Source organism: Geodermatophilus sp. SYSU D00663, assembly GCF_054050655.1.
Genome location: NZ_JBJGZT010000017.1, coordinates 1 through 56,426, shown reverse-complemented (window position 1 = coordinate 56,426; position 56,426 = coordinate 1). Strand labels below are relative to the sequence as shown.

At 76.0% G+C, this 56,426-nt stretch carries 54 protein-coding genes; 37 read left to right on the top strand and 17 right to left on the bottom strand.

The genetic code is table 11. The annotated features are described in order from the left end of the window. The first annotated feature begins 268 nt into the window (after nt 1-268). On the top strand, nt 269-1,294 hold the full coding sequence (locus ACI79Z_RS14550; RefSeq protein ID WP_456903020.1) for an NAD(P)-dependent alcohol dehydrogenase: 1,026 nt from the start codon (nt 269-271) through the stop codon (nt 1,292-1,294). Between the two features lie 40 nt (nt 1,295-1,334). Here the strand turns inward: ACI79Z_RS14550 and ACI79Z_RS14545 are convergent, their stop codons facing one another. Then, nucleotides 1,335-1,703, bottom strand: coding sequence for a nuclear transport factor 2 family protein (locus tag ACI79Z_RS14545; RefSeq protein WP_456903019.1), 369 nt, complete (start codon nt 1,701-1,703; stop codon nt 1,335-1,337). An 89-nt stretch (nt 1,704-1,792) separates the two neighbouring features. Between ACI79Z_RS14545 and ACI79Z_RS14540 the strand changes: the two genes are divergently transcribed. From ACI79Z_RS14540 to ACI79Z_RS14520, 5 genes are all read left to right on the top strand, one after another. Further along, the gene (locus ACI79Z_RS14540) at nt 1,793-4,117 is read left to right on the top strand and encodes a transketolase-like TK C-terminal-containing protein (RefSeq protein WP_456903018.1); all 2,325 of its coding nucleotides are present in this window, start codon (nt 1,793-1,795) and stop codon (nt 4,115-4,117) included. A gap of 114 nt (nt 4,118-4,231) precedes the next feature. Then, nucleotides 4,232-5,554 carry an ATP-dependent 6-phosphofructokinase gene (locus ACI79Z_RS14535; RefSeq protein WP_387989648.1) on the top strand — a complete coding sequence of 441 codons (1,323 nt, stop codon included), beginning with the start codon at nt 4,232-4,234 and terminating at the stop codon, nt 5,552-5,554. Between the two features lie 104 nt (nt 5,555-5,658). Continuing rightward, nucleotides 5,659-6,177: a hypothetical protein gene (locus ACI79Z_RS14530; RefSeq protein WP_456903017.1), complete on the top strand. Its 519-nt coding sequence runs from the start codon at nt 5,659-5,661 to the stop codon at nt 6,175-6,177. Nucleotides 6,178-6,251: 74 nt separating this feature from the next. Next, nucleotides 6,252-6,461 (top strand): dodecin, encoded by a 210-nt coding sequence (locus ACI79Z_RS14525; RefSeq protein ID WP_387989654.1) that lies wholly within the window; start codon nt 6,252-6,254, stop codon nt 6,459-6,461. 103 nt (nt 6,462-6,564) lie between these two features. Next, nucleotides 6,565-7,287 carry an HAD family hydrolase gene (locus tag ACI79Z_RS14520; RefSeq protein WP_387989656.1) on the top strand — a complete coding sequence of 241 codons (723 nt, stop codon included), beginning with the start codon at nt 6,565-6,567 and terminating at the stop codon, nt 7,285-7,287. Between the two features lie 4 nt (nt 7,288-7,291). Here the strand turns inward: ACI79Z_RS14520 and ACI79Z_RS14515 are convergent, their stop codons facing one another. Both ACI79Z_RS14515 and ACI79Z_RS14510 read right to left on the bottom strand, forming a co-directional pair. Further along, a complete protein-coding gene (locus ACI79Z_RS14515) occupies nt 7,292-8,470 on the bottom strand; it encodes an amidohydrolase family protein (protein WP_456903016.1) in 1,179 nt (392 codons plus the stop codon). A 257-nt stretch (nt 8,471-8,727) separates the two neighbouring features. Further along, nucleotides 8,728-9,675 (bottom strand): RecB family exonuclease, encoded by a 948-nt coding sequence (locus ACI79Z_RS14510; protein WP_456903015.1) that lies wholly within the window; start codon nt 9,673-9,675, stop codon nt 8,728-8,730. A gap of 86 nt (nt 9,676-9,761) precedes the next feature. Here ACI79Z_RS14510 and ACI79Z_RS14505 point away from each other — a divergent pair, with 86 nt between their 5' ends. Further along, nucleotides 9,762-10,697, top strand: coding sequence for a tRNA (adenine-N1)-methyltransferase (locus tag ACI79Z_RS14505; RefSeq protein ID WP_456903014.1), 936 nt, complete (start codon nt 9,762-9,764; stop codon nt 10,695-10,697). Between the two features lie 100 nt (nt 10,698-10,797). Beyond that, complete coding sequence (arc, locus tag ACI79Z_RS14500) at nt 10,798-12,579, top strand: proteasome ATPase (protein ID WP_387989665.1); 1,782 nt, start codon at nt 10,798-10,800, stop codon at nt 12,577-12,579. Nucleotides 12,580-12,637: 58 nt separating this feature from the next. On the opposite strand, the gene ACI79Z_RS14495 is transcribed toward arc, so the two are convergent. After that, the gene (locus tag ACI79Z_RS14495) at nt 12,638-13,495 is read right to left on the bottom strand and encodes a hypothetical protein (RefSeq protein WP_456903013.1); all 858 of its coding nucleotides are present in this window, start codon (nt 13,493-13,495) and stop codon (nt 12,638-12,640) included. Between the two features lie 43 nt (nt 13,496-13,538). Here ACI79Z_RS14495 and dop point away from each other — a divergent pair, with 43 nt between their 5' ends. The 7 genes from dop to pafA all read left to right on the top strand — a co-directional run bounded on the left by dop (nt 13,539) and on the right by pafA (nt 20,306). After that, nucleotides 13,539-15,044, top strand: a complete 1,506-nt coding sequence (dop, locus tag ACI79Z_RS14490; protein ID WP_387989670.1) for a depupylase/deamidase Dop — start codon at nt 13,539-13,541, stop codon at nt 15,042-15,044. Then, the gene (locus ACI79Z_RS14485) at nt 15,044-16,027 is read left to right on the top strand and encodes an acyl-CoA dehydrogenase family protein (protein WP_456903012.1); all 984 of its coding nucleotides are present in this window, start codon (nt 15,044-15,046) and stop codon (nt 16,025-16,027) included. The genes dop and ACI79Z_RS14485 overlap by 1 nt, the downstream gene beginning before the upstream one ends. 72 nt (nt 16,028-16,099) lie before the next feature. Continuing rightward, nucleotides 16,100-16,309: a ubiquitin-like protein Pup gene (locus tag ACI79Z_RS14480; protein ID WP_387989676.1), complete on the top strand. Its 210-nt coding sequence runs from the start codon at nt 16,100-16,102 to the stop codon at nt 16,307-16,309. 33 nt (nt 16,310-16,342) lie between these two features. After that, nucleotides 16,343-16,975, top strand: coding sequence for an endonuclease domain-containing protein (locus ACI79Z_RS14475; RefSeq protein WP_387989679.1), 633 nt, complete (start codon nt 16,343-16,345; stop codon nt 16,973-16,975). Between the two features lie 157 nt (nt 16,976-17,132). After that, nucleotides 17,133-17,975 (top strand): proteasome subunit beta, encoded by an 843-nt coding sequence (gene prcB / locus ACI79Z_RS14470; protein WP_387989681.1) that lies wholly within the window; start codon nt 17,133-17,135, stop codon nt 17,973-17,975. A gap of 5 nt (nt 17,976-17,980) precedes the next feature. After that, nucleotides 17,981-18,883: a proteasome subunit alpha gene (prcA, locus tag ACI79Z_RS14465; protein ID WP_456903011.1), complete on the top strand. Its 903-nt coding sequence runs from the start codon at nt 17,981-17,983 to the stop codon at nt 18,881-18,883. A 64-nt stretch (nt 18,884-18,947) separates the two neighbouring features. Continuing rightward, nucleotides 18,948-20,306 carry a Pup--protein ligase gene (gene pafA / locus ACI79Z_RS14460; RefSeq protein ID WP_387989687.1) on the top strand — a complete coding sequence of 453 codons (1,359 nt, stop codon included), beginning with the start codon at nt 18,948-18,950 and terminating at the stop codon, nt 20,304-20,306. 159 nt (nt 20,307-20,465) lie between these two features. Here pafA and ACI79Z_RS14455 read toward each other — a convergent pair whose 3' ends face one another. Then, entirely contained in the window at nt 20,466-21,524 is a 1,059-nt protein-coding gene (locus ACI79Z_RS14455; RefSeq protein ID WP_387989690.1) for a DUF3866 family protein, read from the bottom strand. A 161-nt stretch (nt 21,525-21,685) separates the two neighbouring features. On the opposite strand from ACI79Z_RS14455, the gene ACI79Z_RS14450 reads away from it, so the two are divergent. The 8 genes from ACI79Z_RS14450 to ACI79Z_RS14415 all read left to right on the top strand — a co-directional run bounded on the left by ACI79Z_RS14450 (nt 21,686) and on the right by ACI79Z_RS14415 (nt 30,005). Beyond that, on the top strand, nt 21,686-22,663 hold the full coding sequence (locus ACI79Z_RS14450; RefSeq protein ID WP_387989693.1) for a helix-turn-helix transcriptional regulator: 978 nt from the start codon (nt 21,686-21,688) through the stop codon (nt 22,661-22,663). Next, the gene (locus ACI79Z_RS14445) at nt 22,660-23,625 is read left to right on the top strand and encodes a helix-turn-helix transcriptional regulator (protein ID WP_456903010.1); all 966 of its coding nucleotides are present in this window, start codon (nt 22,660-22,662) and stop codon (nt 23,623-23,625) included. Before ACI79Z_RS14450 ends, ACI79Z_RS14445 begins: the two co-directional genes overlap by 4 nt. Before the next feature lie 23 nt (nt 23,626-23,648). Further along, nucleotides 23,649-23,861 (top strand): hypothetical protein, encoded by a 213-nt coding sequence (locus ACI79Z_RS14440; RefSeq protein ID WP_387989699.1) that lies wholly within the window; start codon nt 23,649-23,651, stop codon nt 23,859-23,861. Nucleotides 23,862-23,947: 86 nt separating this feature from the next. Beyond that, a complete protein-coding gene (tatA, locus tag ACI79Z_RS14435) occupies nt 23,948-24,253 on the top strand; it encodes a Sec-independent protein translocase subunit TatA (protein WP_456903009.1) in 306 nt (101 codons plus the stop codon). Nucleotides 24,254-24,273: 20 nt separating this feature from the next. Beyond that, a complete protein-coding gene (tatC, locus tag ACI79Z_RS14430) occupies nt 24,274-25,209 on the top strand; it encodes a twin-arginine translocase subunit TatC (protein WP_456903008.1) in 936 nt (311 codons plus the stop codon). Nucleotides 25,210-25,318: 109 nt separating this feature from the next. Next, nucleotides 25,319-26,206 carry a diacylglycerol/lipid kinase family protein gene (locus ACI79Z_RS14425; RefSeq protein ID WP_456903007.1) on the top strand — a complete coding sequence of 296 codons (888 nt, stop codon included), beginning with the start codon at nt 25,319-25,321 and terminating at the stop codon, nt 26,204-26,206. Nucleotides 26,207-26,356: 150 nt separating this feature from the next. Further along, nucleotides 26,357-29,203, top strand: coding sequence for a DEAD/DEAH box helicase (locus tag ACI79Z_RS14420; protein ID WP_456903006.1), 2,847 nt, complete (start codon nt 26,357-26,359; stop codon nt 29,201-29,203). Between the two features lie 151 nt (nt 29,204-29,354). Then, nucleotides 29,355-30,005 carry a DUF4333 domain-containing protein gene (locus ACI79Z_RS14415; protein WP_456903005.1) on the top strand — a complete coding sequence of 217 codons (651 nt, stop codon included), beginning with the start codon at nt 29,355-29,357 and terminating at the stop codon, nt 30,003-30,005. Nucleotides 30,006-30,039: 34 nt separating this feature from the next. On the opposite strand, the gene ACI79Z_RS14410 is transcribed toward ACI79Z_RS14415, so the two are convergent. After that, the gene (locus ACI79Z_RS14410) at nt 30,040-30,957 is read right to left on the bottom strand and encodes a 5'-3' exonuclease (RefSeq protein WP_387988223.1); all 918 of its coding nucleotides are present in this window, start codon (nt 30,955-30,957) and stop codon (nt 30,040-30,042) included. 89 nt (nt 30,958-31,046) lie between these two features. Between ACI79Z_RS14410 and ACI79Z_RS14405 the strand changes: the two genes are divergently transcribed. The 5 genes from ACI79Z_RS14405 (at nt 31,047) to ACI79Z_RS14385 (ending at nt 35,302) form a co-directional block, all read left to right on the top strand. After that, nucleotides 31,047-32,186: a M24 family metallopeptidase gene (locus tag ACI79Z_RS14405; protein ID WP_387988214.1), complete on the top strand. Its 1,140-nt coding sequence runs from the start codon at nt 31,047-31,049 to the stop codon at nt 32,184-32,186. Further along, the gene (locus ACI79Z_RS14400; RefSeq protein WP_387988213.1) at nt 32,161-32,628 is read left to right on the top strand and encodes an Lrp/AsnC family transcriptional regulator; all 468 of its coding nucleotides are present in this window, start codon (nt 32,161-32,163) and stop codon (nt 32,626-32,628) included. Before ACI79Z_RS14405 ends, ACI79Z_RS14400 begins: the two co-directional genes overlap by 26 nt. Nucleotides 32,629-32,643: 15 nt before the next feature. Then, nucleotides 32,644-33,528, top strand: a complete 885-nt coding sequence (locus ACI79Z_RS14395; RefSeq protein ID WP_456903004.1) for a DMT family transporter — start codon at nt 32,644-32,646, stop codon at nt 33,526-33,528. Between the two features lie 128 nt (nt 33,529-33,656). Then, a complete protein-coding gene (locus ACI79Z_RS14390) occupies nt 33,657-34,781 on the top strand; it encodes an Rv2578c family radical SAM protein (protein WP_456903003.1) in 1,125 nt (374 codons plus the stop codon). Nucleotides 34,782-35,005: 224 nt separating this feature from the next. After that, the gene (locus tag ACI79Z_RS14385; protein WP_387988210.1) at nt 35,006-35,302 is read left to right on the top strand and encodes a DUF1540 domain-containing protein; all 297 of its coding nucleotides are present in this window, start codon (nt 35,006-35,008) and stop codon (nt 35,300-35,302) included. Between the two features lie 77 nt (nt 35,303-35,379). Here ACI79Z_RS14385 and ACI79Z_RS14380 read toward each other — a convergent pair whose 3' ends face one another. Both ACI79Z_RS14380 and ACI79Z_RS14375 read right to left on the bottom strand, forming a co-directional pair. Beyond that, nucleotides 35,380-36,231 (bottom strand): hypothetical protein, encoded by an 852-nt coding sequence (locus ACI79Z_RS14380; protein WP_456903002.1) that lies wholly within the window; start codon nt 36,229-36,231, stop codon nt 35,380-35,382. Nucleotides 36,232-36,387: 156 nt separating this feature from the next. Next, nucleotides 36,388-37,947, bottom strand: a complete 1,560-nt coding sequence (locus ACI79Z_RS14375) for an acyl-CoA synthetase (RefSeq protein ID WP_456903001.1) — start codon at nt 37,945-37,947, stop codon at nt 36,388-36,390. Between the two features lie 123 nt (nt 37,948-38,070). Between ACI79Z_RS14375 and ACI79Z_RS14370 the strand changes: the two genes are divergently transcribed. Next, a complete protein-coding gene (locus ACI79Z_RS14370) occupies nt 38,071-39,207 on the top strand; it encodes a carboxylate-amine ligase (RefSeq protein WP_456903000.1) in 1,137 nt (378 codons plus the stop codon). 30 nt (nt 39,208-39,237) lie between these two features. Next, nucleotides 39,238-40,098, top strand: coding sequence for a lysophospholipid acyltransferase family protein (locus ACI79Z_RS14365; RefSeq protein WP_387988206.1), 861 nt, complete (start codon nt 39,238-39,240; stop codon nt 40,096-40,098). A gap of 7 nt (nt 40,099-40,105) precedes the next feature. Here the strand turns inward: ACI79Z_RS14365 and ACI79Z_RS14360 are convergent, their stop codons facing one another. Next, the gene (locus ACI79Z_RS14360; protein ID WP_387988205.1) at nt 40,106-40,639 is read right to left on the bottom strand and encodes a GNAT family N-acetyltransferase; all 534 of its coding nucleotides are present in this window, start codon (nt 40,637-40,639) and stop codon (nt 40,106-40,108) included. 82 nt (nt 40,640-40,721) lie between these two features. Between ACI79Z_RS14360 and ACI79Z_RS14355 the strand changes: the two genes are divergently transcribed. From ACI79Z_RS14355 to ACI79Z_RS14340, 4 genes are all read left to right on the top strand, one after another. Beyond that, nucleotides 40,722-42,245, top strand: coding sequence for an amidohydrolase (locus tag ACI79Z_RS14355; RefSeq protein WP_456902999.1), 1,524 nt, complete (start codon nt 40,722-40,724; stop codon nt 42,243-42,245). 181 nt (nt 42,246-42,426) lie between these two features. After that, nucleotides 42,427-44,070, top strand: coding sequence for an apolipoprotein N-acyltransferase (lnt, locus tag ACI79Z_RS14350; protein ID WP_456902998.1), 1,644 nt, complete (start codon nt 42,427-42,429; stop codon nt 44,068-44,070). Next, on the top strand, nt 44,067-44,858 hold the full coding sequence (locus tag ACI79Z_RS14345; protein ID WP_387988202.1) for a polyprenol monophosphomannose synthase: 792 nt from the start codon (nt 44,067-44,069) through the stop codon (nt 44,856-44,858). Before lnt ends, ACI79Z_RS14345 begins: the two co-directional genes overlap by 4 nt. A gap of 39 nt (nt 44,859-44,897) precedes the next feature. Next, complete coding sequence (locus tag ACI79Z_RS14340) at nt 44,898-45,419, top strand: FxsA family protein (RefSeq protein WP_456902997.1); 522 nt, start codon at nt 44,898-44,900, stop codon at nt 45,417-45,419. Nucleotides 45,420-45,423: 4 nt separating this feature from the next. Here ACI79Z_RS14340 and ACI79Z_RS14335 read toward each other — a convergent pair whose 3' ends face one another. The 6 genes from ACI79Z_RS14335 to ACI79Z_RS14310 form a co-directional block, all read right to left on the bottom strand. After that, entirely contained in the window at nt 45,424-45,978 is a 555-nt protein-coding gene (locus ACI79Z_RS14335; protein ID WP_387988200.1) for a dihydrofolate reductase family protein, read from the bottom strand. Nucleotides 45,979-46,155: 177 nt separating this feature from the next. Beyond that, a complete protein-coding gene (locus tag ACI79Z_RS14330; protein ID WP_387988199.1) occupies nt 46,156-46,500 on the bottom strand; it encodes an RNA polymerase-binding protein RbpA in 345 nt (114 codons plus the stop codon). A gap of 193 nt (nt 46,501-46,693) precedes the next feature. Then, nucleotides 46,694-47,437 carry a thymidine kinase gene (locus ACI79Z_RS14325; protein ID WP_387988198.1) on the bottom strand — a complete coding sequence of 248 codons (744 nt, stop codon included), beginning with the start codon at nt 47,435-47,437 and terminating at the stop codon, nt 46,694-46,696. Continuing rightward, on the bottom strand, nt 47,434-48,780 hold the full coding sequence (locus tag ACI79Z_RS14320; RefSeq protein WP_456902996.1) for an MFS transporter: 1,347 nt from the start codon (nt 48,778-48,780) through the stop codon (nt 47,434-47,436). Before ACI79Z_RS14320 ends, ACI79Z_RS14325 begins: the two co-directional genes overlap by 4 nt. Nucleotides 48,781-48,826: 46 nt before the next feature. Then, nucleotides 48,827-49,726 (bottom strand): lysophospholipid acyltransferase family protein, encoded by a 900-nt coding sequence (locus ACI79Z_RS14315; protein WP_456902995.1) that lies wholly within the window; start codon nt 49,724-49,726, stop codon nt 48,827-48,829. Beyond that, nucleotides 49,723-50,499, bottom strand: a complete 777-nt coding sequence (locus ACI79Z_RS14310; RefSeq protein WP_456902994.1) for a glycerophosphodiester phosphodiesterase — start codon at nt 50,497-50,499, stop codon at nt 49,723-49,725. Before ACI79Z_RS14310 ends, ACI79Z_RS14315 begins: the two co-directional genes overlap by 4 nt. Before the next feature lie 105 nt (nt 50,500-50,604). Here ACI79Z_RS14310 and ACI79Z_RS14305 point away from each other — a divergent pair, with 105 nt between their 5' ends. Next, complete coding sequence (locus ACI79Z_RS14305) at nt 50,605-51,030, top strand: hypothetical protein (protein WP_387988194.1); 426 nt, start codon at nt 50,605-50,607, stop codon at nt 51,028-51,030. A 33-nt stretch (nt 51,031-51,063) separates the two neighbouring features. Here ACI79Z_RS14305 and ACI79Z_RS14300 read toward each other — a convergent pair whose 3' ends face one another. Next, nucleotides 51,064-51,303 (bottom strand): hypothetical protein, encoded by a 240-nt coding sequence (locus ACI79Z_RS14300; protein WP_387988193.1) that lies wholly within the window; start codon nt 51,301-51,303, stop codon nt 51,064-51,066. A gap of 523 nt (nt 51,304-51,826) precedes the next feature. Further along, entirely contained in the window at nt 51,827-52,780 is a 954-nt protein-coding gene (locus tag ACI79Z_RS14295; RefSeq protein WP_456902993.1) for an ABC transporter permease, read from the bottom strand. A gap of 70 nt (nt 52,781-52,850) precedes the next feature. Between ACI79Z_RS14295 and ACI79Z_RS14290 the strand changes: the two genes are divergently transcribed. Together ACI79Z_RS14290 and ACI79Z_RS14285 are read left to right on the top strand one after the other, a co-directional pair. Next, nucleotides 52,851-53,708: an ABC transporter permease gene (locus ACI79Z_RS14290; RefSeq protein ID WP_456902992.1), complete on the top strand. Its 858-nt coding sequence runs from the start codon at nt 52,851-52,853 to the stop codon at nt 53,706-53,708. Between the two features lie 657 nt (nt 53,709-54,365). Continuing rightward, complete coding sequence (locus ACI79Z_RS14285) at nt 54,366-56,321, top strand: MFS transporter (RefSeq protein ID WP_456902991.1); 1,956 nt, start codon at nt 54,366-54,368, stop codon at nt 56,319-56,321. Nucleotides 56,322-56,426 lie beyond the last annotated feature (105 nt).

Genomic DNA, 56,426 nt, shown 5'->3' with positions numbered 1-56,426 from the left:
GGCTCCGGTGGGCCGGACCAGCTCGTCCACGGGCACCTCCGGACGGCAGGACGCCGGTGTCCCGTGCCACGGGGAGGCACCCGCCGCGGCGGCGGGCGCGGCGTCTCCAGGTGAGACGCCGGGCCCGCTCGCGGCGGTCGCGTCCCGCGCTAGCGTCGGCGGCGTGCACGTGACCCAGCTCACGCCCGGAGCCGACGGAGGCCGACGGATGTACACCAGGGACGGCGAGCAGTACGACCGTCCCCCGCTCCCGCTGGAGGTGCGCTAGATGAAGGCCGTCCGCGTGCACGAGTACCACGCCGACCCCTCGATCGACGAGATCCCCGAACCGCAGCTCCGGGGCCCCCTCGACGTGATCGTGAAGATCGGCGGCGCCGGGGTGTGCCGCACCGACCTGCACATCCTCGAGGGCCAGTGGGCCGACCTGCAGAACCCGGACCTGCCCTACGTGATCGGGCACGAGAACGCCGGCTGGGTGCACGCCGTGGGGGAGGGGGTCACCAACGTCGCCGTCGGCGACACGGTGATCCTGCACCCGCAGCCCAGCTGCGGCCTGTGCGCGGCCTGCCGCGCCGGCCGGGACATGCAGTGCGAGAACGCGTTCTTCCCCGGGCTGAGCAACGACGACGGGGGGATGGCCGAGTACCTGCGCACCACCGCCCGCGCGTGCGTCAAGCTCGACCCGTCGACCGACCCGGCCGGCGTCGCCGCGCTCGCCGACGCCGGCATCACCGCCTACCACGCGGTGCGCAAGGCCCTGCCGCTGCTGTACCCGGGCACGACGGCGGTCGTCCTGGGCGCCGGCGGCCTCGGCCACATCGGCGTGCAGTGCCTGGCCGCGCTCTCGGCCACCCGGGTCGTCGTCGTCGACCGCAACCCCGACGCCCTGGCGCTCGCCCGGCAGATCGGCGCGGACGAGACCGTCGTCGCCGACGGCGGCCAGGTGCAGGCCGTCCAGGAGCTGACCGGCGGGGGCGCCGACGTCGTCTTCGACTTCGTCGCCGAGCAGGGCGCGGAGATGGACGGCTGGCGCATGACCCGCCCGGCCGGCTCGTACTACGTCATCGGGTACGGCGGCGAGCTGCGCATCCCGACGCTGGACTTCGTCGCCGGGGAGAAGAACGTCGTCGGCAACATCGTCGGCACCTACACCGACCTGGCCGAGCTGATGGTGCTCGCCCAGGCCGGGAAGGTCACCCTGCACACCCAGCGGTACCCGCTGGACCGGGCCGTGGACGCGCTCCGCGACCTCGAGGCCGGGCAGGTGCGGGGACGCGCGATCCTCGTGCCGTGAGCGTGCGCGGCCCCCGGCCCGCCCCGGCCGGGGGCCGCGTCTACCCCTCCCCGCCCACCCGCTCGAGGTCCATCCGCGACACCAGGTCGCCGCTGAACCGGTAGACGTGGCGCACCGTCTCCCGCGAGAGCACGGTGCCGCCGGGGTCGCGCACGGTCAGCGCCACGGTGACCGCGACCGAGCCGTCCGGGCGCTCCTCGACGCCGGTCGGCCGCACCAGCGGGCGGACCTGCGCCCACTGCCGCTCCCAGTAGTCCCGCACGCCGTCGTGCCCGTGCACCCGGCCGCCCTCCCAGCCGTTGGGCCAGTCCACGTCCGGCGCCATGGCGGCCACCACCGCGTCCAGGTCGCGGGCGGTGAACGCCCGGTAGAGCGAGCGCAGCAGGGCGGGGCGGTCCGGGGTGGTCACGGGGAGCGACGGTGGCACACCGGACCTCCCTCCGGGAGGAGCGCGCGTCCGCGCGATGCTGGTCGTCCGCCCACCCGACAGGAGTGACCATGACGCTCGCCGCCCCGCGGCCCCCCGCCACCGGCTCGGACGACGCCGCGCTGCGCGAGATCGAGCAGCGCGTGCTGTGGCTGGCGACGGCGATCGTCGACCACGCCAACCGGGTGCGCCCCAACCCGAGCGGTCTCAAGGTGGGCGGGCACCAGGCGTCCAGCGCCTCGATGGTCACGATCATGACCGCGCTGTGGCTGGAGCAGCTGGCCGCCGACGACCGGGTGAGCGTCAAGCCGCACGCGAGCCCGGTGCTGCACGCGCTGGAGTTCCTGCTCGGGCAGCTGGACGCCTCGTGGCTGACCACGCTGCGCGAGTTCGGCGGCCTGCAGTCCTACCCGTCGCGGCTGAAGGACCCCCTCCCGGCGGACTACTCGACCGGCTCGGTCGGCATCGGGGCCACCGCGCCGATCTGGGGCGCGCTGGCCCGCCGCTACGTCAACACCCAGTTCGGCGCCGGCGGCACCGGCCGGCAGTGGTCGCTGGTGGGCGACGCCGAGCTGGACGAGGGCGCGGTCTGGGAGGCCGTGCTCGACCCGATGGTCGCCGAGCTCGGCGAGGTGAACTGGATCGTCGACCTCAACCGGCAGTCGCTGGACCGCGTCGTCCCGACCATGGGCGCCACCCGGCTGCAGGGCATGTTCACCGCGGCCGGCTGGCAGGTGCTCACCGTCAAGTACGGCGCGCTGCTGGAGGAGCTGTTCACCCGGCCCGGCGGGGCCGCGCTGCGCGACCGCATCGACGGGATGAGCAACGCCGAGTACCAGCGGCTGCTGCGCCGCACGCCCGCGGAGGTCCGCCGGGAGCTGCCCGGGGACGGGCCCGGCGCGGCCGCGGTCGCCGGGCTCGTCGCCGACGTGGCCGACGCCGACCTGGTCGCCGCCGTGCGCAACCTCGGCGGGCACGACCTCACCGCGCTGCGGCAGGCGTTCGCGCGGATCGACGACACCCGCCCCACCGTGGTCATCGCCTACACCCTCAAGGGCTACGGGCTGGCCACCGAGGGCCACCCGCAGAACCACTCCGCGCTGCTCACCGAGGCCCAGCTGCACGAGCTCGCCGCCCGCGTCGGCGTCGACCCGGCGCAGCCGTGGGCCGGGTTCCCGGCCGGCAGCCGCCCCGCCGACCTGCTCGCCGCCGCGGCGCGGCGGCTGACCCGGCCCCCGGTCGACGACGCCGTCGCCCCTCCGGTGCCGGCCGACCTGGGCCGCACCCCGTCGGGCACCGCGACGACGCAGGCGGCGCTGGGCCGCACGCTGCTCGACCTCAACCGCGCCGCCCCGGAGGTGGGCCGGCGGGTGGTCACCGTCAGCCCCGACGTGTCCAGCTCGACCAACCTCGGCGGCTGGGTGAACAAGGTCGGCGTCTGGTCGCACGAGGACCGCCGCGACTGGTTCGCCGACGACGCCGAGACGATCCTGCACTGGCGGGAGAAGCCCTCGGGCCAGCACGTGGAGCTCGGCATCGCCGAGACCAACCTGGTCGGCGCCATCGGCGAGCTCGGCGCCACCTGGTCGCGGTGGGGCCAGCCGCTGCTGCCGGTCGGCGTCCTCTACGACCCGTTCGTCGAGCGGGCGCTGGAGCCGTGGTCGTTCACCATCTACGCCGGCGGGCAGTCGCTGCTGGTCGGCACGCCATCGGGGGTGACGCTGGCGCCCGAGGGCGGCGCGCACCAGTCGGTGACCACCCCGTCGATCGGGCTGGAGCAGCCCGGCTGCCTGTCCTACGAGCCGGCGTTCGCCCTCGACACCGAGTGGTGCCTGCTGGCCGCGCTCGGCCAGATGGGCCGCCCCGGCGGGCAGTCGGCGTACGTGCGGCTGTCCACCCGCCCGGTGGACCAGGCGCTGGCCGCGGTGCCCGCCGACCCGGCCGCCCGGGAGCGGCGCCGCCGGCAGGTGGTGGCCGGCGCCTACCCGCTGCGCCGGGTGCCGCGCCCGGCGGTGACGCTGGCCGCGATGGGCGCCGTCGTCCCCGAGGCCCTGGCCGCCGCCGAGCGGCTGGACGGGCTCGGCTTCCCCGCCGACGTCGTCGTGGTGACCAGCCCCGGCCTGCTGTTCCGCGCCGTGCAGGCCCGCCGCGGGCTGGACGACGCCGCGCCGTGGGTGCTCGACGGCGCGTTCCCCGCCGACCGGGCCGCGCCGCTGGTCACCGTGCTCGACGGGCACCCGCACACGCTCGCGTTCCTCGCCGGGGTCCGCGGGGTGCCGGCGGCGCACCTGGGCGTCACCCGGTTCGGCCAGAGCGGCGACCTCGACAGCGTCTACCGCCACCACGGCCTCGACGTCGACTCGCTGGTCGGCGCGGCGCTCGACCTCGTCGACTGAGCGGAGCGCGCCGCGGCCCGTTCCGCGGGCCCAGGAGATCCAGTCGACATGACGTCCTGACGACCGGGGTGCCGCGCGCAGCGGCGGTGCCCCGGTGTGGGAGCGTTGACCCTCGTGATCGGACACCAGGACCTCGCCGTGCGGACGTTGGGTCCGTGCCGCATCGACTCGCCGCTGGCGGAGCGGCTGGCCGCGCGGGAGACCACGCAGCACTCGGTGGAGGAGGACGACCGGATCCTCTTCGACGACACCCTGTCGATGGCCGGCACCCGGGGCGTGCCGGTCGACCAGCTGCCCAGCCTGGAGCCCGGCGGGCCGCGCAAGCGCATCTACTTCGACCCGGCCAAGACCCGGGTCGGCATCGTCACCTGCGGCGGGCTGTGCCCCGGCCTCAACGACGTCATCCGCGGGCTGGTCCTCGAGCTGTGCCGCCACTACGGCGTGCGCCGGATCGTCGGGTTCCGCAACGGCTACCGCGGCTTCATCCCGCACTACGGCGAGGACGTCGTCGACCTCTCGCCCGAGGTGGTCCAGCACATCGACGACGAGGGCGGCACCATCCTCGGCACCTCGCGCGGCGTGCAGGACCCCGAGGAGATCGTCGACGCCCTGGAGCGGCTGGCGATCAACATCCTGTTCGTCATCGGCGGCGACGGCACCATCCGCGGGGCGATGGAGGTCGTGCGGGTCATCCAGGAGCGCGGCCTGAAGATCGCCGTCGTCGGCGTGCCCAAGACGATCGACAACGACATCCCCTACATCGACCAGAGCTTCGGCTTCCAGACCGCGATGGCCGAGGCCACCAAGTCGATCCACGCCGCCAGCGTGGAGGCCCGCTCGGCCCCCGGCGGCGTGGGCCTGGTCAAGCTCATGGGCCGCCACTCGGGCTTCATCGCCTGCTACTCGGTGCTGGCCAAGGACGACGCCGACTACGTGCTCATCCCCGAGGTGCCCTTCGCGCTGCACGGCGAGCGCGGCTTCCTCGAGCACCTGCGCCGCCGGGTCGAGGACCGCGGCCACGCCGTCGTCGTGGTGGCCGAGGGCGCCGGGCAGGAGCACATCGAGGAGCACGAGCCCGGCCGCGACGCCTCGGGCAACGTCCGCCTCGGCGACGTCGGCCGGCTGCTGCGCCGGCTGATCACCGAGCACCTCGACGACGCGAAGGTCGAGAACAACGTCCGCTACTTCGACCCCAGCTACGCCATCCGCAGCGTGCCGGCCAACCCCTACGACAGCGCCTACTGCCTGCGGCTGGCGCACGCCGCGGTGCACGCGGCGATGGCCGGGCGCACCGAGGTGATCGTGGCCCGGCGCCGCCGGCGGTTCGTGCACATCCCGATGCCGCTGGCGGTCAGCCGCCGCAACCACGTCGACCCGCTCGGCGACCTGTGGATGTCGGTGCTCGAGGCCACCGGGCAGCCGGTGCGCTTCGAGTAGGGCTCACCCGCCCGGGTGGGATCCCGGGATCCGGCTCCCCGCCGCCCCCGCGTCTGCCGATGGGCCCGTGTCAGGTGCAGCTCACCAGCGACACGAGGGACGGCATGGACACGACGGGACGCTCGACGACGCGACGGGGCCGCCTGGCGCGGGGCCTCGCGGCCACCGCGGTCGGCGCGGCCGTCGCCCTCACCCCCGGCGTCGCCGGGGCGGCGCCGAACCGCGCCGACCCGCCCGACGTGGTGCCGCTGGTCGACTGCGTCGTCCGGCACGCCGACGGCAGCTGGACGGCGGTGTTCGGCTACGACAACCGCACCGGGGAGACGGTGGACATCCCGGTCGGCCCGGCCAACCAGGTGACGCCGGCCCCGCTCGGCGAGCCGCAGCCGACCACCTTCGCCCCCGGGGTGCGGCACGGCGTGTTCTCCGTGACCGTCGAGAACGGCGGCGGCCCGATGTGGCACCTGGGCAGCACCGACCTCGCCGCCCGCAAGGCCGACGCGGCGTGCCCGCCCTCGACGCAGATGCCGGCCGAGGGCAACGGCACCGGGCTCGCGATCGGCGTCGCCGTGGCCGGCGGGGTCGGCGCGGTGGTGCTGCGGCGGGCCCGCCGCCGGGCCTGAGCCCTCCCGCGCCCGGCCCCGGCCGGGCCAGGATCACCCCGGGACGGCGCCGCCGTCCCGGGGAGGAGACCGCCATGGCCAACCACGTGTACCGGCTGACCGAGGTCGTCGGCAGCAGCCCGACCGGCATCGACGACGCGATCCGCACCGCGATCGGCAAGGCGTCGCAGACCATCCGGCACGTCGAGTGGTTCGAGGTCCAGGAGGTGCGGGGCCAGGTCGTCGACGGCGACGTCGCGCACGTCCAGGTGACGCTCAAGATCGGGTTCCGCGTCGAGGACTGACCGCCTCGCGTGCGGGCGCCGGTCCGGTCCGGCGCGGTGGGACACTGGGGACGTCGGCCGGCGCGGGCCGTCGCACCCCTGCCGTCTGCCCGAGAGACCTGCCGTGATCCTCCCTGAACCCGACACCCGATCCGCCCTGCGCGCGGTGCTCTTCGACATGGACGGCACGCTGGTGGAGTCCGAGCAGCACTGGGGACACGCCCTGTTCGCCCTCGCCCGGCGCCTGGGCGGTGAGCTGAGCGCCGCCGCCCGCGAGGCCACCGTCGGCACCAGCATGGCGACGTCGATGCGGATCCTGCAGGCCGACCTCGGGATCGAGCGCACCGCCGAGCAGACCCGCGCGGACGTCGCCTGGGTGGAGGAGACCGTCGCCGGCCTGCTCGCCACCGACCTGCACTGGCGGCCCGGCGCACGCGAGCTGCTGGCCGAGGTGCGCGCCGCCGCGCTGCCCACGGCCCTGGTGACGACGACGCCGCGCCGCCTGGCCGACGTGGTCATCGCGCACGTCGAGGGCGCGTTCCCGGACGTACCGCCGTTCGACCTCACCGTCTGCGGCGACGAGGTGCCCGCCCGCAAGCCCGACCCGGCGCCCTACCTGCAGGCCGCCGCCGCGCTCGGCGTGGACCCGGCGGACTGCGTCGTCGTCGAGGACTCCGCGGCCGGGGTGGCCGCCGGGCTGGCCGCGGGCGCGACCGTCCTCGGCGTGCCCGCGCTGCAGCCGCTGGAGCCCGCGCCGGGCCTGGTGCTGCGCGACACGCTGGCCGGCGTCGGGCTCGCCGACCTGGAGGGGCTGCTGCTCGGGCGGGACACCGCGCCGCGCCGCTGACCCCTCAGCCGGCCGGCACGACCTCCCGGCCGCGGGAGACCACCACCCGCACCCGCGCCAGCGCGGCCACGTCCACGGTGGGGTCGCCGTCGACCAGCAGCAGGTCGGCGTCCAGGCCGGGCGCCAGCCGCCCGGTGCGCCCGCCGAGGCCGCAGGCGGCGGCCGCCACGGAGGTCGCCGTCGCCAGCGCCTCGGGAGCGGGCACCCCGCCGTCGGCGAGCGAGGCGACGGCCCGCGGCAGGAGCCCGTGCGGCTTGCCCGGGGCGATGCCGCAGTCGACGCCGCTGACGACCCGGACGCCGGCGCGGTGCAGGCGGGCCGCGTCGGCGGCGCGCGCCTGCTCGGTCATGTCCAGCCGGTCGATGAGCTCCTGCACCCGGGGCGGCGGCACCGCGCCCTCGGCCAGGCCCAGCGTCGGGCAGACGGCGGTGCCCGCGCGGGCCAGCTGCTCCGCCAGCGCCGGCGGGACGCCCCAGCCGGTGGCGGTCAGGCACGAGCAGTGCTCGATGCCGTCGACGCCGGCGCCCAGCACCTGCCGGACGGCGGTCAGCGCGTGCGCGTGCGCGGTGACCGGCAGCCCCAGCCGGTGCGCCTCCTCGACGACGGCGCGCACCTCGGCGGCGCTGAACTGGCAGGCGGCCATGTCGGTGCCCGCGGTCATCGCCCCGCCGCTGGCCATCAGCTTGACGACGTCCGCGCCCCGTTCGGCCCGCTCGCGGACCGCGGCCCGCAACGCCTCGGCGCCCCGGACCTCGCCGCCCATGCCCGCGCAGTGGCCGGCGGGGCAGGTGAGCGGCGGGCCCGACGCGACCACGGTGGGGCCGTCGGCCGGTGCCCGCTCGACCACCGCCCAGCCGACGTCGCCGAGGTCGCGCACCGCCGTGACCTCGGCGGCCAGGTGCTGCCGGAGGGCGGCGGCCACGATCGCGTCCACCTGCGCCGGCTCCAGCTCGGGGAGCTGGTCGAGGGCGCGGGGGCCGCTGTCGCCGCAGAGGTGCACGTGCGTGTCGACCAGGCCCGGCAGCAGCGTCGTCCCGGGCAGCGCGGTCACGGGGACGCCGTCGGGCGGGGCGGCCCCGGCGGGCTCGACGGCGACGATCCGGCCGTCGTCGACCAGCACCAGGGCCCCGTCGCGCAGCACCCGCTCGCCGTCGAAGGCGTGGTCGGCCCGGTAGCCGCGCATGCCGGCCTCCTGGATGGCGGGGACGCCGACGCTAGGACCGGGCGCGCCGGCCGGTCGACGGGGACCGGCGCGTCTCGCTCCGCCGCGCCGCGCCCGTCCGTCCGTCCGTCGACCGTTATCCCCAACTTCCGGACCGACCCGCCGGCCGGCGCCACGGCGGCGGAGCGGCGACCGGCGGGACCCTGCCCGGGCCGTTGTCCCGCGATCGTCCCCACGAGCCGGGCCGGCAGGACCGGCCCGGTGCCGGGGCGGGAGCGTCAGTCGCGCTCGACGATCGGCAGCGTCGCCCAGCCGGCCCGGGCGGCGGCCTCGGCGGGGAAGGGCGGGGGAGTGCCGCCGAAGGAGGGGCACAGCGCCTGGTGGTCGCACCAGTCGCACAGCCGCGTGCGGTTGGGCCGGAAGTCGCCGGTGGCCACCGCCCGCTCGATCGCCGCCCAGATCGCCAGCAGCGTCCGCTCGAAGCGGACGAGCTCGGCCTCCTCGGGGGCGTAGGTCAGCGCGTCGCCGTCGCCGAGGTAGATGAGCTTGAGCTGGGAGGCCACCACGCCGCGGGTGCGCCACAGCACCAGCGCGTAGAACTTCATCTGGAACAGGGCCTTGGACTCGAACGCCTCGCGCGGCATCGAGCCGGTCTTGTAGTCGACGACCCGCAGCGCGCCGTTGCGGGCGACGTCGAGCCGGTCGACGTACCCGCGCAGCAGCAGCCCGTCGGGCAGCGTCACCTCGACCAGCTGCTCGCGGCCCTCCGGCTGGATGCGGGTGGGGTCCTCGAGGGTGAAGTAGGTCTCCACCAGCTTCCCGGCCGAGTCCAGCCAGGCCTCCAGCGACGGCGGCTCCGCCCCGTCCTCGCCGGCGGTGAACAGCGCCTCGACCTCGGGGTCGGCGCGCAGCTCGTCCCACGCCGGCGCCACCAGCCCGCGGGCCGCCTCGACGGTCCGCTCGGCCGGCGGCAGGTCGTAGAGCCGCTCCAGGACCGCGTGCACCAGCGTGCCGCGCACCGCCGCGGCGCTCTTCCTCTCCGGCAGCCGGTCGATGGTGCGGAAGCGGTAGAGCAGCGGGCAGGTCTTGAAGTCCGCCGCGCGGCTGGGCGACAGCGAGGGCCGGCGCGGCGCCTTCCCCCCGTCGGGGGCCTGCTCGCCGCCGTCGGACGCCGTGCCGGGGAAGACCGTGCCGCTGCGTGCCGGGTCCTGCGCCACTGCCGTCATGCGTCCGACGCTACGACGCTCCTCCGACAGTTCCGAGCGCCCGCGCCGGACGGACCCGTCCCGCCGCTGGCCTAGGCTGGCCGCCCGTGGAACCGCAGCCCGAGCCCAGCCAGAACGCGACGAGCGCCGCCCCCGCCGCCGGGCCGCTGCCCGCGGACACCAACGCGGACGGGGAGCAGCCGGCCGCCGTCACCGCCCGCGTGCCGGGCGCCTTCGCCGCCGGCGACCGGGTGCAGCTCACCGACCCCAAGGGCCGGCTGCACACCGTCGTCCTCGAGCCCGGCAAGCAGTTCCACACCCACCGCGGCGCCATCGCCCACGACGACCTCATCGGCGCGCCGGAGGGCTCGGTCGTGCACTCCACGGCCAACACCGGCTACCTGGCGTTCCGGCCCCTGCTGGCCGACTTCGTGCTGTCCATGCCGCGCGGCGCCCAGGTCATCTACCCCAAGGACGCCGCGCAGATCGTCGGCAGCGGGGACATCGGGCCCGGGATGCGGGTCCTCGAGGCCGGCGCCGGGTCGGGCGCGCTCACCTGCTCGCTGCTGCGCGCCGTCGGCGCGTCGGGCCGGGTCACCAGCTACGAGCGGCGCGAGGACTTCGCCGACGTCGCCCGCGGCAACGTCGGCGCCTTCTTCGGCGGCGTGCCGGACACCTGGGACCTGCGCCTGGGCGACCTCGCCGACCACCCCGCCGACGAGGTCGTCGACCGGGTGGTCCTGGACATGCTCGAGCCGTGGGCGGTGCTGCCCACCGTGGCCGCGGCGCTGCGGCCCGGCGGCGTCCTCGTCGGCTACGTGGCGACGGTCACCCAGCTGTCCACCTACGTCGAGGCGCTGCGCGCGCAGGGCGTGTGGACCGAGCCCTACGCGTGGGAGTCGCTGGTCCGCCCGTGGCACGCCGTCGGCCTCGCGGTGCGCCCCGAGCACCGCATGGTCGCGCACACCGCGTTCCTCGTGACCGCCCGCCGGCTGGCCGAGGGCGTGGTCGCTCCGGTCCGCCAGCGGCGCCCCCAGAAGTAGCCCCGCCGGGGGGAGTCGCGCCCCGGCGAGTGCCCGGCACGGTGTCGGCAGGCGTGTATAGATTTGCCTCCTGGCTCCCCCCGATGTGCGGAGGTGCGCGATGGGCCCCGGTCCTGTCAGCGGTCCCGACGAGTTCCGAGCGCGGCGCGAACGTGACGTCTCCGCCCTGCTCTCCCAGATCTCCTACCTCGAGGAGGAGATCGGTCTCCTGCGCCGCAAGGTGGCCGACAGCCCCCGGCAGGTGCGGGCGCTCGAGGAGCGGATCGCCGAGGCGGAGGGCCGCGCGGCCTTCCTCTCCGAGCGCAACGACAAGCTCGCCGGCACCCTGCGCGAGGCCCGCGAGCAGCTGCTCACGCTCAAGGAGGAGATCGACCGGCTCGGTCAGCCGCCGTCGGGCTACGGGGTCTACCTCGGGCGGCACGACGACGGCACGGTCGACGTCTTCACCGGCGGCCGCAAGCTGCGCGTCTCGGTGTCCCCGGCCGTCGAGGCCGAGGAGCTGCGGCCCGGCCAGGAGGTCATGCTCAACGAGGCGATGAACGTCGTCGAGGCGCTCGGCTACGAGAAGCAGGGCGACGTCGTCATGCTCAAGGAGCTGCTGGAGCCGATCGACGGCGTGACGCCGCGGGCCCTGGTCATCGGCCACACCGACGAGGAGCGGGTGGTCTACCTGGCCGACTCGCTCACCGGCCAGCCGCTGCGGGTCGGCGACTCGCTGCTGCTGGAGTCGCGGTCGGGCTACGTGTACGAGCGGATCCCCAAGAGCGAGGTCGAGGAGCTCGTCCTCGAGGAGGTCCCCGACATCGACTACTCCGACATCGGCGGCCTGGCCCGGCAGATCGAGCAGATCCGCGACGCCGTCGAGCTGCCGTTCCTGCACGCGGACCTGTTCCGCGAGTACGAGCTGCGCCCGCCGAAGGGCATCCTGCTCTACGGCCCGCCCGGCTGCGGCAAGACGCTCATCGCCAAGGCGGTGGCCAACTCGCTGGCCAAGAAGGTCTCCGCGGTGAAGGGGGAGGGGCAGGCCAAGTCCTACTTCCTCAACATCAAGGGCCCGGAGCTGCTCAACAAGTACGTCGGCGAGACCGAGCGGCACATCCGGCTGGTGTTCCAGCGGGCCCGGGAGAAGGCCAGCGAGGGCACCCCGGTCATCGTGTTCTTCGACGAGATGGACTCGATCTTCCGCACCCGCGGGTCGGGCGTGTCCTCCGACGTCGAGTCGACGATCGTCCCGCAGCTGCTCAGCGAGATCGACGGCGTCGAGGGCCTGGAGAACGTCATCGTCATCGGCGCCTCCAACCGCGAGGACATGATCGACCCGGCGATCCTGCGGCCCGGCCGGCTGGACGTGAAGATCAAGATCGAGCGGCCCGACGCCGAGGCCGCGCGCGACATCTTCAGCAAGTACCTGACGCCGACGCTGCCCATCCACGCCGACGACCTCGCCGAGAACGGCGGCAGCGCCGAGGCCACCATCCAGGCGATGATCCAGCGCACCGTCGAGCGGATGTACACCGAGAGCGAGGAGAACCGCTTCCTCGAGGTCACCTACGCCAACGGGGACAAGGAGGTCCTGTACTTCAAGGACTTCAACTCCGGCGCCATGCTGCAGAACATCGTCGACCGGGCCAAGAAGATGGCCATCAAGGAGAACCTGGAGACGGGGACGGCGGGCCTGCGGGTCGGCCACCTGATGCAGGCCTGCGTCGACGAGTTCAAGGAGAACGAGGACCTGCCCAACACCACCAACCCCGACGACTGGGCGCGGATCTCGGGCAAGAAGGGCGAGCGGATCGTCTACATCCGCACGCTGATCAGCGGCAAGGGCAGCGACTCCGGCCGCGCCATCGACACCGCGACCAACACCGGCCAGTACCTGTAGTCCGGCCCGGCCGCCGGTGGCCCGGCTCCCCGTCGCGGGAGCCGGGCCACCGGCGCGGTCAGCCCAGCAGGGCGGCCAGCGCGCGCAGGTGCGCCCCGCCGGCGGCCTCGTAGGCGGCACCCGGCACCGTGCGCACCGGATACGGCCGGTGGAGCGGCGCCCGGGGCCCGACGTCGACGTGGACGACGTCGAACCCGAGGCCGTGCAGGTGGTCGGCCATCGCGTAGTCGGTGGCGGAGTCCCCGACGGTGCGCCAGAGCCGGGGGAGGGGCCCGTCGGCCCGCAGCAGCTCCAGCGCGCGTCGGGCCCCGCGGGCCTTGCCCGCGAGCACCGACTCCACGTCGGTCGCGATCACCGACGGGTCGATCCGCCACGGCGTCCGGCCCGCCGCGTCGGGGTGGTCGCGGTCGCCCAGCCGCACGCCGAGTCCCGCGGTCACCAGGGCGGCGAACAGGTCGGCGTCGAAGGCCCGCTGCCGCTCGGCGTAGACGGCGGCGGGGACGTCGGTGCGCGCCTCCACCGTGGCCATCGTCCGCTTGGTGTCGTCGAGGAACACCGCGTCGCCGTAGCCGTCGCCCACCAGGTCGGCGAGCAGGGCGCGGCACACGTCGGGGACGGCGAGGGCGGGGTCGACGTGGACCTCGCCCGCCCCGTCCGGGCCTGCCGACGTCCAGACGCCGCCCTTCTCGCAGACCGCGTGCAGCCGGGCCCCGCCCGGCAGGCCGGCCGCGGCCAGCGGCGCCAGGACGCGCTCGCCGACGAACTCCGCCGACCGGCCGGTGTTGAGCACCACGGGGACGCCCGCGGCCAGCAGCGCCCGCAGGTCCTCCAGCAGCGCCGGGGCGACCGTCCGGGTCACCGGGCTGGCGACCGGGCCGTCGACGTCGAGCAGCAGGCCCAGGGGTGGCGGTGTCACCCGGTCATCCTCGCGTCCGGCGACCGCGGCCTAGGCTCGGGGCATGAGCGTCCGGCGGGTCATGGGCACCGAGGTGGAGTACGGCATCTCGGTGCCCGGTCAGCCCACCGCCAACCCGACCACCCTGTCCAGCCAGGTGGTCAACGCCTGGGCCGTCGCCGACGCCCCGACCCGCCGCCGCCCGCGCTGGGACTTCGAGGAGGAGTCGCCGCTGCGCGACGCCCGCGGCTTCGACCTGTCCCCGGCGCAGGCGCTGGACCACACCGACCTCGACGAGGACTCGGGGATGGCCAACGTCATCCTCACCAACGGCGCCCGGCTCTACGTCGACCACGCGCACCCGGAGTACTCGACGCCAGAGGTCACCAACCCGCGCGACGTCGTCCTCTGGGACAAGGCGGGGGAGCGGGTGATGGCCGAGGCGGCCCGCCGGGCCGCGCGCATCCCCGGCACCCAGCCGATCCAGCTGTACAAGAACAACACCGACGGCAAGGGCGCCAGCTACGGCGCGCACGAGAACTACCTGATGGACCGGCGGACGCCGTTCATCGACATCATCCGCGGCCTGATCCCGTTCTTCGTGACCCGGCAGGTGTTCGCCGGCGCCGGCCGCGTGGGCATCGGCACCGAGGGCCGCACCCAGGGCTTCCAGATCTCCTCCCGGGCGGACTTCTTCGAGGTCGAGGTGGGCCTGGAGACGACGCTCAAGCGGCCGATCATCAACACCCGCGACGAGCCGCACGCCAACCCCGACGAGTACCGTCGCCTGCACGTGATCATCGGCGACGCCAACCTCGCCGAGCTGTCGACCTACCTCAAGGTCGGGACGACGTCGCTGGTGCTGGCGATGATCGAGGCGCGGGCGCTGCGCGAGGACCTCTCGCTCGAGGAGCCGGTCGCCACGCTTCAGGCGGTCAGCCACGACCCGTCGCTGGCCACGCAGGTGCGGCTGCGCGACGGGCGGCGGATGACCGCGCTCGACCTGCAGCGCGTCTACCTCGACCACGCCGAGCGCTTCGTCGACCGGAACGGGGAGGCCGACGGGCAGACCACCGACGTGCTGCGCCGCTGGGCCGAGGTCCTCGACGACCTCGGCACCGACCCGATGCGCCTGGCCGACCGGCTGGACTGGCCGGCCAAGCTGCGGCTGCTGGAGGGCTACCGCTCCCGCGACGGGCTGTCCTGGGGCGACTCGCGGCTGCAGCTGGTGGACCTGCAGTACTCCGACGTCCGCCCCGAGAAGGGGCTCTACCACCGGCTGGTGGCCCGCGGCTCGATGCAGCGGCTGCTCACCGACGACGAGGTGACCCGGGCGATGGTCACCCCGCCGGCCGACACCCGCGCCTTCTTCCGCGGCGAGTGCCTGCGGCGCTTCCCGGCGCAGGTGGCCGCGGCGTCGTGGGACTCGGTGGTGTTCGACCTCGGCCGGGAGAACCTGGTGCGCATCCCGACGATGGAGCCGCTGCGCGGCACCCGCGACCACGTGGGCCTGCTGTTCGAGTCCACGGCGAGCGCGCAGGAGCTGGTCGACACCATCACCGGCTCCTAGTGGCCGCCCCGGTCCAGGTCGCCCGGGCGCTGGCCGAGGACCTGCTCGCGCCCGCGGCCGCCGACGTCGACGCCACCGGCGTGCTCCCGCGCGGCCACCTCGACGCGCTCGCCGCCGCCGGGCTCTACGGCCTGGTGGGGCCCGCGGAGGCCGGCGGCCTGGACGGCGACGGCGCGACGCTGGCGGCCGTGGTCGAGGAGCTGGCCGCCGGCGACCTCGCCACCGCGTTCGTGTGGCTCCAGCACCACGGCGTCGTCGGGCGGCTGGCCGCCTCCGGGGCGCACCCGGAGCTGCTGGCCGGCCTGTGCGCCGGGCGGCGGCGGGCCGGGATCGCGCTGCAGGCCGCGACCCGCCCGGACGCCCCGCCCGTGACGCTGCGCCGGGACGGCGGCGACCTCGTGCTCGACGGCGCGGTGCCGTGGGTGACCGGCTGGGGTCTGGTCGACGTGCTGCTGGTGGCCGCCCGCGACGGCGACGACGTCGCGTTCGTGCTGGCCGACGCGGTGGAGGGGCCGACGCTCGCGGCGGTGCCGCAGCCGCTGGTGGCGGTGCAGGCCAGCGCGACGGTCGAGCTGCACCTGCGCGGCCACCGGGTGCCCGCCGGCCGGCTGCTGGGTGCGACCCCGCTGGCCGAGGTCCGCGCGGGCGACGCGGCCGGGCTGCGGCTCAACGGCTCGCTGGCGCTGGGGCTGGTCAGGCGGTGCGCCCGGCTGGTCGGCCCCTCCCCCCTGGACGACGACCTGGCCGCCGCGCGCGCCCGGCTCGACGCGGCCGGCCCGTGCGAGCTCCCGGAGGCGCGGGCCGCCGCGGCGGCCCTGGCGCACCGGGCGGCCGGGGCGCTGGTGGTGGCGACGGGCAGCGGCGCCGCGCGCGCCGGCTCCGTGGCCGAGCGGACGGCGCGCGAGGCGGTGTTCCTGCTCGTGTTCGGCTCGCGCCCTGCGATCCGCGCGTCGCTGCTGGCGCGGCTGGGCGCGGCCCGCTGAGGCCGCCGGGTGTCGGTACCTGCGGGTAGTTTCGGCAGCAGCACGCACTCGGCGCGCACCAGGGGAGGGCACATGGCCACCAGGGACACCGGCGGGCAGCAGCGGGCCACGCGCACGCGCGAGGAGAGCGACGAGGTCGAGGCCTCGGTCGACACCGAGGTCGCCGAGCGGCACAAGGAGATGTCCGAGGACGTCGACGCCATCCTCGACGAGATCGACGACGTCCTCGAGGAGAACGCAGAGGAGTTCGTGAGGAGCTACGTGCAGAAGGGCGGAGAGTAGCCGTCTGGCTACCTGAGGTCATAGCTGCCCGGGGTGAAGACCTGTCCCGAGTGTGGCGCGACGAAGGCGGACGAGGAGTTCGGCCGGAACCGGACGCAGCCGGACGGGCTCTCCTTCTACTGCCTGAGCTGCAACCGCGCGCGGAGCAGGGAGTGGTACCGGAACGCCCGTCGTCGCGAGGGTCGCGAGGTCCGGGACCACTCATGGGTGCCCGACGGCTTCCGGTGGTGTCCGTCCTGCCGGAAGGCGGTTGCACACGAGGACTACGTGCGGAGTGCGACGACGGCGTCGGGGTTCGGCAGCAGGTGCAAGCCCTGCAAGCGCGAGGCGGACATGGACCGCTACTACGCCCAGCGCTACGGCCTGGACCGAGCGGGGATCGACGATCTGCGTGCCAAGCAGTCCGACAGGTGCGCCCTCTGTGGTGATCCTCGACCCGGCCACATCGACCACGACCACGCGACGAACCTGACGCGGGCGCTGCTGTGCGAGCGGTGCAACCTCGCACTGGGCCTCTTCCGGGACGACCCCTCCTTGATGAGAGCCGCAGCCGACTACGTCGAGCTGCACCGGGTCCGGGCACTGAAGGCGACCGGCTCCCACGAGGAGGCCGGTCGGATGCTGCGCAGGCTCCTGGGTGGTGGGAGCCCGGCCGGCGGCGCCTGACGGGCGTCCTCCAAGCGAGGTCGTCGACCCGGAGCCGAGCCGACGTGCGTCCCGGGTGGCCTGCCAGCCGCGCCGGTAGGGTCGGCGACGAGCCGCCGCGGCACGTCCGCGGCACGTCGAGGAGCACCCCGCGAGGGGTGCGGAGAGGGTGGACGGGTTGACCCAGTCGCACACCGGCCGGAGCGGCTTCCCGCCCGCCTACCTGGACCGGGTGGGTTCCTCGTTCACCGACTTCCTCGCCCAGGCCGCCCCCGACCTGCTGCCCGGGCGGCGCCCGCTGCCGTCGGTGCACGCCGGCGACCTCACCCCGCACGGCACCACGATCGTCTCCGTCACCTACGACGGCGGCGTCCTCATGGGCGGCGACCGCCGGGCCACCATGGGCAACCTGATCTCCAGCCGCGACATCGAGAAGGTGTACCCGGCCGACACCTGGTCGGTGATCGGCATCGCCGGCGCCGCGGGCATCGCGATCGAGATGGTCCGGCTCTACCAGGTCGAGCTCGAGCACTACGAGAAGATCGAGGGGCTGACCCTCAGCCTCGACGGCAAGGCCAACCGGCTGGCCCAGATGATCCGCGGCAACCTCGGCGCCGCGCTGCAGGGCCTGGCCGTCGTCCCGCTGTTCGCCGGCTTCGACCTCGACGCCGCTCCCGGAGCCAGCCCGGGCCGGATCTTCAGCTACGACGTCACCGGCGGGAACTACGAGGAGCGCGGCTACGCCGCCGTCGGCTCCGGCTCGCTGTTCGCCCGGAACTCGCTGAAGAAGACCTGGCGGCCGGGGCTGAGCGGCGAGGACGCCACCCGCAGCCTGGTCGAGGCCCTCTACGACGCCGCCGACGACGACTCGGCCACCGGCGGCCCCGACCCGGTGCGCCGGCTGTACCCGATCGTCTACCGCGTCGACGCCGAGGGCGCCGTCCGCCTGACCGACGACGAGGTCGCCGCCGTCGCGAAGACCATCGTCGACGAGCGGGCCGCCGCCGAGGGGCAGGGCTGAGCGCCATGACCATGCCGTACTACGCCTCGCCCGAGCAGCTCATGCGCGACCGCTCGGAGTACGCCCGCAAGGGCATCTCCCGCGGCCGCAGCGTCGCCGTCCTCACCTACGCCGACGGCGTGCTGTTCATCGCCGAGAACCCCAGCTCCACGCTGCACAAGGTCGGCGAGATCTACGACCGGATCGGCTTCGCCGCGGTCGGCCGGTACAGCGAGTTCGAGAGCCTGCGGGTGGCCGGCGTGCGCCTGGCCGACGTCCGCGGCTACTCCTACAACCGCCGCGACGTCACCGGCCGGGTCATCGCCAACGCCTACGCGCAGACCCTCGGGGCGATCTTCACCGAGCAGATGAAGCCCTACGAGGTGGAGCTCTGCGTCGCCGAGGTCGGCGAGACCGCCGAGCAGGACCAGCTGTACCGGCTGACCTTCGACGGGTCGGTGGTCGACGAGCCGGACTTCGTGGTCATGGGCGGGCAGGCCGAGGCCGTCACCGGCCGCCTGCGGGAGGCCTTCCGCTCCGGCATGGCGCTGCGCGACGCGCTGATGACCGGCGTCCGCGCGCTGTCGGCGTCCAGCCCCGCGATGTCGGGCAACGGCGACGGCGGCCTGCTGCCGGCCGGCCAGCTCGAGGTCGCCGTCCTGGACCGCCGCCGGCCCAAGCGGGCCTTCCGCCGGGTCGTCGGCGCGGCGCTGGGCATCCTGCTCGGCGACCGCAGCGCCGGCGAGGCCGCCCCCGAGGGCACCACTCACGCGCACGTCCCCAGCGCGCCGCAGCCGGGCACCCCGGCCGGCCTCGGCGACCCCGCCGCGCCGGACACCGCCGGCGGCACCGGCGGGTCGGGTGAGGGCAGCGGCCCCCAGCCGGGCCCGGCCGACGGCGTCGGCGGCGGCACCGACGGGGGCAGCTGACCGGCGCCGTCGAAGGGACGCCCGGGAACCGGCCGGAGTCGCATCCGGCGCCTAGGCTCGGTCCGTGGACCGACGGATCTTCGGGATCGAGACCGAGTACGGCGTCACGTGCACCTTCCGCGGGCAGCGGCGGCTGTCCCCGGACGAGGTGGCCCGCTACCTGTTCCGGCGGGTCGTGTCGTGGGGGCGCAGCTCCAACGTGTTCCTGCGCAACGGCTCGCGGCTGTACCTCGACGTCGGCAGCCACCCCGAGTACGCCACCGCCGAGTGCGACGACCTCACCGAGCTCGTCGTCCACGACAAGGCCGGTGAGCGGATCCTCGAGGGCCTGCTGGTCGACGCCGAGCAGCGGCTGGCCGAGGAGGGCGTCACCGGCGACATCTACCTGTTCAAGAACAACACCGACTCGGCGGGCAACAGCTACGGCTGCCACGAGAACTACTGCGTCGGCCGGCACGGGGAGTTCTCCCGGCTGGCCGACGTGCTCATCCCGTTCCTGGTCAGCCGGCAGCTGATCGTCGGCGCGGGCAAGGTGCTGCAGACCCCGCGCGGGGCGATCTACTGCGTCAGCCAGCGCGCCGAGCACATCTGGGAGGGCGTGTCCTCGGCGACCACCCGCTCGCGGCCGATCATCAACACCCGCGACGAGCCGCACGCCGACGCCGAGCGCTACCGGCGGCTGCACGTGATCGTCGGCGACTCGAACATGAACGAGACGACGACGCTGCTCAAGGTCACCATCACCGACCTGGTGCTGCGGATGATCGAGGCCGGCGTGCCGATCCGGGACATGGCGCTGGAGAACCCGATCCGCGCCATCCGGGAGATCAGCCACGACGTCACCGGCCGCCGGAAGGTGCGCCTGGCCAACGGCCGGGAGATGAGCGCGCTGGAGATCCAGGGGGAGTACCACTCGCGCGCCGCGGAGTTCGTCGACCGGGAGGGCTTCGGCCCGGTGCACCGGCAGATGCTGGAGCTGTGGGGGCGGGTGCTCAAGGCCGTCGACACCGAGGACCTCTCGCTCATCGACCGGGAGATCGACTGGGCCACCAAGCTGTCGCTGATCGAGCGGTACCGGGGCAAGCGGGGCCTGTCGCTGTCCTCGCCGCGGGTGGCCCAGATGGACCTGGCCTACCACGACATCTCCCGCCGGCGCGGGCTGTACTACCTGCTCGAGCGCAACGGCCAGGTGGAGCGGGTGGCGCACGAGCCGCGGGTGTTCGAGGCCAAGAACGTGCCGCCGCAGACCACCCGGGCCAAGCTGCGCGGGGAGTTCATCCGCAAGGCCCAGGAGAAGCGGCGCGACTTCACCGTCGACTGGGTGCACCTCAAGCTCAACGACCAGGCCCAGCGCACCGTGCTGTGCAAGGACCCGTTCAAGAGCGTCGACGAGCGCGTGGAGAAGCTCATCGCGTCGATGTGACCGGACACGTCCGCGGGCCCGCCCGGGCCGGGGCGCCGCCGGGGCCGGGCCCGCCGCGTCCGGCCCGGGGCCCCCGCCCCCGCGGGAGCCGCCCGCTCGCCGCTCTTGTCCCGCGCCGGGCGGCGGCCCGCGCGCGGGGGGGCCCGCGCACGTGCCCGGTCAGGCCTCGTCGGGCAGGGGCACCCGGACGGCGGCGTAGCGGCCGGCGGCCGCGGCGGCGAGGAAGTAGGCGCGCTCCTCGGGCCAGCCGCGGCCCATCGTCGACAGCGTCACCGGCGACAGCTGCAGCGCCTCGTCCAGCCCCTCGACGTCGACCCACACCACCCGGTTGCGCTCGGGCTGGCCGGCCAGGTCCTCCTCGACCTGCCGGCCGAGCTCCGAGCCCAGCCCGCGCGGGGCCACCAGCGTCACCCCGGCCAGGGCCACCCGGCCGAACGCGGTCAGCGAGTGGTGGGAGACGCCGCGGTGGCGGGGGCGCGGGTCGGCGTCGGAGATCCGCAGCGCGCCGATCGGCTCCCCGCCGAGCACGCTGACGGCGTTGCACGCCTCCCCGGCCGCGACCCCGGAGAAGCCCCAGGGGGTGCCGGTGCCCAGGTTGCCCGGCCCCTGGGTGACCACGGCGACGTCCGCGCCGAGCACGTGCCTCGCGGCGAGCAGGCCGGTGTGCAGGGTGACCGCCTCCAGGTCGCCGCCGAAGGCCTGCCCCACGGTGACCACCCCGGCCAGCGACGGCGCCAGCGTGTGCAGCGTCCGGGAGAACCCGGCCACCAGGGCGCCGCCGTCGGTCATGACGTAGGCGACCCGGAGGTCGGGGTCGGTGGCGAACAGGCCGATGAGCACGGCCGGCAGCGCCGAGTGCAGGTCCGCGACGACGACCGGCATCCCGCCCAGGTCCTCGGCCGCGGCGATGGTGTCGTGGTGCTCGGTGTCCTGCTCGTCCACGCCCTGCACGCTGACCTGCAGCGGGGTGTACCGGGCCTTGACCAGGTGGCCGGGGCCGGTGGGGTCCGGCGGCAGCCGGTCGGGGACGGCGACGACGAGCGCGTACCCGCCGGTGCCCAGCCGCTGTGCCCACGCGGTGGTGTTGAGCAGCACCTCGTCGCCGACCTCGGGCACCCCCACCAGCGACGGGTGCGCCAGCGAGCGCACCGCGCCGTCGCCGGGCACCTCGACGGTGAGCTCCAGCGCGTCGCGCCAGCTCCTCCCGGTCGCGGTCACCGTGCCGCGTCGCCAGCGGATCCGTTGCGCAGTCGTCCGTTCCCCCACGGGGCGAGCGTAAGGACCCCGGTGCCCCCCGCGCCCCCCGTGGCTCCCTGCGGGGCCCGCTGCGCGCGTGCGAGCAGCGGGGGCCAGGGGGTCCTGTGTCTAGGCTGGGGCGCGTGTCGGCGAAGCGGGCGGAGCGGCTGGTCAACCTGGTCATCGCGCTGCTGGGCACCCGCCAGTACGTGACGGCGGCGCGGATCCGGGCGACCGTCCCCGGCTACGAGCCCGACGACGGCACCGCCCGCGCCGACGAGGCGTTCAAGCGGATGTTCGAGCGGGACAAGGCCGACCTGCGCGAGATGGGCATCCCGCTGGAGACCGGCCGCACCAGCGTCTTCGACACCGAGGACGGCTACCGCATCGCCCGCGCCGACTACGAGCTGCCCGAGATCACCCTCACCGGCGAGGAGGCCGCCGCCGTCGGCCTGGCGCTGCGGCTGTGGGAGTCCGCGCAGCTGGCCGGGGCCGCGCACAGCGCGCTGGTGAAGCTGCGCGCCGCCGGCGTCGACGTCGACCCGACCCGGCTGCCGATCCAGCCGCGGCTGGACTCCGACGAGCCGGCGTTCGAGCCCTGCTACGCCGCCGCCCGCGACCGCCGGGTGCTGCAGTTCGACTACCGCCGTCCCGACGAGGACGCCCCGGCCCGCCGGCACGTGCAGCCCTGGGGCGTCGTCGCCTGGCACGGCCGCTGGTACCTGGTGGGGCTGGACCTGGACCGGCAGGCCCCGCGGGTGTTCCGGCTGTCCCGGGTGGTCGGCACGCCGCGGGCGACCGGGCCGGAGAACGCCTTCGAGCCGCCGCCGGACCTCGACCTCGCCGGGATCGTCGCCGGCCAGTTCGGCGGCCGGGGCGAGGAGCAGCTGGTGGTCGTGCGCGCCCGCCCGGGCACCGCCGTCGGGCTGCGCCGCTGGGCGACCCCGCTGGGCGCCGGCCCGGACGGGGAGGACCGGCTGCAGCTGCGCACCACGGAGCCGTGGCGGCTGGCCGACCAGCTGGCCGCCTACGGCCCCGACGTGGTCGTCGAGTCCCCGGCGGCGGTCCGCGACGCGGTCGTCGAGCGGCTGACCCGCCTGGCCGCCATGGGGGAGCGATGACCAGCCCGGCCACCAACGAGCGGATGACCCGGCTGCTCTCGCTCGTCCCGTACCTCACCGCCCGGCCCGAGGGCGTGCCGCTGGCCGAGGTGGCCCGCGACTTCGGCGTGCCCGAGCGGCAGCTGCGCCGCGACCTCGAGCTGCTGTGGATGTGCGGCCTGCCCGGCTACGGCCCCGGCGACCTCATCGACCTGTCCTTCGAGGGCGACCGGGTGCGGGTCACCTTCACCGCCGGGATGGTCCGCCCGCTGCGGCTGACCACCGACGAGGCGGTCGCGCTGGTGGTCGCGCTGCGCACGCTGCTGGACCTGCCCGGGCTGGCCGAGCAGGAGGCGGTGAGCCGGGCGCTGGCCAAGGTGTCGGCCGCCGCCGGGCACGCCGCCGAGCGGGTCACCCCGGTGGCGCTCAGCGTCGACGCCCGCGAGCAGGCGCTCGCCGTCGTCCGGCAGGGGCTCGAGCGGGGCCGGGCGCTGCACCTGCACTACTACGTGCCCACCCGCGACGAGCGCACCGAGCGGACCGTCGACCCGATGCGGCTGCTGCTGGTCGACGGCCGCTGGTACCTGGAGGCGTGGTCGCGGGAGGTGGCCGGCGTCCGGCTGTTCCGGCTGGACCGCATCGACGACGTCGAGGTGCTCGACGAGCCGGCCGCCCCGCCGCCGCAGGCCGCGCCGCGGGACGTGGAGTCCGGCCTGTACCAGCCCGCGCCCGGCGCGCCGGTGGTGCGGCTGCGGCTGGCCCGCACCGCCCGCTGGGTGGCCGAGTACTACCCGGTGGAGGACGTCCGCGAGGTCGAGGACCCGCCGGGTGGGCTGGCGGTCGCGCTGCGCACCCACGACCTGGCCTGGGCGCGCCGGCTGGTCGCGTCCCTGGGCGGCGCGGCGACCGTCGACGAGCCGGCGGAGCTCGCCGCGGCGGTCGCCGCCGACGCGCGCGCGGCCCTCGCCCGGTACGGCGCCTGAGCCCCGGCGCCTAGGCTCGCGCCGTGCTGCTGCTCGTCGTGTGGATCGCCGCCGTCGTCGTGTCGCTGGTCGTCCTCGGCTCGATCGGGTACGGCCTGGTCGGGGCGTTCCGGCGGCTGGGCCGGGAGCTGCAGGCCGCCGAGCGGGAGGTGCGGCCGGTGCTCGAGCAGGCCGCGGCCACCGCCGCCCGCGCCGCCGCGCTGCAGGCCGGTGAACGGCCCGCGGACGCCCGTTGAACCGACGGCGACCGCCCGCCGGGCGACCCGGGGACGCACCCCTCCCGGCGTAGCATCGGCCCCGCCCCCCGCGACCTGGAGGACGCATGAACCTCGGCCCGCTCGAGATCGGCCTGATCATCCTGGCCGTCCTGCTGCTGTTCGGCTACAAGAAGCTCCCTGACGCCTCGCGCTCGCTGGGCCGCTCGCTGCGCATCTTCAAGGGCGAGATGAAGGGCATGAGGGACGACGACCGCACCGCGGGCCCGTCCGCGCCGCTGCCGCCGGCCGCGCTCGACGCCGCCGACCGGGACCGGCGCGCCCAGCTCGAGGCCGAGGCGGCCGCCGCCGAGGCCCGCGCCGCCGAGCTGCGGGCGCGCGCCGCGCAGCCCGGCGCCGCCGACGCCCGCTGACCGCCTCCCGGGGCAGGAACGTGACCGGTCCCTCCCTGCGCCGCCGCCGGCGGCGGGCGCCGCGGGACCCCGAGGCGACGATGACCCTCGTCGCGCACCTCACCGAGCTGCGCAACCGCGTCGCCAAGGCCCTGCTGGCGCTCGCGCTGGGCACCGTCGTCGGCTTCCTCTGGTACGACCACGGGCTGCTGACCTTCCTCAGCGAGCCCTACTGCTCGCTGCCCGCCGACCTGCGCTTCCAGGGCGACGAGAGCTGCTCGCTGGTGGTCCTCGACGTCTTCGGCGGGGTGCTGCTGCGGCTGAAGATCGGCCTGATCGCCGGGGCGGTGCTGTCCAGCCCGTTCTGGCTGTGGCAGCTGTGGGCGTTCATCACCCCGGGGCTCAAGCGCAACGAGAAGCGCTACGCGATCACCTTCGTCGCCGTCTCCACGACGCTGTTCGCCCTCGGCGCGGTGCTGGCCTACGTCACCCTCTACAAGGGCCTGGAGCTGCTGCTGGAGCTCGCCGGTGACGAGGTGGCCTTCCAGCTGACCGCGCCGGACTACCTCGGCTTCGTGATCAGCCTGCTGGTCGCCTTCGGGCTGAGCTTCGAGCTGCCGCTGATCGCGGTGGCGCTGAACCTGGTCGGCGTCCTCTCGCACGCCGCGCTGGCGCGCAGCCGGCGGTGGATCTTCTTCCTGACCATCGTCTTCGCCGCGTTCGTCACGCCCACCCAGGACCCGTTCACCATGCTCGCCATGGCGCTGCCGATGGTGGTGCTGTTCGAGCTGGCCATCCAGGTCGCCCGGTTCGTGGACCGGCGCCGGGCCCGCCGGGAGGCGGTGCAGCACTTCCACGACGTGCCCGACGACGAGGCCTCCCCGCTGGACGCCCGGCCCTCCGACCTCGACGCCGCCCCGACCCGCCGCGAGGACCTGCTGCCCGGCGCCGCCCCGGCGGACACCTCCCGCCGCTGACCAGCGCCGGGGCCCGGCGGCCCCGGGCGGCTCGACCGGCCTCCGACCACCCGGGCGCGGGCCGTAGCCTGGGCCGCCGCCCGCCGGAGGCGCAGGGGAGGAGACCCGGGTGGACGTCGCCGTCCTCGTCAGCGCCGCCGCCGGCCGGGGCCGCGCCCGCACCGTGTCCGCGGCCGTCCTCGACGCGCTGCGCCGGGGCGGGCTCACCCCCACGGTGCTCGCGGCCGGCACCCGCGCCGAGGCCGAGCGGGCCGCGGCCGGCGCGGTGGCGGCCGGCACCGGCGCCGTCGTCGCGATCGGCGGGGACGGCGCCGTGCACGCCGCGCTGCAGGCGGTCGCCGGCGCCGGCACGCCGCTGGCCGTCGTCCCGGCCGGCACCGGCAACGACCTGGCGCTCGCCCTCGGCGTGCCGCCCGAGCCGGTCACCGCCGCCACCGCGGCCGCCGCGGACCTGCGGGAGGGCGCGGTGCGGGCCCTCGACGCCGGCCGCACCGCCGGGCGCTGGTGGGCCACCGTGCTGTGCTGCGGCTTCGACTCGGCGGTCACCGACCGGGCCAACCGGCTGCGCTGGCCGCGCGGGCCGCGCCGCTACGACGTCGCGATCCTCGCCGAGCTGGCCCGGCTGCGGCCCCGCGAGGTCACCCTGACCCTGGACGGGGAGGCGCGGACGCTGCCGGTCACGCTGGTCGCCGTCGGCAACACCGCCTGGTACGGCGGGGGCATGCGGGTGTGCCCGGCCGCCGACCCCGCCGACGGCCGGCTCGACGTCACCGTGGTGGGGCCGGTGTCGCGCCGGGAGCTGGTGCGCACCCGGCCGCGGCTGACCGAGGGCACGCACGTCGGGCACCCCGCCGTCACGGTGCACCGCGCCGCGCGGGTGGAGCTCGCCGGCGTGGGGCTGACCACCTACGCCGACGGGGAGCCGGTGGCCGCGCTGCCGGTGCGCGCCGAGGTGGTGCCCGGCGCGCTGCGGATCGTGGGCTCCGGGCGTCCCTGACGGCCCTAGGGAACGACCGCCCGCGGGTTGACCGTTATCCCCAACTCAGCCGCCGACCGACCGGTGGCGCGTCCCGCGGGGGGAGGCGCGACGACGCAGGGAGGTCCGGTCCGGGCTGAGCGCCGTCCGGGGAGCGCCTAACGTGGGGGCATGTCCAGCCCCGCCGAGCGGTACGCGGCTGCCCGGCGGCGCAGCGCGCACCCCACCCTCGCCGACTTCACCGCCGAGCTCGGCTTCTCCCTCGACCCGTTCCAGGTGGAGGCCTGCGAGGCGCTCGACGAGGGCGCCGGGGTGCTGGTGTGCGCGCCCACCGGGGCCGGCAAGACCGTCGTCGGCGAGTTCGCGGTGCACAAGGCGCTGGCCGAGGGGCGCAAGGCCTTCTACACGACGCCGATCAAGGCGCTGTCCAACCAGAAGTACAACGACCTGGTCGACCGCTACGGCGAGGCGAAGGTCGGGCTGCTCACCGGGGACAACGCGATCAACGGCGACGCGCCCGTGGTGGTGATGACCACCGAGGTGCTGCGCAACATGCTCTACGCCGAGTCCCCGGCGATCGCCGGCCTGGGCTACGTGGTGATGGACGAGGTGCACTACCTCGCCGACCGGTTCCGCGGCGCGGTGTGGGAGGAGGTGATCATCCACCTGCCGGCGTCGGTCACCCTGGTGTCGCTGTCGGCGACGGTGAGCAACGCCGAGGAGTTCGCCGACTGGCTGGTCACCGTCCGCGGGCACACCCGGGTCGTCGTCAGCGAGGTCCGGCCGATCCCGCTGTGGCAGCACATGCTCGTCGGCAACCGGGTGTTCGACCTGTTCAGCCTGCGGCCGGCCGCGCACGCCGCCGAGCAGGGGGACGACCCGCGCGGGCAGTCCACGCGCGACCGCGGCGCCAGCGTCGTCGACCCCGAGCTGGTCCGGTACGTGCGGGAGCACGAGCGGCGGCTGGACACCTGGGGCGGCGGCAACGGCGGGAACCGGCGCGACCGCGACTGGCACAAGCCGCGCTACCGCCCGCCGGCCCGCCCGGAGGTCGTCGAGCGGCTGGACCGCGCCGGGCTGCTGCCCGCGATCACCTTCGTGTTCAGCCGCAACGGCTGCGACCAGGCCGTCCACCAGTGCCTCACGGCCGGGCTGCGGCTCACCGACGAGGCCGAGCGCGCCGAGATCGCCCGGATCGTCGACGAGCGCACCGGCAGCCTGCCCGACGAGGACCTGCACGTCCTCGGCTTCTGGGAGTGGCGCGAGGGGCTGCTCGCCGGGCTCGCCGCCCACCACGCGGGCCTGGTGCCGGCGTTCAAGGAGACCGTCGAGGAGTGCTTCGTGCGCGGCCTGGTCAAGGCCGTGTTCGCCACCGAGACGCTGGCGCTGGGCATCAACATGCCCGCCCGCACCGTCGTGCTCGAGCGGCTGGTCAAGTGGAACGGCGAGGCGCACGTCGACGTCACGCCGGGGGAGTACACCCAGCTCACCGGGCGGGCCGGGCGGCGCGGCATCGACGTCGAGGGGCACGCCGTCGTCGTCTGGGCGCCGGGCATGGACCCCTCCGTCGTCGCCGGGCTGGCCAGCACCCGCACCTATCCGCTGCGGTCGTCGTTCCGGCCCAGTTACAACATGGCGGTCAACCTGGTCGGCTCCTACGGGCGCGCCCGGGCCCGCGAGCTGCTGGCGTCCTCCTTCGCCCAGTTCCAGGCCGACCGCTCGGTCGTGGGCCTGGCCCGGCAGGCCGCCCGCTCCGAGCGGGACGCGGAGAGGTTCGCCGCGGAGATGGCCAGCGAGGGCGGCGACGTGCTCGCCTACGCCCGGCTGCGGCGGGAGATCGCCGACCGGGAGAAGGAGCTGTCCCGCGACTCGCAGGCCAAGCGGCGCCTGGAGGCCGCCGACGCGCTGGCCGCGCTGCGCCCGGGCGACGTCATCCGGGTGCCCTCGGGCCGCCGGCAGGGCCTGGCCGTCGTCCTCGACCCCGGCGTCACCGACCTGTCCGACCCCCGCCCGCTGGTGCTCACCGAGGACAAGTGGGCCGGCCGGCTGGCCAGCGTGGACTTCCCGACGCCGGTCACCGCGCTGGCCCGGGTGCGGGTGCCCAAGAACTTCAACCACCGCAGCCCGCACGCCCGCCGCGACCTGGCCTCCACGCTGCGCACCGCGCGGCTGGAGAACGACCTGGGCGCCCGGCGCACCAGGCAGCGCTCGGCCGCCGCCGACGACCCGGTGCTGCACGACCTGCGCCGCGCGGTGCGCAACCACCCGGTGCACGCGCTGCCCGACCGGGAGGAGCGGGTGCGCTTCGCCGAGCGCTACCTGCGCGCGGTCGCCGACGCCGAGGCCACCCACCGGAAGATGGCCGAGCGCACCGGCTCGCTGACCCGGCAGTTCGACCTCACCTGCGACGTCCTCGAGGAGCTGGGCTACCTGGTGCCCGAGGCGGTGCCGCTGGTGCCGGCCGACACCGAGGAGCCCACCCCGGTCGACGACGTCCCGCGGGTCACCGAGGAGGGCCGGCGGCTGGCGCGGATCTGGTCGGAGGCCGACCTGCTGGTCGCCGAGTGCCTGCGCGCCGGCGCGTGGCGCGGGCTCACCCCGGCGGAGCTGGCCGCGGCGGTGTCCACGCTGGTGTTCGAGGCGCGGCGGGAGACGCCCGGGCAGCCGGCGGTGCCCGCGGGCAGGGTCGCCGGGGCGATCGCCGAGATGCGCCGGATCCGCGCGCGGCTGCAGGACGTCGAGCTCGACCGCGGCCTGCCCGCCAGCCGCGACCTGGACCTCGGCTTCGCCTGGGCGGCCTACCGGTGGGCCGACGGGCAGGCGCTGGACCGGGTGCTGGCCGGCGCCGAGCAGGCGGGCACCGAGCTCTCCGGCGGCGACTTCGTCCGCTGGGCGCGGCAGCTGGTGGACCTGCTCGACCAGCTGGCGAAGGTGGCCGACGAGGCCGTGGCCGGCGTCGCGCGGGCCGCGGTGGGGCTGGTGCGGCGCGGGGTGGTCGCGGTCGCCGTCAGCGGCTGAGGCCGCCGCCGCCCGGCCGGGGGGCCGCGCCGCGGAGGAGCTGCCGGAGGCCCCCCGTGGTGCACAATCTCCCCCGCTCCGGTGACGGACGGTCATGGGGGCGCGGGAACACGATCCGGCCCCCGTGGGGCCGCACCGGACGGGAGCGACGATGACCAACCCACCGCAGGGTGGCCAGCCGGGGCAGTACGGGCAGCCGGGGCAGTACGGCCAGCAGCCGGGACAGCCGGGCCCGTACGGGCAGCCCGGTCAGTACGGCCAGCCGGGTGGGCAGTACGGGCAGCCCGCCGCCCAGCCGGGGCAGTACGGCCAGCAGCCGGGCCCGTACGGGCAGGCCGGTCAGTACGGCCAGCCGGCGCAGTACGGGCAGCCCGGCTACGGCCAGCCCGGCCAGCAGCCCGGCGGCTACGGGCAGCCGCCGCAGTACGGGCAGCCGGGTCAGTACGGCCAGCCCGGGGGCCACGGCCAGCCCGGCTTCGGGCAGCAGCCGAGGAAGTCCCGGACCGGGCTGGTCGTCGGCCTGGTCGCGCTCGCCGTCGTCGTGATCGCCGCGGCGATCGTCCTGCCGATCGTGCTCGGCCAGGACGTGCTCGACCGCGCGCAGGCCGAGAGCGACATCGCGCAGCAGTTCGAGGAGACCTTCGGCGTCGCCGTCGACGTCTCCTGCGACGACGAGATGGTCGTCGAGGACGGCGCCACCTACGAGTGCACCGGGACCACCGACGACGGCGAGGACGTGACGCTGCAGATCGCGATCACCGACGCGGACGAGGCCGCCTACACGTGGGAGGTCGCCTCCTGACCGGGGGCCGTTGAGCTCCGGGCCGGCCGGCGCCTCAGTCGAGGGCGTCGGCCGGCCAGCCCAGGGCGGCGCCCAGCCGCCCCAGCGAGGACCGCAGCCCGTGCGCGTCGGCCAGCGCGGCCAGCGCCGCGGCGTCGGCCGGCCGGGTGGGCAGCGCCCCCTCCACCGGCGGCAGGTCGACGTCCCGGGCCACGGCCACCACCACCGGCGCGGCGTCCAGGTACTCCCCGCCGGCGTGCAGCTTCTCGAGCACGCCGCGCGTGAGCGGCGCCCGGGGCACCGCGGTGCGGGCCGCGGCCGCGCGGATGCCGGCCAGGTCGCCGAACTCGGTGACCAGCGCCGCCGCCGTCTTCGCGCCGATGCCGGCCACGCCGGGCAGGCCGTCGCTGGGGTCCCCGCGCAGCACCGCGAAGTCGGCGTAGGCCCGCCCGGGGATGCCGTACTTCGCCGCCACCGCCGCCTCGTCGACCACCTCGATGTCGGCGATACCGCGCGCGGTGTACAGCACCCGCACGCCGCGGGCGTCGTCGACCAGCTGGAACAGGTCCCGGTCGCCGGTGACGACGTCGACCGGCCCGCGCGCGCGGGTGGCCAGCGTGCCGATGACGTCGTCGGCCTCGTAGCCCGGCGCGCCGACCCGGGCGATGCCCGCCGCGGCCAGCACGTCCACCAGCACGGGCACCTGCGGGGACAGCTCGTCGGGGGTCTCCTCCCCGCCGTCGGGCGCGAGCCGGTGCGCCTTGTACGACGGCAGCGCCTCGACCCGGAACGCCGGGCGCCAGTCGTCGTCCCAGCAGGCGACCAGCCGGGTGGGGGCGTGGGCGGTGAGCAGCCGGGCGGTCATGTCCAGGAACCCGCGGACGGCGTTGACCGGGCGGCCGTCGGGCGAGGTCACGCTGGTCGGGACGCCGTAGAAGGCCCGGAAGTAGAGGCTCGCGGCGTCGAGCAGCATCGTGGTCACGGGCGGACCGTAGCCGCCGGGGACGACGGGCCGGGGAAACCGGCGCGGGCGCGGCCGGGCCGCGGGGTTAGTGTCCCGGCGTGGCAAGCAGCACGGGGGCCCTCGTCAGCATCGACCGCGTACACGCCGCCCGCACCGTGGCCGGGGAGCTCGGCGTCGACGTCCTGGTCCTCACCCCGGGCTCGGACCTGCGCTACCTGTCCGGTTACCACGCCCACGCGATGGAGCGGCTGACCGCGCTGGTCGTCCCGCGCCGCGGGGAGCCGCTGCTGGTCGTCCCGCGCCTGGAGGCGCCGATGGTCGACGCCTCCCCGGCCGGCGCGCTCGGCCTGGAGGTGCACGCCTGGGACGAGACCGACGACCCGTTCGCCGTCGTCGCCCGGGAGGTGACCGCCCGGCTGGGCGCCGCCCCCTCGCGGGTCGCGGTGGGGGCGCGCACCTGGGCCGAGCACGCCCTCGGCGTGCACCGGGCGCTGCCCGGCTCGGCGCTGGAGCTGGCCACCCCGGTGCTGGACCGGCTGCGGATGGTGAAGACCCCCGCGGAGGTGGAGGAGCTCGCCCTCGCCGGCGCGGCCATCGACCGGGTGCACGCCCGGATGGGGGAGTGGCTGCGGGTCGGGCGCACCGAGGCCGAGGTCGGCGCCGACGTCGCCGCGGCGATCCTGGCCGAGGGACACGTGGGGGTGGACTTCACCATCGTCGGCTCCGGCCCCAACGGCGCCAGCCCGCACCACGAGCTCTCCGACCGGGTGGTGCAGGCCGGGGACCTGGTCGTCGTCGACATCGGCGGGGAGACCGCCACCGGCTACCGGTCGGACTGCACCCGCACCTACGTCGTCGGCGGGGAGCCCGACGCCGAGGTGGCCGAGTGGTACGCGGTGCTCAGGGACGCGCAGGAGGCCGCCGTCGCCGCCGTCCGGCCCGGGGTGACCGCCGAGCAGGTCGACGCCGCCGCGCGCGACCGGATCGCCGCCGCCGGGTGGGGCGGGCACTTCATCCACCGCACCGGGCACGGCATCGGCCTGGACACCCACGAGGCGCCCTACATCGTGGCGGGCAACGACCTGCCGCTGGAGGCGGGGATGGCGTTCTCCGTGGAGCCGGGCATCTACCTGGCCGGCCGCTGCGGCGCCCGGATCGAGGACATCGTCGTCTGCACCGACGACGGCGTCCGCACGCTCAACGAGGGCACCCGTGAGCTCGTCGTCCTCCCCGGCTGAGCCGCACTCCGACGTCGACCGGGCGCTGCTGGCCGCCCTGGTGCGGGACGGGCGGGCCAGCTACACCGAGCTCGCCGAGCGGGTCGGCCTGTCGGTGTCGGCGGTGCACCAGCGGGTGCGCCGGCTCGAGCAGCGCGGGCTGATCACCGGGTACCGGGCGCGGATCGACGCCCGGCGGGTGGGGCTGGGGCTGACCGCGTTCGTGTCGATCACCCCGCTGGACCAGGCCCAGGCCGACGACGCCCCGGCCAAGCTCACCCACTTGGACGCGATCGAGGCCTGCTACTCGGTCGCGGGCATCGAGAGCTACCTGCTGAAGGTGCGGGTGGCCTCGCCCGAGGCGCTGGAGGCGCTGCTGCGCGAGATCCGCACGACGGCGAACGTGAGCACCCGCACCACCGTCGTGCTGTCCACCTTCTACGAGGACCGTCCTCCCGTCTGAGCCCGGAGGACCGGCGTGCCCGACTCCCTGGCCCGCGGGGTGGGGGACCACCTGCCCGGCACGCTGCTGGCGCTGCTGGCGGCGACGCTGTTCGGGCTGGGCTCGGTGCTGCAGCACGAGGCGGCGGTCCGCGCCACCGCTGGCGGGCGGCTGCGGATGCGGGCGATGGTGCGCCAGCGCACCTGGCTGCTCGGCCAGGCGGCCACCACCAGCGGCACCGTCGCCCAGGTGGCGGCGCTGGCGCTGGCGCCGGTGGCGATCGTGCAGCCGCTGCTGGCCGGCGCGCTGGTGGCGGCGCTGGCGGTGCGCACCGTCCGCACCGGGCACCCGCCGTCCCGGACCGAGGGGGCCGGGGCCGCGCTCACCGTGGGCGGGCTCGTGGTCTTCGTCGTGGCGGCCCGCCCGGGCCGGGGCTCGGGGGACCCGCCGCCGGCCGTGGCGGCCGTGGTCGCCGTCGTGCTGGTGGTGCTGGCGGTCGCGCTCACCGCCCGGCTGCGCGGCGGCAGCGGCGCGGCGCTGGCCTGTGGGGTCACCGGGGGCCTGGCCGCCGGGGTGGCCGCGGTGCTGGTCTCGGCCGGGCTCGCGGTGCTCGCGGCCGACGGGGTGGCCGGTGCGCTGGCCCGGCCCGAGCCGTGGGGTGCGGTGGTGGCCTCGGTGGCCTCCCAGGTGGGGGCGCAGCAGGCCTACGGCCGCGGGGCGCTGTCCTGGTCACTGCCCGCGCTCGTGGTGTTCGACCCGCTGGCCGCGGTGCCCGCGGCCCGGCTGCTGCTCGGGGAGCACCTCGAGCCGGGGCACGCGGCGGTGTGGGGGCCGGCCGCGGTGGTCGCCGTCGTCGGGGTCGTCCTGCTCACCCACAGCAGCGGGCCACCGCGGGAGGCGGCACCCGCTGTCGGCACCTGACGCCCGTCACTCAACCGTTATCCCCAACTACCCGAGGAACTACCTGGTTGTGCCGTCCTGGGGACGGGGAGCGGCGACGACGGCGGTGCGACTGGACATCGTCTCGAACACGTGTTCGCATCGGGGTCGTGAGGTGGGACGCCCGGCGCCTCGACGCCGACGAGGAGACGCTGCTGCCGGGGATGCCGAGCCTGCGCGGGCTGCTGCGCAGCGTGGAGGTGCCCGAGTTCCCGGGTGTGACGATGCACGAGGTGCTGTGCCGGTCGGCCCTCAACGCGGTGCCCGAGGGCTCGCGGATGCCGTTCGCCTACACGATCAACCCGTACCGGGGCTGCCTCCACCAGTGCGTCTACTGCTTCGCCCGCTCGACGCACGAGTGGCTGGACCTGGACGCCGGCCGCGACTTCGACACCCAGATCGTCGTCAAGACCAACCTGGTCGAGGTGCTGCGCCGGGAGCTCGCCAGGCCGTCCTGGAAGCGCGAGCACGTGGCGCTGGGCACCAACACCGACCCCTACCAGCGCGCCGAGGGCCGCTACCGGCTGATGCCCGGCGTCATCCGCGCGCTGGCCGACTCCGGCACGCCGTTCTCGATCCTCACCAAGGGCACGCTGGCCCGCCGGGACCTGCCACTGCTGGCGAACGCCGCGCGGGACGTCCCGGTGGGCTTCGGCGTCTCGATGGCCGTCTGGGACGACGACCTGCACGCGAGCCTGGAGCCGGGGGTCCCCTCGCCGCGCGCCCGGCTGGACCTGGTGCGCGCGGTGACCGACGCCGGGCTGCCGTGCGGGGTGTTCCTCGCCCCGGTGCTGCCTGGCCTCACCGACCGCCTCGCCGACCTCGACGCCGCCCTGGAGGCCATCGCCGCCGCCGGCGCCACCGGGGTGACCGTGGTGCCGCTGCACCTGCGCCCGGGTGCCCGCGAGTGGTTCTCCGCCTGGCTGGCGCGCGAGCACCCCGCCCTGGTGGGCCGCTACCGGCAGCTGTACCGCGGCGGGGCGTACGTGCCCCCGGAGTACCGGGCCTGGCTGGCCGGGCGGGTCGGGCCGCTGCTGCGCCGGCACGGCCTCGACGGCCGGTCGGGAGGCGCGGCCCGGGGGGCGGAGGCGCCCTCGGGAGTCCCCGGGGACGACGAGGCCGCCTTCCCCGCCGGCAGCCTGCCGCCGGCCCGCCACGACGCCCCGCGGGGCCGCGCGGCCCGCGCGCGGCGGTCCCGGGACGGCGCGGTGCCCGGCCAGCTGGCGCTGATCTGAAACGGTCAGGCAAGCCTTCCCTGACCATTGGGTGCCGCAACGAAATGGCGGTGAGGAAGGTGAGCCTTCCCTACCCGTAACGCGTTGACCTGCGGCTTCTCAGGTCAGGCTCACCTGGGGAAATGGTCGGAGAACGACACGCGGAATGCATTCCGGGGTCGAGATCGACGCCATTCTGCGGCACACTGGGGTCAGCCGATCCGTCCGAGCCCGGAGGACCAGAGATGACCGCCGTCGTGCCCCCCGTCGCCGAGTGCACCGTCACCGGCTGCTCCTACAACGACCACGACCACGGCTGCCACGCCTTCGCGATCACCGTGAGCAGCCACAACGGCAGTGCCGACTGCGGGACCTTCATCCCGCTCACCGTCCGCGGCGGCCTGCCCCGGGCCGAGGCGCTGGTGGGTGCGTGCCAGCGGACCGACTGTGTGCACAACGACGCCCTCGAGTGCCACGCCGACGGCATCCGGGTGGGCTTCGACCACGACACCGCCACCTGCATGACCTACTCGCCGGCCTGACGGGACCCCGGCACCTCTCCGCGACGACGGCCCGGGCCTCCGCCCGGGCCGTCGTGCCGTCCGGGGGAGGAGCGGGCTCAGGCCGGAGGCGCCCCGGCCTTGTTCGCGCGGGCGGCCCGCTCGGCCCGCACCGCACCCCGGGCGGCCACCGGCTCGGCGCCGGCCGCCAGGGCCAGCCGGCGGTAGGAGTCGTAGGACAGCGTCTCGTAGACGGCGGCCAGCGCCTCGGCCCGCTGCCGGCGCGCACCGGTCGTGGTGGCGCGCAGGTACAGGGCGGTGCGCACCGCGTGCTTGGCGAACGTCACCTGCAGCGCCTGGCTGGACAGCCGGCCGCCGACGTGTGAGGCGAAACCGGGGCCGCGGCGCAGCGCGGGCAGCACCCACGGGCTGTCGGCCAGCGCGGGGAAGCGGTTGCGCACCGCCTCCCAGGCGTGCCACGCGGTCAGCGCCCCCGGCACCGACCACTCACCGTCGTCGGTGCGCACCACCAGGCGGCGGGCGGTGGCGTGCACCTGGTCACGGCGCAGGTCGCGGAAGGTGCCCACCGGGGCCGGCCAGCGCAGCGCGATCGCGCACCACACGACCGTGCGCAGGTGCTCGGGCTCCTCGCTGCGCACCTCGGTGAGCGGCCGCAGGTCCAGCGTCCGCGGATCGGGCTCCGGCGTCGGGGGCACCGGCAGGGGGACCCCGCCGTACCGGGCCACCTTGCTGTACAGGGTCACGGTGGCGGGCTTCCAGCCCCGGGCCGCCGCGACGTCGTCCATCCCGCCCTCGGCCAGCTCGTCGGGGCTGAGGCCGAGCTCCAGGGCCGCGTCGATCAGCCGGCGCCACTGCACCGCGTAGCCCTCCGGGGGCTCCAGCTGGGCCCAGGCCTGCGCGGCGGGCGGCGACGGCATCTCCGGGAGCGGTCCCTGCCAGCCCTTCGCCATGTCCTCACCATACCCGTTATCCCCAACTACCTGTACAACATCTCGGGAAACCGGAAACCAATCAACGACCAGGGCAGGGAACACGCCAGCGGCGACGGGCCGAGGGGCGCCGCGCCGCTGTGCCGGGGGAGTCCCGGTGGGGGGAGGGCCGGGCCCTCACGCGCCTCCGGCGGTCAGCAGCCGCGAGCGGACGTCGCCCTTGAGCACCTTGCCCACCGTGGACCGCGGCAGGTCGGCCCAGACGAGCACCTCCTTGGGTGCCTTGACGCCGCCGATGCGGGCGCGGACGAACGCGCGGACGTCGGCGGGGTCCAGCGCCTCCCCGGCCCGCGGCTGGACGACGGCGACCACCCGCTCGCCCCACTTCTCGTCGGGCACGCCGACCACCGCGCAGTCCTGCACCGCCGGGTGGGCCAGGACCGCCTGCTCGACCTCGGCCGAGTACACGTTGAAGCCGCCGCTGATGATCACGTCCTTCGCGCGGTCGACGAGGTACAGCCAGCCGTCGGCGTCGAGGTAGCCGACGTCGCCGGTGTGGTGCCAGCCGAGCCGGCTCGCCTCCGCGGTGGCCTGCGGGTCCCGGTGGTAGCCGTCCATGACCAGCGAGCCGCGGACGACGACCTCGCCGCGCTCGCCGGCCGGGAGCAGCCGCCCGGCGTCGTCCACGACCGCCACGGTGGTGAGCGGCGTCGGCCGGCCGGCGGAGGCAAACCGCTCCCGGGCGGGGGAGCCGTCGGGGCGCAGGTGGTCGGCCGGCGCCATCGTCGAGATCATCATCGGTGCCTCGGACTGGCCGTACGGCTGGCCGAGGACGGGGCCGATGCGCCGGATGGCCTCCTCGAGGCGGTCGGGGGACATGGGCGCGGCGCCGTACCAGAGGCACTGCAGGGCGGAGAGGTCCGTGCCGTCGAGGTCGGGGTGGGCGAGCAGCCGGTAGACCAGCGTGGGCGGCAGGAAGGCGTGCGTGACCCGGTGCCGCTCGGCGAGGGCGAGGAACTGCCCGAGGTCCGGTGCCGGCATGACGACGATCTCGCCGCCGAGGGCCATCACCGGGAAGCACAGCACCCCGGCGGCGTGGGTCAGCGGCGCGAGCGCCACGTAGGTGGGCCGGCCGGTGAACGGATAGCTCATGAGCGTCAGCGCCGACATGGTCTCGAGGTTGCGGTCGGTCAGGCGCACGCCCTTGGGGCGGCCGGTGGTGCCGCCGGTGCCGACCAGCACGACCAGACCGCCGGGCGGCTCGGTGTCGTCCCCCTCGGGAGCGCCGGCCAGCCAGTCCCGCAGCGCCGGGTCGCCGCCGTCGCCGTCGCCGTCGCCGTCGCCGTCGCCGTCGAGGCAGACCAGGGTGGTCAGCCGCGGCAGGCGGTCGCGGATCGCGGCCACCAGCGGCGCGAAGGAGTGCTGGTAGAGCAGCGCGGTGCAGCCGAACAGGTCGAGCAGTTCGCGGTTCTCCGCGGCCTCGTTGCGGGGGTTGACCGGGCACCACACCGCGCCGGCGCGGGCGATGCCGAAGACGGCGGCGAACGCGGTGGGGTCGTTGGCCGACAGGACCGCGACGGGGTCGCCCGGCCGGACGCCGGAGCGGGCCAGCGCCCCGGCGACCCGCCGGCTGAACCGCTGCACCTCGCCGTAGCTCATCGACCCGTCCGGGCCGGTCAGGCAGGGGGCGTCCGGGCCGAGGGAGGCGCCCTTGTCCAGGTAGGCGGTGAGGCTCACCGGTCCACCCGCCGGTCGCCCCCACCGCCGGAGGCCCTGGGTTCGGTCATGCGGGGATCGTGCCCGACCCGGGTGCCCGGGGCCCGTCCTGCGGCGGCGCCGTCCCGCCTCCACCATGTGCCGGTGCGCACGGTGGGTGTCGAGGAGGAGCTGCTGGTCGTCGACCCGTCGGGGACGCCGGTGCCGCGCGGCCCCGAGGCGCTGGCGGTGGCCGCCCACCGCGGGGAGGGGGAGACCCCCGAGCAGCACGAGAGCGCGGCGCAGGAGGAGGAGGGCTCCCCGGGGCACCTGGTGCCCGAGCTCAAGCGGCAGCAGGTGGAACTGGGCACCCGGGTGTGCACCGGGCTGGCCGAGGTGGAGCGGGAGCTGCGGTACTGGCGCGGGCGCGCCGACGCCGCCGCCCGCGCCGTCGGGACCCGGGTGGCGGCGCTGGCCACCTCACCGGTCGGCGTCGAGCCGGAGACGACGCCGGGCGAGCGCTACGCGGAGATGACCGACACCTTCGGGCTCATCGCCCGCGACCAGCTCACCTGCGGCTGCCACGTGCACGTGTCGGTGGACGGCGACGAGGAGGGCGTGGCCGTCCTCGACCGGATCCGGGTGTGGCTGCCGGTGCTCACCGCGCTGACCGCCAACTCGCCGTTCTGGCTGGGCGCCGACTCCGGGTACGCCAGCTTCCGGTCCCAGGCGTGGAACCGCTGGCCGTCGTCGGGCCCCAGCGAGCTGTTCGGCGACCCGGCGACCTACCACCGGGTGGTCGCCGACCTGGTCGCGACCCGCACGATCGTCGACGCCGGGATGGTCTACTTCGACGCCCGGCTGTCGCGGACCTGGCCCACCGTCGAGGTGCGCAGCGCCGACGTCGCGCTGCGGGTCGAGGACGCGGTCACCCACGCCGGGCTGGTGCGCGCGCTGGTGGACACCGCCGCCCGCGAGTGGCGCGCGGGCGTCCCCGCCCCTCGGGTGCGCAGCGAGCTGCTGCGGGTGGCCGCCTGGCGGGCCGGGCGCTCGGGCACCACCGCCGACCTGGTGCACCCGCGCACCGGGACGCCGGCGCCGGCCGCCGACGTGGTGGCGGCGCTGCTGGAGCACGTCCGCCCGGCGCTGGAGGCCAGCGGCGACCGGCAGCGGGTCGCCGACGGCGTGGCGGCGGTCCTGGAGCGCGGCACCGGCGCGGACCTGCAGCGCCGCGTGCACGCCGACACCGGCGACCTCACCGCCGTCGTCCGCGCGGCGGTGCAGCTCACGACCGGGAGGTGAGCTGCCGGGCAGGGCGGATATCGTCCCGCCATGTACACCGCGAGCTGGCACGACGTCGTGCGGCGCGACCTGTTCGGGCCGTCCCCCGATCCCCGGGACCGCCCCTACCGGTTCGTCGTGCGGCTGGCGCTGGTGGTCTTCCGGCTGCTGCGGCTGCAGTTCGACGTGCGGGGCTCCGAGCACGTGCCGACGTCGGGCGGCGCGGTGGTCTGCAGCAACCACGTCAGCTTCCTGGACTTCACCTTCCTCGGCCTGGCCGCGCTGCCGCGGCACCGGCTGGTCCGGTTCATGGCCAAGGCCTCGGTGTTCGCGCACTGGTTCGCCGGGCCGTTCATGCGCGCCATGCGGCACATCCCGGTCGACCGCAAGGCCGGCGCGGCCGCGTTCGACGCCGCGGTGCGGGCGCTCAAGGACGGCGAGGTCGTCGGCGTCTTCCCCGAGGCGACGATCAGCCAGAGCTTCACCGTCAAGGACCTCAAGGCCGGCGCCGCCCGGATGGCCCTCGACGCCGGGGTGCCGATCGTCCCGGCCGCGGTGTGGGGCGGGCACCGGGTGGCCACCAAGAAGCACCCGGTGGACCTCACCCGCGGCCGGGCGGTGACCGTGCTGCTCGGCGAGCCGGTCGTCCCCCTGCCCGGCGAGCGGCCCGCGGCGCTGCTGGCCCGCACCCGCGTGGCGATGGAGGCGCTGCTGGACGAGGCGCAGCGCACCTATCCGCAGCAGCCCTCGGGCCCCGAGGACCTGTGGTGGGTGCCGGCGCACCTGGGCGGGACCGCGCCCACGCTGGAGGAGGCCACGGCCCGCGACGCGCAGGACGCCGCCGGGCAGCGGGTGAGGGCGCGGACCTCGCGCCGCGCGCGGCTGGCCCGCCGCCTCCGGCGCCGCGGCTGAGGACCCGCTACTCCACCACCACCGGGGCCATGAGCCGGAACGCCTCCAGTTCGACGTCGTACCACCGGCGCAGCCGGCCCAGCGGTTCCATGCCCAGGCGCCGGCACACCGCCCGCGAGGCCTCGTTGCCGGGCCGGACGACGGCGTAGACCTCCGGCACGCCCGCGCCGAAGGCGTGGTCGACCACCGCCCGCGCGGCCTCGGTGGCGTAGCCGCGGCCCCAGCACTCCGGGTGCAGGTGCCAGCCCACCTCGACCTCCCCGACGCCGCCGGGCAGCGGCTTGAGCAGCACCGTGCCGGCGACCACCGGCTCCGGCCCGCGCACCTCCACCGCCCAGCAGCCGTGCACCGGGTCCGCGCGCCGGATCTCCGCCCACCGGCCCACCAGCTCCACCGGGCCCACCGACGGGGGGCCGCCCAGCCAGCGGGTGACCTCCTCGCGCCGGTAGATGTCGGCGAGCCGGGCCAGGTCGTCGCGGCCGGTGGTCCACGGGCGCAGCCGCAGCCGGTCGGTGAGCAGCTCCCCGTCCGGCACGGTCATCGCGACTGCCTACCCGGCGCGCCCCGCGCTACCCGCGGACCCGGCGCCGGAGCGGCCCGGGCGCGCCGTCATGCTCGGGGCCGTGACGCCCCCGACCGACCTGCTGCTCACCGACGTGACCGTCGGCGACCGTCCCGGCCGTGCCGTGCACGTCGTCGACGGGCGGATCGCCTGGACCGGCGCGGCCGCCGACGCGCCGCGGGCCGGCCGGGTGCTGGCCGGGGAGGGGGCGCTGCTGACCCCGGCGTTCGTGGACGCGCACGTGCACGCCACCGCGACCGGCCTGGCGCTCACCGGTCTCGACCTCCACTCGAGGTCGAGCCTCGCGGAGGCGGTGGCCGCGGTCGCCGAGGCGGTGCGCGGCGCGCCGCCGGGCATCCTGCTGGGCACCGGATGGGACGAGACCGGCTGGCCCGAGGGCCGGGGGCTCACCCGCGCCGACCTGGACGCCGTCGTCGGGGACCGGCCGGCCTACCTGGCCCGCGTCGACGTGCACTCCGCGACCGTCTCCACGGCGCTGCTCGACCTGGTGCCCGGCGTCCGCGGCCTGCCCGGCTTCTCGCCGGACGGGCGGCTGCGGCTGGATGCCCACCACGCCGCCCGGCAGGCCGCCTACGGGGCGGTGACCGCGCCGCAGCGGGCCGCCGCGCAGGCCGCCACGCTCGCCGAGGCGGTGCGTCTGGGCATCGGCAGCCTGCACGAGATGGCCGGGCCCGAGGTGTCCGGCGCCGCGGACCTGCGCGCGCTGCTGGACCTGGCCCGGCAGCGGCCGGCGCCGCGGGTCACCGGCTACTGGGGAGAGCTGGCCGAGCGCGGCGGGCTGGACCTGGTGCGCGAGCTGGGCCTGGCCGGCGCCGGCGGCGACCTGTTCTGCGACGGCGCGTTCGGCTCGCACACCGCCGCGCTGCACGCCCCCTACGCCGACCGGCCGGGCACCGCCGGGGCGCTGCGGTTCGACACCGCCTCCCTGGTCGACCACGTGCGCGCCTGCACCGCCGCCGGGATCCAGGCCGGTTTCCACTGCATCGGCGACGCCGCCGTCGACCAGGTGCTCGACGCGGTCGGGACGGTGGTGGCCGAGCTCGGGCCGGCCGCCGTGCGGGCCTGCCGGCACCGGCTCGAGCACGTGGAGATGGCGAGCCCGGAGGCGGTCGAGCGGATGCGGTCGTGGGGGATGGTGGCCAGCGTCCAGCCCGCCTTCGACGCGGCCTGGGGCGGCCCGGCGGGCATGTACGCCGAGCGGCTGGGCGCCGAGCGCGCGGCCGGGTGCAACCCGTTCGCCGACCTCGCCGACGCCGGTGTCGCCCTGGCGCTGGGCAGTGACGCCCCGGTGACGCCGATGGACCCCTGGGGCGGCGTGCACGCGGCCGTCGACCACCGCACCGCCGGCGCCGGGCTGCGCCCGTTCGACGCCTTCGACGCGGCCACCCACGGCGGCTGGCACGCCGTCCGCGCGGAGACCGCCGCCGGGCCGCTGGCGCCGGGCGCGCCGGCCGACCTTGCGCTGTGGGCCACGGACGCCGGCCTGTCGGCGGTGCTCGACCGCCGGGACCGGCCGGCCTGCCGGCAGCTGCTGGTCGGAGGCCGGCCACTGCGGTCGCTGTAACCACCCGGTCCGGGGGACGGCACACCCGGGGGACCCCGCGCCGGTCGCGTCCCGGAGGACGGGGGGCGGGGTGGGATGCTCGTGGGTGGGCCACGACCGTGGCCCGCACCCGTCCGCCGCGGACGGGTGCAGCCGGACGCCCGGGCGCCGCCCGCGGCAGGACGTCGCGGGGAGGTCGTGGGTGCCGCCAGCAGCCGTGACGGAGGAGCGGGACACCGGCTCCGGTGCGCCCGCGGGGACCGGCCGGCGCCGGACCCGCCGCCTGCCGTGGCGCACCGCGCTCGCCGCCGCCGGCGGCCTGGCGATGCTGCTGGCCTTCCCCGGCTGGTCGCTGCCCCCGCTGGCGGTGCTCGGCCCCGCGGCGCTGGCGCTGGCCGTGCGCGGGCAGCGGGCCCGGTCGGGCGCGTGGCTGGGCCTGGTGTGCGGCCTGGCGTTCTTCGTGCCGCTGCTGTCCTGGACCGGCATCTACGTGGGCGCGTTTCCCTGGCTGGCCCTGGCCGTCTCCCAGGCCCTCTTCCTCGCGCTGCTCGGCGCGGCCGGCGCGGCGGTGTCCGGCCTGCGGCTGTGGCCGCTGTGGACCGCCGCGCTGTGGGTGGCCGACGAGGCGCTGCGCGGCCGCCTCCCGCTCGGCGGCTTCCCCTGGGGCCGGCTGGGGCTGAGCCAGACCGACGGCGCCTTCCTCTCCCTCGCCGCCTACGGCGGGGTGCCGCTGGTGTCCTTCGCCGTCGCGCTCACCGGCACGCTGCTGGCCGCGGCGCTGCTCGCGCTGGCCCGGGTCCGGCGGGCGGCCGGCGGGGGCGCGACCCGCGGGCCGGCGCTGCGCACCGCGGCCGCGCTGGTCGCCGCCGTCCTCGCCGTCCCGCTGCTCGGGGCGCTGGCCTGGACGCCGCTGCCCGGCCCCTCGCTCACCGCGGGCGGCCCCACGAGGACCGTCGCCGTCATCCAGGGCGACGTCCCGGAGGCCGGGCTGGAGTTCAACGCCCGCCGCCGGGCGGTGCTGGACAACCACGTGCAGCAGACGGTGCAGCTGGCCGCCGCGGTCGCGGCCGGGGACCAGGCGCAGCCGGACCTGGTCGTCTGGCCGGAGAACAGCTCCGATATCGACCCCTACCGCAACGCCGACGCCGCCCGGCAGATCAGCCGCGCCGCCGAGGCGATCGGCGCGCCGATCCTGGTGGGCGCGGTCGTCGAGGGGCCGGGCCGGTACCTGAGCAACACCGGCATCGTGTGGGACCCCGAGACCGGGCCCGGCGACACCTACGTCAAGCGGCACCCCGTCCCGCTGGCCGAGTACGTGCCGGCGCGGGGGTTCTTCCGCTTCTTCAGCGACAAGGTCGACCTGGTCCGCCGGGACTTCGCCCACGGCACCGAGGTCGGGGTGCTCGACGTCGGCGGCGCGCCGGTGGGCGACGTCATCTGCTTCGAGGTGGTCTACGACTCCCTGGTCGCCGACACCGTGCGGGCCGGCGCCGGGATGCTCGTCGTCCAGACCAACAACGCCACCTTCGGCTACACCGACGAGAGCGAGCAGCAGCTGGCCGCCAGCCGGCTGCGCGCGGTGGAGTTCGGCCGCACCGTCGTCGTCGCGGCCACCAGCGGCATCTCCGCCGTCGTGGCGCCCGACGGGTCGCTGGCCCGCCGCTCGCAGCTGTTCACCCCCGCGGTGTTCGTCGAGGACCTCGCCCAGCGCGACTCCACCACCGTCGCCGAGCGGCTGGGGGCGGCGCCGGAGTGGGTGCTGACCGCCCTGGGGGCCGGCGCGGTGCTCGCGGTCGCCGCCCCGGCGCTGCGCCGCCGGCAGCGGGCCCGCCGGGCCGCCCGGTGAGCGCGGCGCGGGTCCTCGTCGTGGTCCCCACCTACGACGAGGTGGAGAACCTCGAGCCGGTCCTCGACCGGCTGCACGCCGCCGTCCCCGACGTGCACGCCCTGGTCGTCGACGACGGCTCGCCCGACGGCACCGGTGAGCTGGCCGAGAAGCTGGCCGCGCGGGACGACCGGGTGCACGTGCTGCGCCGCACCGAGAAGGCGGGCCTGGGCCCGGCCTACGTCGCCGGCTTCCGCTGGGGCCGCGAGCGCGGCTACGACGTGCTGGTCGAGATGGACGCCGACGGCTCCCACCACCCCGAGCAGCTGCCGCTGCTGCTGGCCGCCCTCGACGACGCCGACCTCGTGCTGGGCTCCCGCTACGTGCCCGGCGGCAGCGTCGAGGACTGGCCGCGCCGGCGGCTGCTGCTGTCCCGGCTGGGCAACGTCTACACCCGCCGCGCGCTGCGGCTGCCCCTGGCCGACGCCACCGGCGGGTTCCGCGCCGTCCGCGGGGAGCTGGTGGACCGGCTGCCCTTCGACCGCGTGGCCAGCCAGGGCTACTGCTTCCAGGTCGACTGGGCCTGGCGCGCCTGGCGGGAGGGCGCCCGTGTGGTGGAGGTGCCGATCACCTTCAGCGAACGCGAGTTCGGCAGGAGCAAGATGACGCCCTCGATCGTTGGAGAGGCGTTGGCACGGGTCACCCTCTGGGGCCTGCTGGACCGGCTGGCCGACCGCCTGCCGGGCCGGGTCCCACCGCCCGTGCCGGGACGGGTCCGCGAGCGCGGGCGGTCCAGCGAGGTCCGGTAGGCGGACCCGGGCCGCACGCGAGCCGGGCCGGGGAGTGCCGTGGGACACCGGGTACGGGTGCTGGCGGGGCTGTGGGCCCTCGCCGAGGTCGTCGTCTTCGCGCTGGTCGCCGCGTGGATCGGCGTGGGCTGGACGCTGCTGGCCGCGCTGGCCACCACCGTCCTGGGCTGGACCCTGCTGGCCCGGCAGGGGACCCGGGCGCTGGACGAGCTGCGCGCCCGCGCCCGGGAGCACCGCGCGCCGGGCACCGCGGCCACCGACGCCGGGCTGGTCGCCGTCGGCGGCGCGCTGATGGTGCTGCCGGGCTTCCTCGGCGACGTCGTCGGCCTGCTGTGCCTGCTGCCGCCCACCCGGCCGCTGGTGCGCGCCGCCGTGGGCCGCGGGCTGGCCGCCCGGCTGGGCCTGTCCGCGCCGGTGCGGGTGCGCAGCGCCCGGGTGCCCGGCGCGACGGCGGCCCGCCCGCCGGTGCGGATCGTCGAGGGCGAGGTCGTCGAGGGCGAGGTCGTCGAGGGCCCCGTCGTCGAGGGCCCCGTCGTGCTCGACACCCGCCCTCACGCCTGACCGTTCAGTCCCGCCGGAGGGGCCGGAACCGCAGGCAGGTGCGCTCGCCCACCCGCTCGACGCCGATGACCTCCAGCCGGCCGCGGGCGACGCCGTCGAAGGCCCGCAGGCCGCCGCCGAGCAGCACCGGCACGACGTCGACGCGCAGCTCGTCGAACAGGCCGGCGTCGATCAGCTGGCGGTTGAGGTCGGCCCCGCCGACGACGGTGACCGCCTTCTCGCCGGCCAGCTCGCGGGCGGTGTCCACGGCCTCGCGGAGGTCGCCGCAGAAGGTGACCCACAGCCGGTCGTTGCGCCGCGGCGGGGTCGCCGGCGGGTGCGAGGTCAGGACGACGATCGGCACCTGGTACTCGTAGTCGTCGGCGTAGGAGTCGGGGTCGGGCGCGCCGTCGTAGGTGCGCCGGCCCATGAGCACCGCGCCGGTCTCGGCCTGGGACGCCGCCAGGTACTCCTCGCCGGCCGGGGTGCCGAGGTCGGCGTACAGCATGCCGAAGTCCCCCTCGGGGTCGGCGGTGTAGCCGTCCAGGGACGTGGTCATGCCGGCGATCAGGTGCGCCACGGGGTCCTCCTCGGTCGGGTCCTGCGGGGCAGACCGGGGGAGGGGCGGCGACTCATCGGTCCCCGGACGCGGAACGGCCCCGGTGGGGAGTCCCACCGGGGCCGTCGACGGTCCTGGAACGGCCCGCCTCCCGGGGCCCGCCGCGCGCTCGCGAGCGGTGGGGAGGCGGGTCCTTCCTCAGCTGGCGCGGGTCCGCCGGCCGCGCAGCACCTCGAGACGCTCGGCCAGGACCTCCTCGAGGTCCTCGACGGAGCGCCGCTCGAGCAGCATGTCCCAGTGCGTCCGCGGCGGCTTGACCTTCTTGGGCGCCGGCTCGGAGCCGCCGACCAGCTTGGCCGAGGAGCCGTCGAACTTGCACTCCCAGGTGTCGGGCACCTCGGCGTCGTCCGCGAAGGGGACGGTGAACTGGTGACCCGAGGGGCACTTGTACTCGACGTACTGCCGCTCGATCGGCGCGGTGTTCCGCTCGGTCTCGTAGCTCACGCTGCCCAGTCGGCTGCCCCGCAGGGAACGCTCGCCCATGGCACACCGTCCTCTCGTGCTGGTGGTGTCGGTCAGGACTCCTCGTCGCGGCAGGGGGTACCCACTGCGGGAGGGTGTCGAAAGAGACCAACGGCGGATTTCGCGGAGAGATTCCGCTGAGTCGGTTCCCCATCATCGCATGGGGTGGTATTGGGCCACGCGCGACCCCCTCGGCCGGGGGAGAGCGGCCGGCTCAGGGGAGGGCGAGCTGCCCCGGGCCCGCCGCGGTCGGGCCCAGCTGGCCGAGCACGTGGTGCCGCCGGCACAGCACCTGGTAGTGCACCTCCGGGCCGGGCTCCGGGCCCACCCCGGCGCCCTCCGCCTCACCCGGGGCCGGGGTGGGCGCGGTGTCGGCGACGACGACGGTGGCGCCCTCGCGCACCATCTGCCCGTCGACGACCCGGGCGTTGAGCAGCCCGGGCAGCCCGCACCAGCACAGCACCTCGACCTGGATCCGCTGCACGTCGTCGGCGACCTCGAGCAGCCGCTGCGTGCCCGGGAACAGCCGCGCGCGGAAGTCGGTGGTCAGCCCGAAGGCGTAGACGTCGACGTGCGAGGCGTCGACGAGCTCGGCGAGCTGGTCCACCTGCCCGGGGGTGAGGAACTGCGCCTCGTCGACGATCAGGTAGTCCACCCGCCGCCCGTCGGCCCAGTGGCTGCGCACCAGCAGCAGCAGGTCGGTGCCCGGGTCGACCTCGACGGCGTCGCGGCACAGCCCCACCCGGGAGCTGATCCGCGGCCGCGCCGACCGGTCACCCTGGGTGAGCAGCAGCCCCGAGCGGCCCTGCCGGCTCTGGTTGTGGTCGACCTGCAGCGCCAGCGTGGACTTCCCGCAGTCCATCGGCCCGTGGAAGAACCGCAGGTGCGCCGGGGCCGGGGCGCGCCGCCGGTCCCCGGCCGCCGGGACCGACGCCGGCGTGAGGGACGGGTCGCTCACAGCCGCTCCGGCGGGGTGTTGCCCGCGGCCTGCACGGCCCGGCGCATCGGCAGCCGCAGCAGCAGCAGGAACCCGGCGACGAAGAACACCACCAGGCTGATGATCGCGTACCGGTAGGAGCCGGTGAGCTGGTACGTCAGACCGAACGCCAGCGGCCCCAGCCAGCTGGTCCCGCGGTCGCTGATCTCGTAGAAGCTGTAGTACTCCGCCTCCCGGCCGGCCGGGATGAGGTGGCTGAACAGCGACCGGGACAGCGCCTGCGTGCCGCCCTGCACCAGCCCGATCACCGCGGCCAGCGCGTAGAACTGCGCGACCGCGCCCTCCTGCAGCCAGTACGCCGCCACCAGCACCGCCGTCCAGGCGACCAGGCAGCCCAGCACGGTCCGCTTGGCGCCGTAGCGGGCCGCCACCCGGCCCAGGCCCAGCGCCCCGAACACGGCGACCACCTGGACCATGAGGATCGCGCCGGTGAGCACCGACTGGGACAGCCCCAGCTCCTCGCTGGCGTAGGTGGCCGACAGCGAGATCACCGTCTGCACGCCGTCGTTGAACAGCAGGTACGCGCCGAGGAACCACAGCGTGAGCGGGAACGCCCGCATCCCGCGCAGCGTGGCGGCCAGCTGCCGGAAGCCGCTGGTGGCGCCGCCGTGCCCGGCGACCGGCGGCCGGTCGCGCAGCAGCGAGACGGTGACCAGGGTGAACAGCCCCCACCACAGCCCCGCCGTGGCCAGGCAGATGCGCACCGCCTCGCCGCTGGTCAGCCCCAGGGACTCCGCGCCGAGGAACAGCCCCAGGTGCACGGCCAGCAGCAGCGCCCCGCCGACGTACCCGAACGCCCACCCGCGGCTGGACACCGCGTCGCGCTCGTCGGGGCCGGCGAGGTCGGGCAGCCACGAGTAGTAGACGACCGTCGCCGCGCCGAAGGCCACGTTGGCGACGACGAACAGCCCCGCGCCCAGCAGGTAGCGGCCGTCGGCGACGAAGAACAGGCAGGTCGCGGCCAGCGCCCCGAGCAGCGCCAGCCCGCCGAGCAGCTGCCGCTTGCGCCCGGTGCGGTCGGCGACGGCGCCGGTGAGCGGCAGCACGACGACCTGCAGGACCACGGAGAACGACAGCACGTAGGAGAACCAGCTGCCCGGCGGGATGGACAGCCCGAGGAAGGGCAGCCGGCCGTCGGCGCCGGCGGCGTCCTCGGCGACGGTGGTCAGGTACGGGCCCAGGAAGACCGTGGTGACGCTGGTGTTGAACACCGACATCGCCCAGTCGTAGGAGTACCAACCGAAGCGCTCGCGGCGCAGGGCGCGGTCGACGGGCTGCCCGGCGTCGACGTGAGGGGCGGTCACGGGCGCAGGGTGTCAGCCCGGCCCCGTCCGTTCCAGCACCGGGGGGTCACGGGATGTCAGGGGGGACGACGCCGCCGGGGAACGCCGCGGCGCCGTCGGTCGGGCGGGTGGGGTCCGGGTGCAGCGGCCGGCTGGCCGCGCGCAGTGGCACCAGCCCGCGGGTGATCGCCGCGGCGATCCGCGTCCGCGCCCGGTTGGCGTCGCCCACCCGGCCCAGGCGCAGGTCCTCCAGGTACACCGGCGGGCCGACGTGCACCCGCAGCACCGGCCGCTGCACCAGCGAGCGGGCCAGCGTGCGCAGCTTCCCCCAGTCGTTGCCGTACTGCAGCACCTCCTGCGCGCCCCACTGGCTGACCGGGATCACCGGCACCCCGACGCCGAGGGCCAGGCGCGCCATCCCGGTGCGGCCGCGCTCGGGCCACCCGTCGGGCGCCAGCCCCACCCGCCCCTCGGGATAGGCGACGACGTGCCCGCCGTGCACCAGCGCCACCTCGGTGACCCGCACCGCGTGCCGGGCGACCTCGGTGCCGCGCTCCACCCGGATGCCGCCGGCGCGCTCCAGCAGCGGCCCCACGACCGGCGCGGAGATGATCCCGCCGGTGGCCATGATCCGCGGCACCACGCCCAGCCGGTGCAGCGCGACGGCGATCACGAACGGGTCGAAGTCGCCGACGTGGTTGGCCGCCAGCAGCAGCGGCCCGCGGCGCAGCTCCTCGGGGATGCACCCGGTGACCTCCACCCGGCCGAACAGGTCGACCAGCCAGGAGAACCGGCGCAGCAGGAGCAGCCACACGTCCCACGGCGGCGCGGCGGCGATGGCCAGCTCACGGGCGAACCACTCGGGGTCGCCGTCGTGCAGGACCGCCTCCAGGTGGTCGGGCAGCGGCGGCGGGGTCGGCCGCCACTCCCTCACCCCCGTGGCCAGCCGCTCGAGCCACCCGCTCACCGGCCCACCCACTGGCCGCGCGCCTCGAGGATCTCCTTCAGCATGGCCGGGCGGTCGGTCATGATCCCGTCCACGCCGAGCTCGAGCATCGCCGTCGCCTCCTCCGCGGTGTCCACGGTCCACACGTGGACCTGCAGGCCGCGGGCGTGCGCGGCGGCGAGGAACCGCTCGTCGACCAGCGCCCGGCCGCCGAGCTGCAGCGGCACCTGGGCGCAGCCTGCCTGCACGCGCACCAGCCCGGCCGCGCGGGGGGAGTAGGAGGACAGCCGCAGCGCCGCCACGCCCCGCGGACCCAGCGACGTGCACACGCTCGGGCCCAGCAGGCGCCGGGCGGCCGCGACGCGCGCGTCGGAGAACGAGGCCAGGCAGACCCGGTCGAGGACGTCCATCCGGCGCAGCACGCGCACCAGCGGCGCGAGCACGCCGGCGGCCTTGATGTCGAGGTTGAACCGGACGTCGGGCCAGGCGCCGAGCAGCTCCTCCAGCCGCAGGATCGGCTCCCGGTCGCCGATGCGGGCGGCGGCGACCTCCGACCACGGCAGCTGCTCGATCCGGCCGGTGCGGTCGGTGACCCGGTCCAGCGCCGGGTCGTGGAAGACGACGACCACGCCGTCGGCGGTCACCCGCACGTCGGTCTCGATGTACCGGTAGCCCATCTTCACGCAGGCCTCGAAGGCCGGCATGGAGTTCTCCAGGTGCTCGATCGCCCCGCCGCGGTGCGCCATCGCCAACGGCGCCGGCGCGTCGAGGAAGGCGAACCGGGCAGGAGGCACGGGCGACACGCTAACCGGCGGCTCCGACGCGCTCACCAGCCCCTTCTCCCGGCGGGTCGGGCGTGTCCGCCGGGACTGTCGGTGGCGGCGTCTAGCGTGCCCGGCGTGGGCAAGCAGCACGCCGACCGCGTGGTCGGGACGGACGGGACGGCAGGGAAGGCGGACACGACGACGGGACGGCAGGGGAGCGGGGCCGAACGGCGCTGCGGGTGGTGCCGGCGGGTGCTGCCCCAGGGTGGCTCGGTCGGCCGCCCGCGGATGTACTGCGGCCAGGGCTGCCGGCAGCGCGCGTACGAGCAGCGCACGGCGGTCGCCAAGGCCGGCCTCTCCGACGACGTCGTCCTCGTGCGCCGCGCCGAGCTCGACGGGCTGCAGGACCGCCTGTTCCAGCTGCGCTGCGCACTCGAGGACGTCCAGACGCTGCTCGGCGAGCGGCACACCAAGGCCGAGCTCGAGCGGTCCCTGGCCGACCTGGTGCACTCGACGGGCCGGCTCGACAAGCTCTGGGTCTCCGAGCGCGCCGCGGGCTGATCCCGCCGCCCGGGCCGGCCCGTCAGCGGCGGGTCAGTCCGGGTCCTGGGTGTCGTCGTCCTGGTCCTCGGGCGCGTCCTGGTCCGGGTTGCTGTTGTCCGGCAGGTTGTCCTGCGACTCGCCGGACGGGTCGTTGCCGCTGGTGTTCTCGCTGTCGTCGGTGGTGCCGTCGTTCTGGTCCTGCCCGGCCGCGTTGCAGGCGGTGAGCGTCGCGCCGCCTCCGAACAGCGCCAGCGCGGTCATGAGTGCGGCGATCGGGCGTCGGAGTTCCATGTCCTCGACCCTAAGCAGGCACCTGGCCGGGCGCCCGTCGAAGCGCCGACACCACCGGCATAACGTCACAGTGACGGAATGACGGAGGTGTCGGCGGGTGGGGAGAGGGGGGTGCTAGCCGGATCGGGGCCCCGGATCGGCGGTCGACCGGGACCCGGAGGGTCGGCGGGCCGCGTCGGGGACCCGGCGGGACCGGACCGAGGCGAGCGGCCGGCCGGTGGTCGGGTGGTCGGCAGGTGAGCGAGCGGCGTCGGGTGCGGCAGAGTCGCGCCGGGTCGGGACACGTGGACCGAGGGGGACGCCCGGGTGTGGCCGGCGCGGCGTCGTGGGGACCGGCGACCCGACGCGGCGGCACGAGCCACCCGTCGGTGCACGGGACGACCCGTCGTCAGCGGGCAGGCCGGACACCCGGGTCGAGGCCCGGCCGGCCGTCCGGGCAGCCCCTCTCCGGCGCTCCGAACCACCGCCGATAATGCACATTATGTCAACCAACGTGGCGAGGACCCGCTCCCCATGCCCCTGATCAGGTCGCTGGGCTCAGCCGCACCCGCGGGTCGACCGCCGCCGCGGCGACGTCGGCGACCGCGTTCGCCACGATGACCGCGGCGATGACGACCGTGGTGAGCCCGACCAGCAGCGCCCGGTCGTGCGCCTCGATCGCACCCAGGATCGCCGCCCCGACCCCGGGCATGCCGAAGACGCCCTCGACGACGATCAGCCCCACGAACAGCTGACCCAGGTTCGCGGCCACGAACGTCACCACCGGCGTCAGCGCCGGCCGCAGCGCGTGCACGCCGACGACCCGGGACGGCGACAGCCCGCGGCCGCGCGCGGCCTGGACGAACGGCGCCCGCAGGGTGTCCCCGACCTCGGCCCGGGTGATGAGGGCGACGTAGCCGGTCGACAGCGCCGCCAGGGCGAGCACGGGCAGGACGTAGGCCGCCGGCTCCCCCGTGCGCCCGTGGAACGGCGCCCAGCCGAGCTCGGAGACGAAGACGAAGTGCAGCAGGTACGCCGCCACGACGACCGGCGTGCCCACCAGCACCGTGGCCGCCGCGGCGACGCCCGCGCCCGCCCACCGCCCGCTCGTGGCCAGCGCGCCGGCGACGACGCCCACCACGAGCTGGACGACGACCGCGCCGGCGAGCAGGGTCGCACTCACCGGCGCGGTCGCGGCGACGACGTCGAGGACGGCCGGCCCGGGCACCACGGCGTCGCCCCGGAGAGCGGGCAGCCCGCGGCCCCAGTCGCCGGTCAGCAGGTCGCGCAGGTAGAGGCCGTACTGGACCGGCAGGGGCTCGTCGAGGCGGTACTCGCTGCGGATGCGGGCGTAGAGGACGGGGGGCGGCGGCTGGAAGCCGAACAGCGCCCGCACCGGGTCCCCGGGCAGTTGCGTCACGGCGACGAACACCAGGGTCACCGCCGCCCACAGGCTGAGCAGCATCTGCCCGGACCGGCGGGCGGCGAACGCGACCACGGGCGACATCGTGGCAGGACGGTGATCATCCCGGTCGACGCCGCGGCACCCGCTCGGTCAGACTCCGCCGGTGCCGTCCTCGTCCCCCGACCCCCGGGAGGCCCGTCCGGCGGCGGGGCGCTGGAATGCACCGCTGGTCGTCGCCGTCGCCGTGCTGGGGCTGCTCGCCGCGACGGCGCTGGCGCCCGGCGCCTTCACCGACGCCGACCCCCGCTCCTGCGACCTGGCCGACTCCCTGGTCGCGCCGTCCTGGGACCACCCCTTCGGGTTCGACCTGTTCGGCTGCGACCTGCTCGCCAAGACGATGTACGGCGCGCGGACGTCGCTGCTGCTGGCCGTCGCCGTCATCGTGCTCAGCGGCCTGCTCGCCGTCGTGCTGGGGACGCTGGCCGGCGCGGCCGGCGGCTGGGTCGACGGCGTCGTCTCCCGGCTCACCGACGTCTGGTCGGGCATCCCGCTCGTGCTCGGCGGCGTCGTCCTGCTCAGCGCGACCGACCGGCGCGGGGTGTGGCAGGTCGTCGTCGTGCTGACGGTGTTCAGCTGGCCGCCGATGGTGCGCGTCGTACGGGCCGGCACCCGGCAGGTCCTGGCGCTCGAGTACGTCACCGCGGCGCGCGCCCTGGGCACCGGGCCGCTGCGGCTGGTCCTCCGGCACGTGCTGCCCGACGCCGTCCGCCCGCTGCTGGTGTTCGCCAGCGCCTACGCGGGCGTCCTCGTCTCCGCCGAGGCGGTGCTGACCTTCGCCGGCGTCGGGCTGCAGCGGCCCACCGAGTCCTGGGGCATTCTGCTGCAGCAGGGCGGCGAGGCGGCGTCCCGGGCGCCGCACGCCCTCGTCGCGCCGAGCCTCGTGCTCGTCGTCGCGGTGGCCGCCTTCGTCCTCCTCGGCGAGGGCCTGCGCGCGGCCGGCCGGACCGCCCGCGGGCACTGAGCCCGCTCCCCCGGCCCCGTACCGGGCACCGGGTGCGGCCCCGGGGTGCCGCACCGCCCTCCCCCGTTGCCGCGGGAGGCCCGAGGACTCCTATGGCGACAGGACCCCGCCCTGCAACTGTTTTCCGGTCTTCCTGTGAACGACGTTGTTTTGTTGGGGATAACGGACAACGGTGCCTCTCCGCCATCGGCCTCCCGGAGTGCGCCTCGGCCCGGGCCGCGCGAGCGTCCGCCGGCGCCTGCGAGGCCGCGCCGCCGGTGCCCTGCCCGAGCAGGGCACCGGCGGCGGACAGTCTCACCCGGCCACGACCCCGGGGCCGAGAACCCCGACGGCGTGTCGGCCGCCTCCACGAGGGCTCCCCGGTCCGCACATGACGGCCGGCGGTCATGGCCCTCGCGCGGGCACTCCCTCCGTCCCTGTTCCCGGACTCCTTTCCTCGTTGTTGTCTTCTGTTCCGTTCTCCCTTTTCTCGACACACAGTTCGGGATAACGGGTCGACAGCCGTCGGTCACGGTCCGGTGACAGCACCCGGCGGTTCCGTTGACGCCTGCAACAGTCCGCCACTACGTTCCGCGCCGGTGTGCTCCGCGCCACACCGGCGGCCCGACCGGGCCGTCTCCTCCCCGTGCTCGGCGCTGCGCCGGGAAGGGACCGCACGTGACCGCTACCGACGTCCGACCGAGCGAGACGCCCACACCGCCCCGCGGTGGGGGCCTGCGCCGGCTGTGGGACCGCAAGCTCGACCGCTACCCCGACACCGGCCCCCGGTCGCTGTACCTGGGGATCACCGTGCTGGCCACGGTGGTCCTGTACTACGAGCTCTACGTCGGCGGTGCCGTCGCGACGCAGATCATCGCCGAGCTCGGCTACTCGTTCACCGGCTACGTCTTCGTCTCCGTCATCGGCAACCTGGTCGGCGCCTTCGCCTCGCTGTTCGCCGGGCTCGCCGACCGCTGGGGCCGCGCCAACCTCGTCGTCGGCGGCCTGCTGATCACCGGCCTGATCCTGCTGGTGGGCCTGCCGCACGCGCCGGGCAAGACGGCCTTCACCGTGCTGTTCGCGGTGCTCAGCTTCGTCGAGGGCGTCGTGCTGGTGGCCACCCCCGCGCTGATCCGCGACTTCTCCCCGCAGGTCGGCCGCGGGGTCGCCATGGGCTTCTGGACCCTCGGCCCGGTGCTGGGCAGCCTCGTGGTCACCACGGTGTCCAGCAACACCCTCGACGACCACCCCGACTGGCGCTGGCAGTTCTACGTCTGCGGCGTCGCCGGCCTGGTCGTCTTCCTCGTCGCGCTGGTCGGGCTGCGTGAGCTCTCCCCCGCCCTGCGCGACCAGCTCATGGTCAGCATGCGCGACCGCGCGCTGGTCGAGGCCCGGGCCCGCGGCCTGGACACCGAGCAGGCGCTCAAGGGCCACTGGCGGCAGGTGCTGCGCTTCGACGTCGTCGGGTCGGCCTTCGCCATCAGCATCTTCCTGCTGCTCTACTACATCCTCGTCGGCTTCGCGGTCGTCTACTTCGCCACCGTGTTCGGCTACTCCGAGCAGCGCGCCAACGCGCTGGCCAACTGGTACTGGGTGACCAACGCGATCGCGCTGGTGGTCACCGGCGTGCTCACCGACCGGTTCCGGGTGCGCAAGCCGTTCATGGTCGTCGGGACGCTCGTCGGCCTGGTGGGGTCGGTGCTGTTCGCGCTGTCGGCCACGGAGCCGGAGACCGGCTACTACACGATCGCGGTCTACTTCATCCTGTCGGCGGCCGGCGGCGGCATGGCCTACGTCGCCTGGATGGCCTCGTTCACCGAGACCGTCGAGCGGCACAACCCGGCCGCGACGGCGACCGGCCTGGCCATCTGGGGCTGGCTGCTGCGGATCGTGGTGACGGCGTCGCTGGCGGTCTTCACCCTCGTCGTGCCGGCCACCTCGGTGCTGGTCGACCAGGGGTCGCGGGTCACCGAGATCGTCGAGGCGCACCCGCAGGAGGTCGCCGTCCTGTCGGCCGTCCCGCCGGAGGCGTCCGAGGCGCTGGCCGCGGACCCCACCGACGTCGACGCGCTGGCCACCGCCCTCGGCGCCGTGGCCACCCAGCAGGGCGCCGACGCCGACGAGGCCGCCGCGGTCTCCGAGGCGGTGCGGAACCGGGCGCCGCAACTGGCCGCCGCCCAGGCGGTCGACCCGGCCACGCTGGCGGCGCTGCAGGAGAACCCGGCCGACGCCGCGGCCGGTGCGGCCGCCGTCGGGCAGATCGCGCAGGCCCTCGGCGTCGACGCCGGCACCGCCACCCAGCTGCTGGTCGGCCTCGGCGACCCGGCGGTGCAGGCCGACCTCGCGCTCGTGCAGCGCTACGCGACGGTGCTCACCGACGCCAACACCGCGATCCCGGCCGACGACCTCGCCTACCTCGCGGCCCACGGCGACGAGGTCGCCACCGCCGCCGAGGAGAACCCGCACCAGTGGCAGCGCTGGTGGTGGGTGTGCGTCGCCGGGCAGGTGCTCTTCCTGCCGTTCGTCTTCGTGATGGCCGGCCGGTGGAGCCCGCGCCGGGCACGCCAGGACGAGCAGGCGCACGAGGAGATGGTGGCCCGGGAGCTGGCGGCCCTGCAGCGCACGGACGCCTGAGCACTGCCGCACGGCGGGGGGGGGGGGGGGGGGGGGGGCCGGGCGCGCGCGGGCGGCCCCCCCCCCCCCCGTCCCCAGCGGCGGGCCGCCCCCCCCCCCACCCCC

What these genes read in the sequence shown, in the direction of transcription:
- ACI79Z_RS14550 (WP_456903020.1), top strand. Translation starts at nt 269, where the DNA reads ATGAAGGCCGTCCGCGTGCACGAGTACCACGCCGACCCCTCGATCGAC.
- ACI79Z_RS14540 (WP_456903018.1), top strand. Translation starts at nt 1,793, where the DNA reads ATGACGCTCGCCGCCCCGCGGCCCCCCGCCACCGGCTCGGACGACGCC.
- ACI79Z_RS14530 (WP_456903017.1), top strand. Translation starts at nt 5,659, where the DNA reads ATGGACACGACGGGACGCTCGACGACGCGACGGGGCCGCCTGGCGCGG.
- ACI79Z_RS14525 (WP_387989654.1), top strand. Translation starts at nt 6,252, where the DNA reads ATGGCCAACCACGTGTACCGGCTGACCGAGGTCGTCGGCAGCAGCCCG.
- ACI79Z_RS14515 (WP_456903016.1), bottom strand. Translation starts at nt 8,470, where the DNA reads ATGCGCGGCTACCGGGCCGACCACGCCTTCGACGGCGAGCGGGTGCTG.
- ACI79Z_RS14510 (WP_456903015.1), bottom strand. Translation starts at nt 9,675, where the DNA reads ATGACGGCAGTGGCGCAGGACCCGGCACGCAGCGGCACGGTCTTCCCC.
- arc (WP_387989665.1), top strand. Translation starts at nt 10,798, where the DNA reads ATGGGCCCCGGTCCTGTCAGCGGTCCCGACGAGTTCCGAGCGCGGCGC.
- dop (WP_387989670.1), top strand. Translation starts at nt 13,539, where the DNA reads ATGAGCGTCCGGCGGGTCATGGGCACCGAGGTGGAGTACGGCATCTCG.
- ACI79Z_RS14480 (WP_387989676.1), top strand. Translation starts at nt 16,100, where the DNA reads ATGGCCACCAGGGACACCGGCGGGCAGCAGCGGGCCACGCGCACGCGC.
- prcA (WP_456903011.1), top strand. Translation starts at nt 17,981, where the DNA reads ATGACCATGCCGTACTACGCCTCGCCCGAGCAGCTCATGCGCGACCGC.
- ACI79Z_RS14445 (WP_456903010.1), top strand. Translation starts at nt 22,660, where the DNA reads ATGACCAGCCCGGCCACCAACGAGCGGATGACCCGGCTGCTCTCGCTC.
- tatA (WP_456903009.1), top strand. Translation starts at nt 23,948, where the DNA reads ATGAACCTCGGCCCGCTCGAGATCGGCCTGATCATCCTGGCCGTCCTG.
- ACI79Z_RS14420 (WP_456903006.1), top strand. Translation starts at nt 26,357, where the DNA reads ATGTCCAGCCCCGCCGAGCGGTACGCGGCTGCCCGGCGGCGCAGCGCG.
- ACI79Z_RS14415 (WP_456903005.1), top strand. Translation starts at nt 29,355, where the DNA reads ATGACCAACCCACCGCAGGGTGGCCAGCCGGGGCAGTACGGGCAGCCG.
- ACI79Z_RS14410 (WP_387988223.1), bottom strand. Translation starts at nt 30,957, where the DNA reads ATGCTGCTCGACGCCGCGAGCCTCTACTTCCGGGCCTTCTACGGCGTC.
- ACI79Z_RS14385 (WP_387988210.1), top strand. Translation starts at nt 35,006, where the DNA reads ATGACCGCCGTCGTGCCCCCCGTCGCCGAGTGCACCGTCACCGGCTGC.
- ACI79Z_RS14380 (WP_456903002.1), bottom strand. Translation starts at nt 36,231, where the DNA reads ATGGCGAAGGGCTGGCAGGGACCGCTCCCGGAGATGCCGTCGCCGCCC.
- ACI79Z_RS14365 (WP_387988206.1), top strand. Translation starts at nt 39,238, where the DNA reads ATGTACACCGCGAGCTGGCACGACGTCGTGCGGCGCGACCTGTTCGGG.
- ACI79Z_RS14360 (WP_387988205.1), bottom strand. Translation starts at nt 40,639, where the DNA reads ATGACCGTGCCGGACGGGGAGCTGCTCACCGACCGGCTGCGGCTGCGC.
- ACI79Z_RS14330 (WP_387988199.1), bottom strand. Translation starts at nt 46,500, where the DNA reads ATGGGCGAGCGTTCCCTGCGGGGCAGCCGACTGGGCAGCGTGAGCTAC.
- ACI79Z_RS14300 (WP_387988193.1), bottom strand. Translation starts at nt 51,303, where the DNA reads ATGGAACTCCGACGCCCGATCGCCGCACTCATGACCGCGCTGGCGCTG.